Annotated in this window: 48 protein-coding genes, 2 tRNA genes and 2 pseudogenes (1 of these 52 only partly in view); 30 read left to right on the forward strand and 22 right to left on the reverse strand. The window is 65.0% G+C overall.

The genetic code is table 11. The features are described 5' to 3' along the window. The 20 genes from BN4346_RS40305 to BN4346_RS48490 all read left to right on the forward strand — a co-directional run. Window positions 1-2486: the 3' portion of a DNA methyltransferase gene (locus tag BN4346_RS40305; RefSeq protein WP_067974879.1), read on the forward strand. Its footprint begins 346 nt before the window's first position; only the last 2486 of its 2832 coding nucleotides appear in the window; its start codon lies beyond the left edge, outside the window; its stop codon occupies window positions 2484-2486. A gap of 134 nt (window positions 2487-2620) precedes the next feature. Next, window positions 2621-3532, forward strand: a complete 912-nt coding sequence (locus tag BN4346_RS40310; RefSeq protein WP_067974881.1) for a hypothetical protein — start codon at window positions 2621-2623, stop codon at window positions 3530-3532. Between the two features lie 1595 nt (window positions 3533-5127). Continuing rightward, the gene (locus tag BN4346_RS47790; protein ID WP_154677632.1) at window positions 5128-5277 is read left to right on the forward strand and encodes a hypothetical protein; all 150 of its coding nucleotides are present in this window, start codon (window positions 5128-5130) and stop codon (window positions 5275-5277) included. 6 nt (window positions 5278-5283) lie between these two features. Further along, a complete protein-coding gene (locus tag BN4346_RS40315) occupies window positions 5284-7236 on the forward strand; it encodes a DNA polymerase (protein ID WP_167666231.1) in 1953 nt (650 codons plus the stop codon). Continuing rightward, on the forward strand, window positions 7218-7979 hold the full coding sequence (locus BN4346_RS40320; RefSeq protein ID WP_067974886.1) for a bifunctional DNA primase/polymerase: 762 nt from the start codon (window positions 7218-7220) through the stop codon (window positions 7977-7979). The genes BN4346_RS40315 and BN4346_RS40320 overlap by 19 nt, the downstream gene beginning before the upstream one ends. A 96-nt stretch (window positions 7980-8075) precedes the next feature. Next, window positions 8076-9475 (forward strand): IS3 family transposase gene (locus BN4346_RS40325; RefSeq protein WP_407695145.1). Its coding sequence is split into 2 segments (ribosomal slippage): window positions 8076-8417 and window positions 8420-9475, totalling 1398 coding nucleotides; the frame shifts between segments, so codons are not numbered across the junction. Between the two features lie 126 nt (window positions 9476-9601). Further along, window positions 9602-11542 carry a hypothetical protein gene (locus tag BN4346_RS47795; RefSeq protein ID WP_154677633.1) on the forward strand — a complete coding sequence of 647 codons (1941 nt, stop codon included), beginning with the start codon at window positions 9602-9604 and terminating at the stop codon, window positions 11540-11542. Between the two features lie 253 nt (window positions 11543-11795). Then, complete coding sequence (locus BN4346_RS40335) at window positions 11796-12029, forward strand: hypothetical protein (protein ID WP_067974898.1); 234 nt, start codon at window positions 11796-11798, stop codon at window positions 12027-12029. Window position 12030: 1 nt separating this feature from the next. Next, window positions 12031-12384, forward strand: a complete 354-nt coding sequence (locus tag BN4346_RS47800) for a hypothetical protein (protein ID WP_154677634.1) — start codon at window positions 12031-12033, stop codon at window positions 12382-12384. Continuing rightward, window positions 12381-13466 carry a hypothetical protein gene (locus BN4346_RS40340; protein ID WP_154677635.1) on the forward strand — a complete coding sequence of 362 codons (1086 nt, stop codon included), beginning with the start codon at window positions 12381-12383 and terminating at the stop codon, window positions 13464-13466. Before BN4346_RS47800 ends, BN4346_RS40340 begins: the two co-directional genes overlap by 4 nt. 506 nt (window positions 13467-13972) lie before the next feature. Next, window positions 13973-14209: a hypothetical protein gene (locus BN4346_RS47805; protein WP_154677636.1), complete on the forward strand. Its 237-nt coding sequence runs from the start codon at window positions 13973-13975 to the stop codon at window positions 14207-14209. Continuing rightward, window positions 14206-15000: a hypothetical protein gene (locus BN4346_RS40345; protein ID WP_096867564.1), complete on the forward strand. Its 795-nt coding sequence runs from the start codon at window positions 14206-14208 to the stop codon at window positions 14998-15000. The genes BN4346_RS47805 and BN4346_RS40345 overlap by 4 nt, the downstream gene beginning before the upstream one ends. Beyond that, window positions 15000-15335: a hypothetical protein gene (locus BN4346_RS40350; RefSeq protein WP_154677637.1), complete on the forward strand. Its 336-nt coding sequence runs from the start codon at window positions 15000-15002 to the stop codon at window positions 15333-15335. The genes BN4346_RS40345 and BN4346_RS40350 overlap by 1 nt, the downstream gene beginning before the upstream one ends. Then, the gene (locus BN4346_RS47810) at window positions 15323-15841 is read left to right on the forward strand and encodes an ATP synthase subunit B family protein (RefSeq protein WP_154677638.1); all 519 of its coding nucleotides are present in this window, start codon (window positions 15323-15325) and stop codon (window positions 15839-15841) included. Before BN4346_RS40350 ends, BN4346_RS47810 begins: the two co-directional genes overlap by 13 nt. A 27-nt stretch (window positions 15842-15868) precedes the next feature. Beyond that, window positions 15869-17647, forward strand: a complete 1779-nt coding sequence (locus BN4346_RS40360) for a P-loop NTPase family protein (RefSeq protein ID WP_067974914.1) — start codon at window positions 15869-15871, stop codon at window positions 17645-17647. A gap of 23 nt (window positions 17648-17670) precedes the next feature. After that, window positions 17671-18360, forward strand: coding sequence for a hypothetical protein (locus tag BN4346_RS40365; protein WP_154677639.1), 690 nt, complete (start codon window positions 17671-17673; stop codon window positions 18358-18360). Further along, window positions 18357-18737, forward strand: a complete 381-nt coding sequence (locus tag BN4346_RS40370; protein WP_067974919.1) for a hypothetical protein — start codon at window positions 18357-18359, stop codon at window positions 18735-18737. Before BN4346_RS40365 ends, BN4346_RS40370 begins: the two co-directional genes overlap by 4 nt. A 1-nt stretch (window position 18738) precedes the next feature. Beyond that, on the forward strand, window positions 18739-19155 hold the full coding sequence (locus tag BN4346_RS40375) for a hypothetical protein (protein WP_067974921.1): 417 nt from the start codon (window positions 18739-18741) through the stop codon (window positions 19153-19155). A gap of 284 nt (window positions 19156-19439) precedes the next feature. Then, window positions 19440-21830, forward strand: a complete 2391-nt coding sequence (locus BN4346_RS49555; protein WP_067974928.1) for a hypothetical protein — start codon at window positions 19440-19442, stop codon at window positions 21828-21830. Between the two features lie 242 nt (window positions 21831-22072). After that, a complete protein-coding gene (locus BN4346_RS48490) occupies window positions 22073-22351 on the forward strand; it encodes a hypothetical protein (protein WP_067974934.1) in 279 nt (92 codons plus the stop codon). A 17-nt stretch (window positions 22352-22368) separates the two neighbouring features. Here the strand turns inward: BN4346_RS48490 and BN4346_RS49560 are convergent, their stop codons facing one another. The 7 genes from BN4346_RS49560 to BN4346_RS40430 form a co-directional block, all read right to left on the reverse strand. Beyond that, complete coding sequence (locus BN4346_RS49560; protein ID WP_067974937.1) at window positions 22369-23292, reverse strand: hypothetical protein; 924 nt, start codon at window positions 23290-23292, stop codon at window positions 22369-22371. Window positions 23293-24104: 812 nt separating this feature from the next. After that, window positions 24105-25073 (reverse strand): DNA adenine methylase, encoded by a 969-nt coding sequence (locus tag BN4346_RS40405; RefSeq protein WP_235653680.1) that lies wholly within the window; start codon window positions 25071-25073, stop codon window positions 24105-24107. 176 nt (window positions 25074-25249) lie between these two features. Further along, a complete protein-coding gene (locus BN4346_RS49565) occupies window positions 25250-25540 on the reverse strand; it encodes a glutaredoxin domain-containing protein (RefSeq protein ID WP_078058745.1) in 291 nt (96 codons plus the stop codon). Window positions 25541-25631: 91 nt separating this feature from the next. Beyond that, the gene (locus BN4346_RS40415; RefSeq protein ID WP_067974950.1) at window positions 25632-26393 is read right to left on the reverse strand and encodes a class I SAM-dependent methyltransferase; all 762 of its coding nucleotides are present in this window, start codon (window positions 26391-26393) and stop codon (window positions 25632-25634) included. A 149-nt stretch (window positions 26394-26542) separates the two neighbouring features. Then, on the reverse strand, window positions 26543-27193 hold the full coding sequence (locus BN4346_RS40420; RefSeq protein WP_067974952.1) for a hypothetical protein: 651 nt from the start codon (window positions 27191-27193) through the stop codon (window positions 26543-26545). Window positions 27194-27368: 175 nt separating this feature from the next. Beyond that, complete coding sequence (locus BN4346_RS40425) at window positions 27369-27704, reverse strand: hypothetical protein (RefSeq protein ID WP_067974954.1); 336 nt, start codon at window positions 27702-27704, stop codon at window positions 27369-27371. After that, window positions 27701-27952, reverse strand: a complete 252-nt coding sequence (locus tag BN4346_RS40430; protein WP_067974957.1) for a helix-turn-helix domain-containing protein — start codon at window positions 27950-27952, stop codon at window positions 27701-27703. Before BN4346_RS40430 ends, BN4346_RS40425 begins: the two co-directional genes overlap by 4 nt. Before the next feature lie 89 nt (window positions 27953-28041). Here BN4346_RS40430 and BN4346_RS40435 point away from each other — a divergent pair, with 89 nt between their 5' ends. Continuing rightward, entirely contained in the window at window positions 28042-28485 is a 444-nt protein-coding gene (locus BN4346_RS40435; RefSeq protein WP_078058746.1) for a helix-turn-helix domain-containing protein, read from the forward strand. Next, window positions 28478-29716, forward strand: a complete 1239-nt coding sequence (locus BN4346_RS40440) for a tyrosine-type recombinase/integrase (RefSeq protein ID WP_067974960.1) — start codon at window positions 28478-28480, stop codon at window positions 29714-29716. Before BN4346_RS40435 ends, BN4346_RS40440 begins: the two co-directional genes overlap by 8 nt. 367 nt (window positions 29717-30083) lie before the next feature. Here BN4346_RS40440 and BN4346_RS40445 read toward each other — a convergent pair whose 3' ends face one another. Beyond that, window positions 30084-30674 carry a class I SAM-dependent methyltransferase gene (locus BN4346_RS40445; protein WP_067974963.1) on the reverse strand — a complete coding sequence of 197 codons (591 nt, stop codon included), beginning with the start codon at window positions 30672-30674 and terminating at the stop codon, window positions 30084-30086. An 86-nt stretch (window positions 30675-30760) separates the two neighbouring features. After that, window positions 30761-32188, reverse strand: coding sequence for an alkaline phosphatase family protein (locus BN4346_RS40450; RefSeq protein ID WP_327344739.1), 1428 nt, complete (start codon window positions 32186-32188; stop codon window positions 30761-30763). A 477-nt stretch (window positions 32189-32665) separates the two neighbouring features. Here BN4346_RS40450 and BN4346_RS40455 point away from each other — a divergent pair. After that, window positions 32666-33058 (forward strand): annotated as a pseudogene (locus tag BN4346_RS40455) (hypothetical protein); the annotation flags it as partial. A gap of 29 nt (window positions 33059-33087) precedes the next feature. Here BN4346_RS40455 and BN4346_RS40460 read toward each other — a convergent pair. Continuing rightward, window positions 33088-34236 (reverse strand): L,D-transpeptidase, encoded by a 1149-nt coding sequence (locus BN4346_RS40460; RefSeq protein WP_407695146.1) that lies wholly within the window; start codon window positions 34234-34236, stop codon window positions 33088-33090. Between the two features lie 235 nt (window positions 34237-34471). Here BN4346_RS40460 and BN4346_RS40465 point away from each other — a divergent pair. Then, a tRNA-Lys gene (locus BN4346_RS40465) sits at window positions 34472-34544 on the forward strand. A gap of 20 nt (window positions 34545-34564) precedes the next feature. Here BN4346_RS40465 and BN4346_RS40470 read toward each other — a convergent pair. Together BN4346_RS40470 and BN4346_RS40475 are read right to left on the reverse strand one after the other, a co-directional pair. After that, window positions 34565-36901: an APC family permease gene (locus BN4346_RS40470; protein ID WP_067974973.1), complete on the reverse strand. Its 2337-nt coding sequence runs from the start codon at window positions 36899-36901 to the stop codon at window positions 34565-34567. A gap of 68 nt (window positions 36902-36969) precedes the next feature. Next, a complete protein-coding gene (locus BN4346_RS40475) occupies window positions 36970-37197 on the reverse strand; it encodes a DUF3618 domain-containing protein (RefSeq protein ID WP_067974976.1) in 228 nt (75 codons plus the stop codon). 93 nt (window positions 37198-37290) lie between these two features. On the opposite strand from BN4346_RS40475, the gene bcp reads away from it, so the two are divergent. Continuing rightward, window positions 37291-37764, forward strand: a complete 474-nt coding sequence (gene bcp / locus BN4346_RS40480) for a thioredoxin-dependent thiol peroxidase (RefSeq protein ID WP_067974978.1) — start codon at window positions 37291-37293, stop codon at window positions 37762-37764. Window positions 37765-38037: 273 nt separating this feature from the next. Continuing rightward, window positions 38038-39075, forward strand: a complete 1038-nt coding sequence (locus BN4346_RS40485) for an FAD/NAD(P)-binding protein (protein WP_078058755.1) — start codon at window positions 38038-38040, stop codon at window positions 39073-39075. A 10-nt stretch (window positions 39076-39085) separates the two neighbouring features. On the opposite strand, the gene BN4346_RS40490 is transcribed toward BN4346_RS40485, so the two are convergent. The 5 genes and pseudogenes from BN4346_RS40490 to BN4346_RS40510 form a co-directional block, all read right to left on the reverse strand. Beyond that, entirely contained in the window at window positions 39086-39880 is a 795-nt protein-coding gene (locus tag BN4346_RS40490; protein WP_067974981.1) for an aminoglycoside 3'-phosphotransferase, read from the reverse strand. Further along, window positions 39880-41229 (reverse strand): dipeptidase, encoded by a 1350-nt coding sequence (locus BN4346_RS40495; RefSeq protein ID WP_067974984.1) that lies wholly within the window; start codon window positions 41227-41229, stop codon window positions 39880-39882. Before BN4346_RS40495 ends, BN4346_RS40490 begins: the two co-directional genes overlap by 1 nt. 50 nt (window positions 41230-41279) lie before the next feature. After that, window positions 41280-41672, reverse strand: a complete 393-nt coding sequence (gene acpS, locus BN4346_RS40500) for a holo-ACP synthase AcpS (RefSeq protein ID WP_067974987.1) — start codon at window positions 41670-41672, stop codon at window positions 41280-41282. A gap of 11 nt (window positions 41673-41683) precedes the next feature. Continuing rightward, window positions 41684-50808 (reverse strand): annotated as a pseudogene (locus BN4346_RS40505) (fatty acid synthase subunit beta domain-containing protein). A gap of 435 nt (window positions 50809-51243) precedes the next feature. Then, on the reverse strand, window positions 51244-51966 hold the full coding sequence (locus BN4346_RS40510; protein ID WP_096867567.1) for a DUF1906 domain-containing protein: 723 nt from the start codon (window positions 51964-51966) through the stop codon (window positions 51244-51246). Window positions 51967-52084: 118 nt separating this feature from the next. Here BN4346_RS40510 and BN4346_RS40515 point away from each other — a divergent pair, with 118 nt between their 5' ends. Continuing rightward, complete coding sequence (locus tag BN4346_RS40515) at window positions 52085-53341, forward strand: MFS transporter (RefSeq protein ID WP_078058749.1); 1257 nt, start codon at window positions 52085-52087, stop codon at window positions 53339-53341. A gap of 5 nt (window positions 53342-53346) precedes the next feature. Here BN4346_RS40515 and BN4346_RS40520 read toward each other — a convergent pair whose 3' ends face one another. Continuing rightward, on the reverse strand, window positions 53347-53715 hold the full coding sequence (locus tag BN4346_RS40520; RefSeq protein WP_067974992.1) for a DUF732 domain-containing protein: 369 nt from the start codon (window positions 53713-53715) through the stop codon (window positions 53347-53349). An 86-nt stretch (window positions 53716-53801) separates the two neighbouring features. Further along, window positions 53802-53885 (reverse strand) — tRNA-Leu (locus tag BN4346_RS40525). A gap of 406 nt (window positions 53886-54291) precedes the next feature. Between BN4346_RS40525 and BN4346_RS49155 the strand changes: the two genes are divergently transcribed. Genes BN4346_RS49155 through BN4346_RS40540 form a run of 3 tightly spaced genes read left to right on the forward strand, consistent with a single transcriptional unit; the run spans window position 54292 to window position 55440 of the window. Further along, complete coding sequence (locus tag BN4346_RS49155) at window positions 54292-54696, forward strand: LAGLIDADG family homing endonuclease (RefSeq protein WP_235653681.1); 405 nt, start codon at window positions 54292-54294, stop codon at window positions 54694-54696. A 34-nt stretch (window positions 54697-54730) separates the two neighbouring features. Next, window positions 54731-55102, forward strand: a complete 372-nt coding sequence (locus BN4346_RS40535) for a hypothetical protein (RefSeq protein ID WP_208863256.1) — start codon at window positions 54731-54733, stop codon at window positions 55100-55102. Further along, the gene (locus BN4346_RS40540) at window positions 55099-55440 is read left to right on the forward strand and encodes a DUF3817 domain-containing protein (RefSeq protein ID WP_067974999.1); all 342 of its coding nucleotides are present in this window, start codon (window positions 55099-55101) and stop codon (window positions 55438-55440) included. Before BN4346_RS40535 ends, BN4346_RS40540 begins: the two co-directional genes overlap by 4 nt. 16 nt (window positions 55441-55456) lie before the next feature. Here BN4346_RS40540 and rdgB read toward each other — a convergent pair whose 3' ends face one another. Genes rdgB through BN4346_RS40555 form a run of 3 tightly spaced genes read right to left on the reverse strand, consistent with a single transcriptional unit; the run spans window position 55457 to window position 57653 of the window. Further along, the gene (gene rdgB, locus BN4346_RS40545) at window positions 55457-56077 is read right to left on the reverse strand and encodes an RdgB/HAM1 family non-canonical purine NTP pyrophosphatase (RefSeq protein WP_208863298.1); all 621 of its coding nucleotides are present in this window, start codon (window positions 56075-56077) and stop codon (window positions 55457-55459) included. Continuing rightward, window positions 56074-56853, reverse strand: a complete 780-nt coding sequence (gene rph / locus BN4346_RS40550) for a ribonuclease PH (protein WP_067975012.1) — start codon at window positions 56851-56853, stop codon at window positions 56074-56076. The genes rdgB and rph overlap by 4 nt, the downstream gene beginning before the upstream one ends. A gap of 23 nt (window positions 56854-56876) precedes the next feature. Beyond that, window positions 56877-57653, reverse strand: a complete 777-nt coding sequence (locus tag BN4346_RS40555; protein ID WP_067975014.1) for a cyclic nucleotide-degrading phosphodiesterase — start codon at window positions 57651-57653, stop codon at window positions 56877-56879. Window positions 57654-57671: the final 18 nt, after the last annotated feature.

Genomic DNA, 57671 nt, shown 5'->3' on the forward strand with positions numbered 1-57671 from the left:
AGCACGAATACCCCAAGTTCGTCATCGTCACCGACTTCGAGCGTGTGCGAGTCGTCCAGCAGGGTGGTGCGCAGTTCGACAGAACGATTCCCTTGGGCGAACTCGCCGACCACGTTGACCAACTGATTTTCCTTGCGGGGCGAGAGGTGGTCACCCCGCAGGAGGAGAAGGACGCATCGGTCGACGCCGCCCGTGTTATGGCGCGCCTGTACGAAGCCATGACCGACACCAGCGCCGACGACCCGGTGGGAGATGACGCCGCTGAGGAGCACGGACAAGAAGACGCGCGAGTCGAACAGGTGTCGGTCTTCCTGACTCGAATCTTGTTCCTGCTGTACGGGGATGATGCTGGTTTATGGCGTGAAGACTTGTTCTATGAGTTCGTCCTGAACTACACGTCCAGTGATGGCAGCGACCTCGGACCCAAGCTGCGTGCGCTCTTCGACACACTCAACACACCAGTCGCCCAGCGCAGCAAGCACCTTCCGGACATGATTGCCCAGTTCCCGCATGTGAACGGCAGCCTGTTCAACGAGTACAACCTCCCCGAATACTTCGACGCAGCGATGCGCGAGGCGCTGCTCAATGCTTGCCGATTCCGCTGGACCCGCATCAGCCCCGCCGTGTTCGGGTCCATGTTTCAGTTGGTGAAGTCCAAAGAAGCCCGACACCACACCGGCGAGCACTACACCTCCGAGACGAACATCCTCAAGACCATCGGTCCGCTGTTTCTCGATGGACTGCGTAGAGAGGCGGAGCGGCTGATCCGTAACCAATCCACCACCCTCACCGAGCTGCGACAGTTCCGCGACAGCCTCGCCACTCACACGTTCCTTGACCCTGCGTGCGGGTGCGGCAACTTCCTAGTCGTCGCCTACCGCGAGCTGCGTCGCATCGAGACGAGCATCATCGTTGAGTTGCGGAAACGTCAAGGGCAGCACGGGCTGTCCCTGGACGCGACGTTGGAAACCAAGCTCACCATCGGGCAGTTCCACGGCATCGAGATTCACTGGTGGCCGGCGAAGATTGCAGAGACCGCGATGTTCCTCGTGGATCATCACGCCAACCGTGAACTCGCCGCCGCCATCGGGCAAGCGCCTAATCGGCTCCCCATCGCAATCACCGCGCACATCCACCACACCAATGCTTTGCGTACCGATTGGACGACCGCTATTCCTGCGGCGGCCGGGAACACCTTCGTGTTCGGGAACCCACCGTTCCTCGGTGCGCGGGTTATGAGCGAGTCCCAGAAAGACGATCTACGGCAGGTGTGGTCCGCAAACGCCGTCGGGAATCTCGATTACGTCACCGGGTGGCATGCCAAGACACTTGTCTTCATGGAAGACCGCACAGGAGACTTCGCTTTCGTCGCGACCAACTCCATCAGCCAGGGGCAGGGCGTCCCCGTCCTGTTCCGCAGGATTTTCGAGGCCGGGTGGCGCATCAAGTTCGCGCACCGCACCTTCGCCTGGGACTCCGAAGCTCCAGGCAAGGCAGCGGTGCACTGTGTGATCGTTGGGTTCACCCGTGATCGCGGGGACAAAGCGCGCCTGTTCGATTACGCGGATGTGCACGCCGAGCCAGCGGAGGTGATCGTCAAGCAGCAAATCAACGCCTACCTCGTCGACGGACCGTCCGTGCTCGTCGAAGCTCGCCGTTCACCCCTCGCCGATATACCCGCAGTCGATTTCGGAAGTATGCCCAACGATGACAGAAACCTGCTGGTGAAAGCGGAGCAGTACGCCGACGTGGCATCCGATGCCGTCGCCGCGAAGTACCTGCGGACATTCAAGGGCGCAAAGGAACTGGTGCAGGGGCGAGAGCGGTGGTGCCTGTGGATGGAGGACTTGGCACCGGGCGACGTAGCCAAGTCCGAGGAGTTGCGCGGACGCATCGAGGCAACCCGACAGCATCGGTTGACGAGCACCCGCGCGGCGACACGCGAACTGGCGGCGACCCCGCAACTGTTCGCTGAGCGGAGGCAGCCGACCACCGCGTACCTGTGCATCCCACGCCACGGAAGCGAAGACCGACGGTATTTCCCGGCTGCGAGATTCGGACCCGAGGTCATCGCTGGAGACTCGACTTTCACCGCGCCCGACCCGGACGGGTTGCTGTTCGGGCTCCTCTCGTCCGCCATGTTTCTCGCGTGGCAGTTGGCTGTCGGGGGACGTATCAAAAACGACCCACGGTTCTCGGGCACCCTCAGTTGGAACACCTTTCCGGTGCCCGCGCTGAACGGGACAACCAGAGAGCGAATCATCGGTGCGGGCAAGGCAGTCCAGATTGCGCGAGACCTACACCCCAAGCGCAGTCTGAGCGACCACTACGCGCCGAACTCGATGACTCCAGAGCTGGTGAAGGCACACACCGACTTGGACCGCGAGGTCGACAAGGCTTTCGGCGCGTCGAAGCGACTTCGCACCGAGGCTCAGCGGTTGGAGCTGTTGTTCCGGAGCTACCTCGACCTGACGCGTGCGGGGTGACGAAGCCGCGCCGTTCGCTGAGCCCTACGCGAAACTATGGGGTACGCCGTGGGATGACTCGCATTTCGACTGAGTGCGCCGGTGGTCGGCGTTGCAGTGCCATCAAGCGTTGACGCGCCCATAGGATCGTCCGCGTGGAATACGCAGACGAGTTGTACGCGGAGCGGCTGCGACGTAAAGCTCAGGCGGCGGCGTTGGCGGCTGATGAGGTGCGGTGGACGGATCAACTTACCGATGACGTGCGAGTCAAGCTCGGTGCCGTCTGGGATGACGTGCTCAACGACACCTCGTTACGTAACCGCACAGATGCGCTTTCACGTGAAATCGGTCGCCGGACACTGCGATCCATCGCGGTCTCCTTACGTCCCCGCACCATGCGACCAGGTGATCACGAGGTGACGAGCGAACAGCTCCTTTCACTCATCGAAGCCGAGCACGAAGTTTTGAAGCGACTCGCTACCGATGCGTTTAATGGAGTGTCGGTCAACACGAGCCCATCGTGGTTCGAGGAAATAACCCGTGCACCCGAGACCTTCCGCAGGGAAGTCAACCGAATCCTGGAAGCACATCTCGTGGGCTTGTGCCTCCACGACAACAGCCGCCTCGTGGAGATTGCGTCCCACGAGATGCACAACGCGGTGGTCGCGCCGACGCTGTACCTGCTGCACAGCCAGCCGCGCTTTGCCGCCGCCGAGAAGGCGTACCAGAAGGCATTGCACGAGTTGCGAAAGGGTGATCCTGGGGATGCGATCACCGACGCGAGCACCGCGTTGCAGGACATGTTGAAGGCGCAGGGTTGCACGGGCAACGCCCTCGGAGACCTGCTGAAGTCGGCTCGGAAGACTGGGCTGATCAAGGGGATGGACACCCCTCTCACGGAGAGTATCGAACGAGCCGTTGCCTGGGTTGCTACGCAGCGCAACAACGGGGAGGCGCACCAGGGCGACCCCGACATCGCGCCGAGCGACGCCTGGGCGGTGGTACACATCGTTGGCGCGCTGATGATTCGCTTGTCCGACTCCCCCGGCGGTGATGGGGCGGACTGAGCCGTCTCCGTCCTGAATTGAACGTTCCACAATAGAAAGCTCTCGCTACCTGCAACGATGACGAACAGCCCGAGGCGTGGGGTGTGCAGGCGGGGATGGGCTGGCGGAGGCGAGACCGAGGATAACGACACAAACGCGCAGGTCAGGGCGCATTTTCACGGCTGGTGGACCCGTCCAGTCCCATCAGGATATGCGAGTGGTGCTAATGTCCAGCAAACGATTCTTGCTGTAGGCGGTGGCGCGTTTCGCTGTAGGCGACCACCTACGGGGTCTGACCTGCGGAAACAGTCGATTATTGAGGGTGTAGGTGGTTTTGACCGCCTACACCCCGCCCTCCCGAAGGCTTCCGGCAAGACCCCGAAAACAGCCCCAAAACACGACTCCCCGAAATCCATATTCCCTGATAGGGATATGTAATAAGCACAACTAACTATTGCTACGTAATCATAAGAGGGAAATCGGGTCGGGCGGTGGGTCGCCTACACCGCCTACACCACCTACACCGCCTACACCCAGCAATCCAGCTAACTCGACCGACCACTGTTGCGGCTCCCCTGACCCCCGCCCTGCCCCGCCGCGTACGCGAACCTCAAGGGGTCGACGCTGCGCTGACCGTCGTCGTCGTCACGACCCACGCCGTGTTCTGTCGCCTCGCCCGCTCCGGTGGCTCCCAGAAGCCCGTGAACCCAGAATCGGACACTTCCTCCGTCCGGCGACTTCTGAGGGCTCAGCGAGGCAGTCAGGGCGCGTTTAGGCGACACCCTTGCCCTCAGAGCCACTCATGACCCCTCCATGTCGCCATGAGCGCCCGAATCCGCCCCACCCCTTCGCACAGCCGCCATTCCTACCCATACCAACCTCAACCGCTGCCAACGGACCTGTTGCCGACCCACCCACCGCACGGGAATCGCACACTCGAACATCTGACGAATCTACAGGTCACAAGCCGCTTTTATTACGGAAGGTTCAGTACACACGTCGCCCGCTGCTTGTTACCACCCATCACTTATCCATGTGGACCATTCCCGACATGTCATCCGCGACACGCCCGGGCGCATCAAAACCCGTCCAAAGAAATTTTGACCAATTTCGAGCCGTCGCCATTGTTTGCCGTATACCCTCCCTGTTCAATATCACTGACCTGGGAATCCATTGTTTGAGCCCGTAGCGGGATTGTTTGCGAGTCTCTGACCTGCGCTAACGCGGCATTAACAGGTCGATTCTAGGCACCCACAAAACTTTCCAAATCTGGTATACCGTGTTCTTCATGCGAACCAACGACCGCAGGAGACTGCACCCCTTAGAGCTAGAGACAACGGGCTCCACAGCGGCGCGGAAGGGCATTTCCGACCGTGCCGTCCAAGCAGCAATTAAAGCGGGACGACTTCCCGTGTACACCGCCGCAGCGCCGAATGGTGGAGTCACGTATCTCGTACGTCCCGAAGACGCCGACAAATTATGGGCTCCCCGTGCAGAACTGCCCGGGCTACCCGAGTTGATTCCCGCGTAGAAAAAAGCAAAAACCCCACGGCGGGCACCGTGAGGTTTTCGAAGTCCACATTCGAGCCGTCCAAAGCAACGAAGGAGACAGCCATATGTTAACACCGACCAAGCGTGGCAAGCTCACATCCCGCGTCGAATACTGCGCCGAGTGCGACAAGCCGTTCACCTCGCTGAAGAGCACGTCCGAGCGCACCGCCTGGTGCTCCGACGAGTGCTACGAGCGCACCCTGGGACGGTGGTGACTGGTGTTGAGCGTCATCACCGAAGCCGAGCAGCCAACGAAGCGGCTCAACGCCACCGAGCGTGATGAAATCGACTTCGCTGCGCGGGTCTACGACAAAGACACCCCGGTTCCGCCCGCATGGGACGGTACGCAGGTGTTCCACGGAATCGCCGTTACCGCAGGACGGGATCACGTCCGCGCCGCTGCCGACGACCTCCTACGGTGTGGTGGAGGAATTGCGTGCGACATCGAAACATCAGGTGTCAGCGCCGCGCTCCGACACCAGATCAAGGTGGTGGTATTCGGTATCGCTGACCGCGTCATCGCCCTCGACCCGCGCGACCCGATGCAGCGGCAGGAAATCGTTCGGCTCATCGCCGAAGCTCCGTCGCTGTTCTTCCATAATGCTGGGTTCGACGTCCCACTGCTCACCGCGGCCGGTTTGATGCAACCCAATCACGTCGAAAAAGTCTTCGACACGATCCTGATGGACCGCCTCGCCGAGCCTGCCAAACTCGCCAAGCACGACCTCGCGTCCGTGGTGAAGCGGGTGCTCGGTTTCGAGACCGGCGACATCACTTCGGCGTTCAAAGCCGCCGGATACAGGACCAAGGGAGCGGGATTCCTCTACTCCGACATCGACTCACCGCTGTATTTGTCGAGCGCGGCGTTAGACGCCGCGATGACTGCCCGTATCGCGCCGATCCTCTGGGAAGCCGCTATCACGCGGATGACCACAGGGCACCCGTTTTCATCGGTCAGCCTCGACCGCGCCGGAGCCGAATATGTCCTGCACCGCGAGCACGTCGTACAACGCGTGATGCTGTACACCTCAGTGCGGGGGTATGCCCTCGACGAGGACGCCTACACCGCCTACGTGGATAGCACTGAGGCTCAACTTCACGCCGCACGTCAAACCCTCGAACACGCGGGACTGCGCCCGGGCGTAGGTGGCGACCTGGTTACCCGTCTCGACGCCGACGGAGTTCTCCCAGCCGACTGGACCCGAACCAAGACCGGGAAGTTGTCGGCGACCAAGGCGGACTGGCTGAAGCCCTCCATCGCAGTGCATCCACTGGTCGTCGCCCACACCGCTGTCGCCGAAATCGAGAAGATGCGACGGGACTACCTGGACAAGATGCTCGACTTCGCGGCGTTCACCGGGCGCGTCCATCCGCAGGTGACCGTACTTGCCGCCGTCACCGGACGTATGAGTGCGGGAAGCCCACCGGTTCAGCAGTTCCCCGCCGATGCGCGGACGATGATCCTAGCCGACGACCCGAACGGATGGGTGTCCATTGACTACTCCGCTGTGGAGCCGATGGTGTCGGCATATTCGAGCGGGCAGTTCGATCTCGCCGCGCAGATCATGCACGGCGGTGACGCCTACCTGCCCGTCGCCGCGATGGCTGGTCTGCCGCAGAACAAGGACGGGCGTACGCAAGCCAAGGGCGTGTTCCTCGGTCTGCTGTATGGGTACGGCAAGGACTCCCTCGCCGCCAAGCTCGGCATGTCGGTGGAGGATTCCCAAGCCCTCAAGGCTCGCGTGTCAGGCAACATCCCCGCTATCAGTGCGTGGATGGACACCCTGCGGAACGCCGCGAACCGTACCGGGATGACTATCACCGCAGCGGGTCGCATCGCACAAGTGGACCGCGACCCCGAGGGCTGGAAGTGGAAGGGCTACCAGGCTCAAAATTACTTTCACCAGGGCAGCGCGTATGACCTACTCAGCGACGCTATCTACGAGATCCACCGTCAGGGTATGGCAAGCGAGATTCGCTTCGCGATCCACGACGAGCTGGTGGTGACCGCCGCCGCCGCCGAACAGGTGCAGCAGATCATGCGTACCACCGCACCGAGCCTTGAGCGGTTCCTCGCATCGACCGCCGAAGCACGCCACAACTACTTCGGGACAACCGCTTTCGAGTTCCCGATTGACGCCAACGAACTCCCCACATGCTGGAAGAAGGTCTGATCGAAATGCTTGGTGGACGCACACCCTACGACCTCATCGCAGCCCGTCCGGCTGGCGACTTCACCAACCTCAAGCAGTACGTTGAGGCATTGGGCAAGGCCGGAATCCCACTGGTCTTTCTGGCACCGGGTACCAAGGACCAGCCCATCGACCTCCGCACCCCCTCGGACATGAAAGCGGACAACCTCGTAGCGCAGGAAGCCGCGAAAGCAGCGGGCAACCCCCGCTGGGCGGAAGTGAAGACCAACGCAGGGATCAAGATTGCCACTGCCGACCCGAAGCGACTGGGCAAGTACGTAACCGCCGCCGCCAAGCGTTATCCCGACCAACAACCCAATATCGCCATGCTGGTGCAGAACCTACTCGTCGCGGACTGCGATTGGGCAGAAGGTGTCGAGACGTTCCGGTCCGCCTTCATGTCTGCGACGGGCGAAGACATCTCGCCGACCGTACTAACGCCTGGGGTGTATAAGGCCGGCGAGTGGAAGCACTACGGCGGCGGGCATTTCTACTTCACACTCCCTGACGGCTGGACGATGCCTGAACACATCGACCGCAGCGTGGAGATGTGGGAGGGCAACGCCAAGACCTCGCTGTTCATCGCGAGCCAGTACGTACTTATCCCTCCAAGTGTGCGTCCCGAGGGTCCGTATCAGTGGGTCGGTGAAGTTCGCACCGCGCCTCCTGCACTGCTGCAACTCATTGAACAACGTGCCGCCGCCCTGCGTGTCAGGGTGAGTTGAGTCCAACGGTTCATAGCAATCCGCTTGCAGGGCGAGATACGGATCAACTCGAAGATGACGATTTCCAGCCTGGCGACCGCCGGGGAGAATGCGGCCATGGAATCCAGTGGCCCTCGTGCCGACGGCCCGCAACGGCGGCGCTCGTTCAGTCCCGCCGACAAGCTCGCGCACCTGGCTGCCTACGAGCAGGCCTGCACCACCAACGATGGCGGTGCTTACCTGCGTCGTGAGGGCCTGTACTCCTCGCTGATCAGCGAGTGGCGCAAGCAACGCGACGCTGGCGTCCTTGAGGGCAAGCCGGCCGGGGCGAAGGTCGGCAAGCTGACGGCCGAGCAGGCCGAGATCGCCCGGCTCAAGCGGGAACTCGCTCAAACCAGCAAACGGTTGGCCACCAACGAGGTTGCCTTGGAGATCATGGGAAAAGCACACGCGCTCTTGGAAAGCATCTCCGAGAGCGCGGAGCAGCTCGACAAGCCGACCAAGCCCTGATGGACGCCTGGACCGACCTGCGCGGCCATGGGATCACCACCCGCAAGGCGGCGGCGTTGACCGGCATGCACCGCTCGACCGCGATCCGCCGCGCCAAACCCGTGCCGCCGCGTGATCCGGTGATGCGGGCGCCGGTCAACAAGCTCACGCCGGCTGAATGCGCACGAGTCCTCGCCGAGCTCAACAGTGCCCGGTTCGTTGATGCCGCCCCGATGCAGGTGTGGGCCACCCTGCTCGATGAGGGCACCTACCTGTGCTCAATGTCGACCATGTACCGACTGTTGGACGCCAATAACCAGATCAAGGAACGGCGCCGCCTGGCTCGGCACCGCAAGGCGGTCTGCCCGGAACTGGTGGCGACCGCACCGCGGCAGGTCTACTCGTGGGACATCACCAAACTGCGGGGCCCGGTCAAAGCGGTCTACTACGACGCCTACGTGATGATCGACATCTACTCGCGCTACATCGTCGGGGTGCACGTGCACGCCCGCGAATGCGGGGTGCTGGCCAAGGAGATGCTGCAGCAGATCTTCGCCCCCTACGGCATCCCACAAGTCGTGCACGCTGATCGGGGCACCTCAATGACCAGCAAATCCGTGACGAGCCTGCTCGATGATCTGGGCGTGACCCGCTCGCATTCACGACCGAAGGTCTCCAACGACAACCCCTACAGCGAATCCTGGTTCAAGACACTCAAATACGCGCCGACGTTCCCGGAGCGCTTCGAATCCATCCATCACGCAAGAGATTTCATGGGCACGTTCGTCAACTGGTACAACCACGAACACCACCACAGTGGCATCGGCCTGCACACCCCCGCTGACGTGTTCTACGGCCTGGCGGCCGCCAAGGACACCCAGCGCCGCGTCGTGCTCGCCGGCGCCCGAGCACGCCACCCGCACCGGTTCGGCCGCGACACCGCACCCAAGATCATCGACCTACCCCAGGCCGCCGCGATCAACCCACCAAAACCTGCCGAACAGGAGGACCAGACGGCAGCCGCCTAACACCCACTGGACTCAAACACCTTGACAAATTCCGCCGAAGTCGCACAAGCACAGGCGGATAGAGCAGCGAAAGCAGCTCTACGGTCTGCCACCGGCCCGAGTGCTATCGACGGATGGGCTGCCGACGTGGGTTGGGACGAGTTGTTGGAGCCCGACGGCTGGTACTTCACGGGGTCGCGCACCGCGTGTGGTTGCCCGGAGGTGACAGCACCGGGAGTCCACGCGTCTCCGAAGTCGGCAACCGCTCATGAGCCCGGTTGTCGTGAGACTGACACCAGTTCAGGTCATGGACCGCTGCATATCTGGACCGACAACCCTCCCACCGAAATCGCCGCCTACACCAAGGCAACCGGCGCAACAACCATGACCAAGTTGCAGTACGTCGCATGGACGCGTCACGGCGGAGACGATGCCTCCGCAGTTCGGGAACTGAACATCGGCGGTGGTGGTACGGGATTCTCGTCCGCCGACGAACTGCTCGAAGCGGCCGGTATCTCCGATGCTCCGATTGTCGTCCCCGCACCCACTCCAACGGCTCCGTCGGCTCCGTCGGCTCCGACGACAACTCCGCCCCATAACCCCACAATGGAACTCCCCGAAGTGTTCAAGCGGGAAGGGTTTGACCCCTACGACACGAACATCTACCCAAAGGGTTTTCCGAACGACCCCGACCTGCTTCGGAGAGTCTTTGACCATTGCGACACCTGCCGCGCGATATTCCACTCCGCTCGCGGTCTTCGCCCACGGTCTGCACCGCCGATGGCAGTTCTACACCGCGAGCTGCTCCGTCGAGGAATGCGGGCACCGGTCAGCCTCCGCCTGTGGGAGTCCACGCCGATCTCCACATACGTCGACATCGTCGGACGGTCAGGGACAGGCAAGACGTTGGCAGCCATGCCGGACGCATCCCCATGGAAAGTGGTGGAGGCTCCACAGTGGCTTGCAGACCGTGCCGCCAAGAATCTCGAAACCGACGAAGATGCGGCGCAGGAAGCCGCCGAAGCTGCCGACGAGAAGTCTACGGACACTGCTATGTTCGGCACTTCAGGCACACCCACCTCGCCGGTGCTAATCCCTTTCAATTTCGACCAGACCATCAGCCTTGGTTCCGGACAAGTGTTGTCCGACAGCCTCATCGTGAAGTCTGGAAAGGGCAAGAACCAGTACACGGAAATGGTGGCGCACCCAGCGTTGATGTTGGACGAGGACGAGCTGGGGACGATGCTCAACGCCGCCAAGGGTGATTCAGCAACCATCATCCCGACCCTCAACGCGGCGTGGGCCGGACGGACAATCGGCAATAAAACGCGCACCTACGGGGACAACCGCACCGTTGGCCCGTACAACGTATTCTCATGGGGCGGACTACAGCCACGGTTGGCACATAATTTGTTGTGCCACGACGATAGTGGCTATCTCCAGCGCGGCGTCTTCAGCTCGACAGCCGATACGTACTATCTCGTCGGCGAGCCGAAGCTGCCTATCCCCCAGGTGATTCCCAGTGGAGCAATGCCACACATCACCGAACAGTCTCGGTTCACCTGCGACCAGGTTGTGTTGGACTACATCGACGCCGCGAACGTGCAGACGTATTTCGACCACCTCGCCGACCCGGACGACGAAAAGAAGTCCCACACGACCCAGGTTCGCGTCCGCATCGCCTGCCTCGGCGCGCTGCTGCACGGCACGCTGCACATCTCATCTGACATATGGGATTGGACTGCCGGAATCATGGAGCACTCGGATCGTTCGTTCGCGTGGCTGATGGCGGAGGTCAACGGAAACGTGACGGTAGGAAACATCAAGACCGGCGTCGAGCGCGCCACCGTTGCTGCCGCCCAGGATGCCCACACCGCCGAGCAGGTCAACGACGTCGCCACCGTGGCTCTGTCGCTGATTGCCAGTGCAGGAGGGGAAGGCATCACCGCCGGGAAGATTCGGAGCAACCTCGCAGCGGGTAAACGTCCATGGATGGACAAAGCCATTGCACACCTGGTCAAGGAGAAGCTGATCTACCTGGACGGGACTCGCTACAAGCGCCCGATCATCACGCACGGGGTGGCGTAACCTCCCCACCCGTCAAAACGGGGAGCTTCCTATCGGGAAGTTCCCCGTTTTCATGCGACACGCCCGGACTCCTCCAAAACACGACAGGTTTAATTCCCGCACCATGCACCCGCATTAACCTCGAACAATAGAACAGCTGCTAATGCCATATATACATATGCGCAGGTCAGGCATCATTCCTCATCGCCCAAAGTCACCATTCCTCGGTAATATCGTCATCAACGGTTAAACGTCCAAAAGAAATGGAGCAACCGTGTACGACGAAATCATCGAGAAGTTTGAATCGGCTGCGCCACCTGTCGCGACTGTGCGCTGGATCGGCGACTTTTTCAGGATCACACCCAACGCAGTGATTCACGCCATTCACGCGGGCAGGCTCCCTGCCGAGCCGATCACCGACGCCGACGGCAAGGTGCTCGGCTACAACGTCAAACCCAAGGACGCATTGCTGCTCTGGGGTCACCGCCTACACAAACGAGGTGCCTGAGATGACCGCCCCCACCGTCACCCGACTCACCCGACTCACCCCCACCGAGCACACCGCCGTGCAGATCATCCGCTCACTCGAACTCAACGGGCCGGCGAACTGGCGCACCATTCGGGATTGTTACGTGGGGAGCACTCACCGCGCCGCCATGCCCGACGCCATGCGCCGCCTGATCGACGGTGGACACGTCATCTCTCGCGTCGTGCCCGACCGCAAATATCACCTCGTCGTCTTCGAACGCGGGACTGGACTCCCCGACGGGATCGACCCGGAGGTGCCTGAGGCGCGACGTCAGGGTGGGTGGAGACGGAGACGGAAATTGGCGCCGACGCCAGCCGCCAGGAGCAGACGATGACACTCCTCGACGACCGCCCGATCAACGGGCGAGTACCCGTCACGTCCCATCCGACGGCTTTGCCGCGTCAGACCTGGACGGCACAATCGACGGCAGCGGAGTTTGCTGGAACATACGAGAGGAGTTCGCCAGTGACGAAGAAATCGAAGCCGCCAGTAATGGCAGTGTCGCGCGGCAACCGCCTGCTCGGCACCTCTTTCTGGCTGCTGCTGATGACCGTGTTCGTCGCGGTGAGCGTCGTCGGCAACGTCGTGCACGCGGATGCGGTGGCGAGCGATGAGTACCGGTCCATCGCGCGCTGGATTGCGGGCGGACTCCCCGTCGCGCTGCTGGCGATGGTGGAAGGCGTCGGGATTGGAACCCGTGGCGGAGCCTCCGGTCGGGCACGAACAGTCAGCCTCGGAATTACCGTCGTCCTCGCCGGGATCGTTTTCGCCGCTAGCTACTGGGGGTTGCTTTTCGTCTGTCAACGGACGGGGTTGTTTCACGGGCTGTCGTACGCCGTGGCTGGCGTTCCCGACCTGATGATGCTCGCCGCGACCATTCACCTGGTCTCGATGCGCAGCTCCGACACCACCACGGAGACGTCTACGGAGTCCTCGTGGAGCCGCCTGCGAGAAGCCGCAGTCGGAAACTTGGAGACCCGTTTGACGACTTCGAAGCCCTCCACAAGTAACTCCACGTCATCCTCCGCAGAGCCCTCGTGGACGCCCAACGGAGGCTCGATTTCGACCTCGGTGGAGCCTCCACGGGTAACTCCGCCGCCCTCCACAGCGCCCGCACCGTCCTCCGTGACGCCGACCCCCACGGAGTCGAAGCCCTCCGTGACCGAGCCGATGAGTCAAGCCGTGGAGGCTTTCCTCCCCATTGGCGAGTGGATGGTCGTGGAGGAAGTTGTGGCTCGGAAGACCGCAGCAGAACTCGCAGCGATCGTTGAAGGAATCGCGCGCGGGCTGAGCGACAACGCGATCAAGACATCGGGTTTGGGCTCGGCATCGACAGCAGAGAAGGTCAGGGCTGCTTGGAACCGCTACCAGCGGCTGCACGGGGAACGCCCTCACCTGGTCACTGCCAGCGGCTGACCACTCTCCCGATAAAGGGCTCCCACACTCCTCGTGGGAGCCCTTTTTCGCGCCTACCCAACATCCGAATTCCCCGATCCCGAAACGGGTACGGGAGGCGACGAAATCCCGCCCTCGATTCGAGCCGCTGACTTTCTCTGGAAACTAGCTCTGACCACTGCGTTTAAGTGCTCCCGGAAGACCTCGCGGACGGGTACGGACTCGGGTACGGGAGTGGGTACGGAGGTTGATACGTGGGTTGATACGTGGGTTGGTACGGCACCTGGTACGGACTCGGGTACGAGATTGGCGTCTCTGCTGGTCACCGGTCATTTTCGATTCGGGTCATGGCGGGTCTGAATTGTTCGCAAACGGCGAGTAATTGGGAATACACCCTGGTCTAGAAGGAATGGCTAGATGCGAATGGATGATTTCCCACAAAGTTGCATTTCTATGCTACCCTCTCCTTAAGCGAAACCCCCTTCGGTGGTTTCTTTAGCCCTTACCGCCGCCCGATTGGAGGCGAAATGCCTGCTCTAGCCACTCTCCCCGCCGCTGCTTCTACGGATATCGACGGTGAATTCAACGTGGAGGAATTCGCACGCGGGGAGTTCTACAGCGACGATTTCGGGCTGGTCACCGCTCCGCCTCCGCTCACCATCGCCGCTGCCCTCGCCGCGACCACCGTCGCTGTCACCGCCCTGATGGGGTTCGCAGTTGGCGAGATCGCCGGCCGGTACGCAGCGCGAGGTGGTGCCCGATGACCTACCCGACGAACGGCGCATCCTCCGCGCCTCCGCAGATGCCTGAGCCACAGCCTGGACGCGCCTCTATGAACCGCACTCCGCGACTCTCCACGTCCATCGGGCTCGCCGCAGTCGCCGCCATGTGCGCCCTCGGCATCCCCGCCGTGGACGCCGCCGCGCCGCATCCGCAGAGCCACATCGAGACGGGACTGACCACAACGACTGTCCCGACCACAACGCTCTCACCGACGACGGTCGTCGAGACACGGCGGTTCGAGCCAGACCCCACGATGGTGGACCTCTGCGCCGCCGACGTGATGCAGAAACACCGCGTGAGCCTCGACTCCGCGCAGCAGTGGTGCTTGAGCCGCGCAGGCGAGCGAACCCGCACCGTCACGGTGGAGACCCGCGTGCCTGTCCCAACCACGACCGAGATCGTGAATCCGCACGACATCGTGATTCCCGCTCCACCGCGTCCCGCGTGGGTTCGCACGGCGACGTTCGGACTTGGTGGGCTTGCCCTGGCGGCACTCCTCGGAGCCCTCGCCGCGTTCGGGCGATACCGCCGAGAGCGCCCCGTGCACAGCATCAACTCCACTACGCCCAGCACCGCCGACCGTCTCCGTGACCTGTTCTCGCAGCCTCGCGCCGACAGGGACGTGCCGCCCTCTGGTGGCAATTTCGACGCAGTGCAGGACTACCCCGAAACAGCTCCGTCCGCTAACGCCCAGCCAATTGCTGACACGGCTCAGAACGGCGCTTCGGAGTTTGCTGGCGGTTCCGCCGACGACGACGGATGGGGACTCTGATGGATAAGGAGCACGCCGCCGTTCGTCTCGCTTATGCCGCCACTGGCGGAGTTGTCGCGAGCTTCGCTCTGTCGTTCGTCAGCGAGGAACTCGCACTCGGGTTCTTCGTCCTGGCGGTCCTCGTCGGTGGTGCAGGCATTGTGGTGGCTTTGTCCATCGCCCGCGACAGCCGTGTCGATGTCGATGAGGCGCACACCGTCCCTATGCCGCCGATCCCCTACGACCATCAGCCCCTCGCCTACGTCCCGCCTCCGCCTCCCGCAGCGACGGTTGCAGTGGAGCCGCACACCGACCCTGTGTCCGTTGAGCCGACCGACGACGGATGGGGGTTGTGATGCTGCCTCGACGCTGGCAAAACGCCGACTGGACGAAAATTGCTATCTGGGCTGGGATCGGGATTCCTATAGCTCTAGTCATCATCGGCTCACTACCTGAATTGTTCGAAGAGACAGGTGCAGCCGACACCGTTCGTGGAGCTGGACGGGGCGCTGGCGGCGCTGCACGTGGTGCAGGTAGCTACGCGCATGACGCGGGAAGTTCCGCCGGAGCAATGTTCGAGAATGTCGTGGCGTTCGGGATCATCGCTGCCATCGCGGCTTTCGGGATATGGATTCTGGTCAAGGTCATGCGTCTGTTCGGCGGCGGCAAACGTGGTAGCACACGGGGCGGAAGCAACGCACTCCGCAATGCCCAGCGCGAGGAATACCAAGCCATCGCCAACGCACGCAACGAGGTGCAGCACCAGGTTGCGCAAGCCCGCGCCGAAGCCACGAGGCGACGCGATCAGGCAGTGCGTTCGGCACAAGTCCAGGTAGCCGCAGAACAAGATAAGTGGGTCTGACATGACGCCACGGGAGAGGGGACTGTGATGGCAAGGCGGGGACAAAACTTCACGCCGGACTACCACACCCGTCGGCAGCACCAGCGCGAAGACCACCTCTGGAAAGCCGACATGCAGGCGATGCAGCAAGCGGACAAAATCCGTTACGGCATCGCTGACAAGGTCCACGCCGAGCGCGAGCGCGGGCGGAAAGCCGTCGAAGACACCGCCAAGACAATTGACCGCGAAGCCGCCGAATCGGTCAAGCGCATTCTCTCCACACCAATCACGCAGTGGACTGGTGGTGCTCGTGGCACGGTAACCGTCAACTATCGGGGAACGCCGATGATTCGTCTCGATGACGGTCGGGTCTCTCGAATCGACGGTTGTGACCCCGAGGTTTTCGAACAGATGAAACGCGATTACCGCAAACTCCCGAGTCTGACCCACAACCCGAAGTCGGCGAAGTTTTTCAGCAAGTGCGGACTGACCATCGACGAGACCTACCCCGACACGGTGAGCGGAGAATACGGACCGGTAGATCGAAAGATCACTGTGAAAGATGTCCCGAGTTTGGTTTCCGCTGACATCACTGGCGCGGGACTGGAATTGACGTTCAAGCACCGCCCCGGCGACTCGGCGAAGGCATGGCTCTCCAAGCTGGATGTCCTCCGGGCGGGGTTCAAAGCATCGGGAATCGACGCGCACAACCTCGAAATCCGTGAAACCTCCGACGGTGCCGTGAAATTGGTCTTCAACGACAAAGACCCCTTCGACGGGTTGAGTCAAATCACCCACGTCTTCGATGCAGACAAGGGGCGGTCTCTGCTGGGTATCACCTCCGACGGCGAGCCCGCATGGATCACGTGGAATGGCAGCTCCGGAATGGTTATTGGCGGAGTGCCTGGTAGCGGTAAGACTGCCAGCATGCTGCCGGTGTTCGCAGCCATGGCTGGGCAAGCAGACCTTTTCGTCTTCGACGGCAAGAGCGGGTTCGACCTCGACCCGCTGCGTCACATCGCCGTGGTGTACGACCGCAGCGGCGACATCGAAGCGCCACTGGGCACCCTGCGCGACTTGGAGTCTCTGCGGGTGTCGCGCACGGAGCAGATGTACCAGTCCACGGGAATATCGAACTTCTGGAACATCCCACTGGCACAGCGGAAATCGGCGGGACTCAAGCCCGTGTTCATCGTGCTGGACGAGGTGCAGACCTGGCTCGACACCTCGGGAATGTCCAAGGAGGAGAAAGCCACCAGCTCGGAGATTCAGCGCCTCGTGCGGACGCTCATCCAAAAGGGACGCAGCGCGGGCATAGTCACGATTCTGACTACGCAGAAACCAGATGCGACAAGCATTCCCACGGTCATCCGCGACAACGCAGCGCTGAAGTTGTGCTTCCGTGTCAGCACGCCAGAGCAGGCGACCACCGTCATCGGCACGCAGGCACCTGGTGCTCCGAGCCCGACGTCAATCCCGATGTCATCTAAAGGACGCGCGGTGATGGAGACCGAGGGCAAGGGCATCACGATGTTGCAGGCTGGCTACGTCTCCCCTGCCACGCTGGAGGGACAACTCTCCGAGTTCGCAAAGGCGCACCCGATTCATCACACGGAGCCGACTCCTGTCACGAAACCCACACCGGCGAAACCCACACCTCCGAAGCGCACCACGACGGACACCACGACGGACGACGCAGCGCGTAAAGAAGCTGTACGCAAGAAGGCAATCGAGATGGGATTGCTCCCCGCCGACGACCCCGCCACCGCTGAGAACAAGCCGCCGACCACCGACGGTTACAACCCTGACGCAGCGAGCGACCTATGACGCGGGCAGTGTGGGCGGTTGACGTGACCACGTCGATGGTGAGCCTCGCAAGGGTTGTCGAAGGTGATCTGAAACCCGTCACGGGAATGATCGCGACCGAGACAGCGACGAAGGCACACTCGCCGTTCACCACCTGGCATCGCGCAACGACGACCGCCGAAAAGGTGATTGAGAAGCTCACTGCCAACGGGACTCCCACGCTGGTGGTGCTGGCAAAGCAGCGGTGGGCGGACATGGCGAAAGACCCGTCCGCTCAACGCCGCTTGCAGATTTACACCTTGATTGAGGAACGCTTGCATCGTCGTGGCATTCCGGTTGCGGAGTTCCCCTACCCCACCGCCTTGGCGTGGATGGTCGGTTACACGCCGCGCAACGTCAATGGCGCAGCAGTGACGACCCAGCTTTCAAACGCGGTGACAGCGGAGTGGGGCATCACGTGCCCGACGTACTCGAAAAACGGACAGACCTTCCCCTACCCCATGCGTATCTGGGTAGCCTCTCTCGCTGCCATCGGTGCCATGGCGTTGGGCATCGAGACCACCATGGAGGTCACTGAGCCACGGCTGGAAATTATTGGTGGAGTGAAGAACCAGGCTGTGCAGTGGCCGGGAAACTTGATCATGCCTCGCACTCTGGCGGGGTGGAAAAAACGGAACGCCGATCAATCAGTGTGCTGGAATGGTGACACCGACACCGACGACGGAGCAGCATGAACACCGCCTACATCGTCGAAAATCCCCACAACATCAACACCGCCATCACCCTCTGCCAACGGCACGAAGCGGAAGGCATCGTGACTGATGTTTTCCCCGCGTGGTCAGGAGTTGCCGCAGCAGGTGCAATAGCCCTCGTCGAGGGTTCGGTACAACTCACCGCTGCCAAAACGGGTATGCAATTGATCGTCACCGGTTACGCCCCCGAAGACCCGATCCCCTCCGCCCGCAGCGCCATCGAGACCGTGCTATCCAAAGGGGCACAACGTAATATCCACGTCACCCTGCTCATCGACTCCGCCTCCGCCATCCCCGAGGAATGGCGTGACCGGCTCCAAGTCATCGACCCCGCCGCCCTCTCAGCGTTAGGACTGTGACATGACGACCACCAAGCTCCCCGACACCGTGCTCGACGCTCAGTTGCTCATCCTCGACGGGCTACACGAAGCGCACCATTTCCTCCCACTCAAGCACTTCAGCGGGACGATGCACCCGCGCCTCCTCCACGAGGCTGTGTTTAACCTCGCCTCCGACCGTCGAGTTCACATCACCAACGGGCATCTTCATCTCGCCGCGCCCACCACCGACGGGCAGGATGTCACCGCTACCGCCGCCGAGCAGATCGTGAGAATCCTTGCCGCCGAACATCATCCGCGCACAGCTGTGTGGATCGAGCTTGCCCTCCCCGTCGAACTGGCACCCGCCGTCGAGGACGCACTCACCGTCCTCGTACTCGACGGCAGGATCGCGGTACGGTCCACGGCGGGGCGTCCTTACCGCTTCTACCTCACCTAGCCTCCCCCATCGCCAAGAGCGCTGCCTCGCCTCGTCGTATAACCCCCGCCCCGTCTCCGCCCATCGCGGCACATGCGCTCGAACCGCGTATACCTCGCCGCGTATTCGGGTTGTTTCCTGAGAATATCTCGGGCGTTATTTCTGAACGCGCCTGGTAGACAACGTTTCTGAGAGTTTTTCGAACAGTCCCCCTATACGATTTCATTAAGCGAATACCCCCTTACGCAAATAACCTCACCGGTTGAATTGCCACCTGGCACAACCCAACCCGTGAGGTCATCATCGTGAGCAACAACCGCCGCAATCGCGCCATCGGTACATCAACAGCAGCCGCGACAGCGCTAGCCGCGTTCCTGGCATCGGCACCGACCGCCAACGCGGACTTCGACTTTGACCTGCCCGATATCCCTGTCATCGACCTTGCGGCGGTTCCTGGCGACGCGGCGGCGTTCGACCTCAGCGGCGGAATCGACACGATCTTCTCTGGTACCTACTACGACATCGGGCGCGTGATCGAGACCCTCATGCAGCCCATCGGATATCTCGGACAACTGATTCTGCCTCCAAACCCTGACCTGACGCCCGGGCTGGATTGGGGTGCCGACCCGTTCGCTGGCGTCGGGCAGTACCTCTCGGTCGTCCTCGATGACGCGTGGATGGACCTGCACGGCGGCATGCAGCAGGTGATCACGGAACTCGACCCGATCATGGCTCCCATCAACAGTTTGTTCGCAATTGGCGGCGCGTGCGGTCTGATCTGCAACGGTGCCGACGGAACGGTGGACGGCGCAGCGCAGAGTGGTGGCTGGCTGTTCGGTGACGGTGGTGCGGGCTTCGACGGTGCCGATGGCGGGAACGCAGGTCTGTTGTGGGGTAACGGCGGCGCGGGCGGTGACGGAACCTTCGATGATGGCGGGACCGGAAACGGCGGCGACGGCGGCGCTGCGGGCTGGTTGTGGGGTTACGGAGGGGCTGGCGGAAACGGAGCTACTGCACTGGAAGCTGGCGTCTCTGGCGGCGCGGGTGGTAATGGCGGCAGTGTGTTCCTCTTCGGACACGGCGGCGACGGCGGCTACGGCGGTGATGGTGCCGACGGCACAGACGGCATGAACACGGTCGACGCACTCGCGGGATCGACGGGAGCTGCGGGCATGGCAGCAGGTAATGGCGGCAACGGCGGCACGGGCGGACGCGCTGGATTGTTCGGAACGTTGGCCGGGAATGGTGGAGCTGGCGGCAGTGGTGGTGTCGGTGGAGACGGCGGTGGTGGTGTCGGTGGTGACGGCGATGACGGAATCGCAGGCTCGGCTGGTGTGACCGACCTTGACGCAGCCCCTGGCACTGTCGGCGCAGCGGGTCAGAACGGCGGAGCTGGTGGTGACGGCGGACGCGGCGGCAACGCGGGCGTCGGTGGAAACGGCGGCGGAGGCGCATTTTTCGGCATCCACCCGTTCGGTATCCAAGGTGAGACCGGAAACGCAGGTATCGGCGGAAACGCAGGTAACGGAGCTGACGGTGGTATCGGCGGTGACGGAACGATGGGCACAGCGGGGACCGCTGGCAACGACGGCACGGTAACCAACCCCGACGGCACGGCAGGCGGCGACGGCTTGGCCGGTGGCGCAGGTGGCGCAGGCGGCAACGGAGGCGTCGGCGGTAAAGGCGGCGCTGGAGGTTCCGACGGTAAAGGCGGCAATGCCTCGAACGGCAACGATGGTATCGACGGCGACGGCGCAATCGGTGGAAACGGTGGAGCTGGCGGAACTGGTGGCGACGGTGGAAACGGCGTCGTAGGCGACGACGGACGCGGCGGCAACGGTGGCGCAGGCGGCAACGCAGGCACTGGCGGGGCTGGTGGAGCTGGCGGGACCGGAAACGGCGGGACTGCTGACTCGGGTGCCGCTGGCGGAGGCGTCGGCGGCAAGGGTGGCAACGGTGCCGATGGCGCAGACGGCAAGGGCGGCGTGGCTCCTGGCGAAGCGGGCACCGACGGCGGCAACGGCGGAAACGCAGGCGACGGAGGTCTGAACTCCGACGGCACCCACGCCGAATCGGGCAACGCAGGCAACGGTGGAAATGGCGGCGACGGTGCCGACGGTCGCGGCGGCGCAGCGGACAACCCGAACGGTGAAGTCGGTGGCGCAGCAGGCAACGGCGGCGCAGGCGGGAATTCCAGCCAATACGGCGGCAACTCGGGCAACGGCGGTAAGGGCGGTAAGGGCGGTAACGGCGGGTCTTCTAGCGGCAACGGCGACAACGGACAGGCTGGTGACTGGAACATCGACTGGGGTAACGGCTTCGGCAACGGCGGGGACGGGACCGGTGGCGGTAACGGCGCAGACGGTGGCGCTGGCGGAAACGGTGGAGCAGCGGGCGAACTGCTGAACGACACCGGCCATGCGGGCACGCAGGGTGACGGCGGCGACGGCGGTGTTGGCGGAAACGCCGCTGGTGGAGGTAACGGTGGTCGCGGTGCCGATGGCGACGCCGAGCACGTCAACGGCGGGAATGGCGGAAACGCGGGCACGGGTGGTGACGGTGTAGCTGGCAACGGCGGTGCTGGCGGCACGGGCGCAACCGGCGGGCGCGACGGGGAGAACGGAACCTCGACAGGTGGATCGGGAGACGGTGGAGACGGGGGCGACGGGCAGTGGTGGCGTGGCCGGTGTCGGTAGCGATGGTGGCGCGGGTGGCAATGGTGGCGCCGGCGCGGGTCTGATCAGCGGCAGTGACACGGGCCAGGGCGGTGGCGCCGGCGGGCACGGCGGTAACGCGGCTTCGGCGGGCGCCGGTGGTGCCGGCGGCAACGGTGGTGCAGGTGCGGCGGGTGAAAACGGCGTCGCCCTGAGCGACGGCAACGGCACCAACGGCGGCCATGGCGGCGTCGGCGGTGCTGGCGGTATCGGTGGCGTAGGCGGTGCAGGCGGCAACGCAGGCGCAGCAGGTAACGCAGGTGTTGGAACCGTTTCCAACGGAGGTGCAGGCAGCGACGGTACAGCGGGTCACGGAGGCAATGGTGGCGCAGGCGGTAACGCAGGCGCTGGCGGAGACGGTGGAGACGGCATCACCGTGCACGGCGTCAACGGAAATTCCGACCACGTGGACGGGACCGACGGGCTCGACGGTGGAAACGGCGGACGCGGCGGCAACGGCGGAGCGGTCGGCGTCGGCGGCGCGGGAGGCGTTGGTGGATTGACAGCCACTGGAACCGCTTCAGGACTGAACGGCAGCCAAGGTTCCGACGGTCTTGGCGGCGCGGGAGGCAACGGCGGCGCGGGGGCCAACGGCGGTAACGGGGTTGTTGGAAACGTCGACGGTGGTGCTGGCGGCAACGGCGGCGCGGGCGGAAACGGCGGTGCGGGTGGATTGAACGCAGACGGTTCCCACGCCACCGACGGCACAGCGGCAGTGGGTGGCAACGGCGGCAAGGGTGGCGACGGGTGGAGCTTCGGTCGCACCACCATCAGCGGCGATGCTCGCGACGGAGGTAACGGCGGTGCTGGCGGAAACGGCGGCGCAGGTGGACTGAATGCCAGCGGTCCTGCGGCGAACGCGGGCAACGGCGGGGCCGGTGGAAATGGAGGCGATGGAGAGGGAGCCGCCACGGTCCGACTCACTGACCCCCAGGATGTCAACCACGGCGGTGACGGCGGAAACGGCGGCAAGGGCGGTACTGGATACGACGGCGGCAAGGGCGGTAACGGTGGTGCTGGCGGATACGGAACCGTGAAGCAATACGCGGAGGCACCTGGGCAGGTCAGCGGCGTCGGCGGTAACGGCGGCGACGGTGGTGCGGGTACCCATGACGGTGGACGCGGCGGGAACGGCGGCACCGGTGGTCAACAAAGCGGTGGTACCGCAACAATTCTCGGCGCTCCTGCATCGGACGGCGGCAACGGTGGAAACGGCGGAGCAGGCGGACACCGTGGCGGCGATGGAGGTACCGGCGGACGCGGCGGAACTGGCGGCGGGATCAACGGTGGCGCGAACCGTTCCCGCCGAGCCTGCGTTGCCGTTGGCACTGGTGCCACCCGTTCCGACGTCACCGCGCGCATCGGCGGAAACGGTGGTGTTGGCGGAAACGGCGGCGTTGGCGAGATCGGCGGAAACGGTGGCGACGGCGGTGTTGGCGGTCAAGGAGGTAGGAATTACGCAGGCAATGACGACGGCACCACGGGAACTATCGACCTGAGGACGGGTGACGGCGGAGAAGGCGGAACTGGCGGCAGTGGTGGTATCGGCGGCGCAGGTACCGTGCAGAACGGAAACGGCGGCAACGGAGGTGCTGGCGGTGTCGGCGGGGACTCCACCGTCGAAAACGCGCCTACCGGTGGACAAAACGGCAATGTCGTAGGAACTTTCACCGCACACACCGGCAACGGCGGTGACGGAGGCACTGGCGGAAACGGCGGCGCTGCTGGAGACGGGACAGGCGCAAATGGCACCGACGGTAGCGGCGGCGCAGGCGGTACGGGCGGTACCTCCGGCATCACCTATGCCCCCGGTTCGGTGATCAACGGCGGACCTTTCGGAACGGGCGCAGGCGGTGACGGCGGAACGGGTGGCACCAGTGCCAACGGCAACGCAGGCTCGGCGGGAACGGCGGGCACTCCTGGTACTCCAACCACCATCAACACCAACACGGGTGGCACAGGCGGGGCAGGTGGCACGCCGTAGCCCAGTCCTCGGTGGATGCGGAGGTCAGGAATGGCACGCCCACGGTGGTCGCCAACCGATGAGATCGCGTGTGAGCTAAAGGAACTGGCGAAGGCGGCGGCAACGGCTCGGGAAGCACAATCCCGCGCCCAAGCCGCCGCCCAGGCTCGTGCAGCGACGGTGGTGAGACTCCACGAACGAGGTGTCCCCTACACGGCTCTCGGGCGTGCGATGGGAGTGACGCGGACGCGGGCTGAACAAGTGGCACGCGGGCACCGTGGACGGGCTGCGGGCTAGTTCTCTGCTGAGTCTCTCCGTGCGCGGTACCCGACTGCCCTGCACGCAGGTGAGCAATAGACCTTTTTCCTACCTGTTTTCGGCTGGCGGAGCACTCCCCCGCAGGCTGCACATCGCGTCGGAGTTTCATCACACTGTGCGGAATCGAGGTCGGTGTTTTCATCGGTCAACCGGTCCAGCGGAACGTTGCTCCAGACGATCTCTAGCTTGGGAGTCCTGACGCCGCGTTGTGTTGTGTGGGTGGGGATTTCGTAGCGGAACCAGCCGTCAAGCACCTCGGTGTAGAGGGCATTTTCGTAGGCGCTGATGACGACGTGAGCGGTTGCGGCGGTGCAAAGTTCGAGAAGTTTGCGATGGTCGGCGGGGTTCCGCATTTCGACGCGGTATTCCCCGCCGCGACGGACACCGGGATCGGTCAGGTAGGGCGGATCGAGATACAGGAGGGTTCTCCTGTCGTTGCCGTAGGCTTCGACCATTTCGCTGGCGGGGCGGCACTCCAACGAAACGCCTTGTAATCGCCTAGCTGCGGGGGCAATCCGTCCCGCATACCTTTGCAGGACAACGGGCATCGGCGTTGGCGTCGGCGAGGTGTTATGCCGCCACCCTGTGCGCGTGAGGCTTCCGGTCCTCCCCTGCGTTAAGCCGATCCAGACCCGCCGCGCGATCTCTAGCTCAGGCAGGTCGTCGACGATGGCGTAGGCAAGCTCGCGTTCCGCTCGGCTGTGTGGGGTGAGACTGCAAACACGCTCAAGTTCGGCGGGTTGATCGCGGAGGACTCGCCAGAACGTCTGGAGGTGCCCATCCAAATCGTTGACGGTCTCTTGTGGTGAGCGCTGTTTCGCGAGTAGCACCGCGAGGCTCCCACCGAAAACCTCGACATAGTGCCTGTGCGCGGGGAAACTGCCGACCAGGCGCAGCGCGAGACTCTGTTTGCCGCCGAAGTACGACACTGGGGATTTAGGCACGTGGCGACGTTACCGGGGATTGGTCACGACGTTGCGGAGCGACACCACAATTGCCGATTTCTCCTGTATCATGGGCGGTAGCTCCACGGGTTGGTTGGGCTAACGTCAGGAAACGGCGACCGGGTTTACTCGGTCGCCGTTTCTGTTTGTCTACCTGCGGGTGTCCATTTCGGCGATCATGCCGCCGCCAAACTCTCAATCATCCCCGGGCGGAAACCTGTCCATGGCTTGATTGCTGAGTCGGCGGGGAACACCACGGGGAGGGACGCGAAGCCCTCACCCCGCAGAAACTCCGCCACGTCTGGTGCTTCCGAGACGTCGATGATCCGCACGGGGACACCTAATTTGTCCAACATCCTTTTGGTGCAATCACACTGCGGACACTGCGGTTTCGAGAACACCGTCGCGACGATGCGCCGTCCGTCTTCGGTGTATGCCGTACGTGGGGTTGGTGTTAATGTAGTCATGTCAGTCCCTTCGACTGGAGTTTGGTAGGACAGCCCGCGCGGCGGTTTCCGGGCGTCCCGCGTTTATCGGCTGTCCTGCAATGGTTTCTAGTCAGACCCAGCACCACCCGCCTATCTCTTTATGCGGTCGGCGCGCTTGACGCTGCGTCACGTACCCGTCCTCGTCGATGACGTGGAATGAGCGGCGGGTGCCCTTGATGGGCTTCTCGAACACCCACAGGAAGCTGTGCACCTTGCGGGCGTGCTTTTGGGTGTCCCATCGCCGCATCGACGTTCGCGATGTGGGGATCAACACGAACACGTCCTTGCCGTACAGCCCCATCGACTGCGCATCGAGCAACAACTCGGTCTGAGACCAGCACTGCCGGCCGCTCTCGATTTCGTCCTTGCCCTTGACGAACACGAGCCCGCCCGGACGCAGCACGCGCATCGCCTCAGCCATACCCTCTCGGTACATCGTGCGGATGTCGGCGTGGTACATCCCGCTTGTCGTGTTGGCGTTGTTGTACCTGCTGTCGGTCTGGTGCTTACCGGGGTTGTGAATGTAGGGCGGGTCGAGCACCACGATGTCAGCGCTACCGTCGAGGTCAGGCAGGTCACGGAAGTCCGCCAGCATGACATCGCCGTGACCACCGATGTGCGGGGCAACGTCGCTGCCGGACAGCTTGATTCGAGCGGTGTCCAGCCCCTTCCAGAACGCGCCCTTCCCCCACGTCACATCGCGAACCAGCGAGCCATCGGGGATGTAGAGGCGCGCGACCTCAACGATCAGATCGGCGTTGGTGCCGTTGACGACGCTGACGACCGGTGACTCCGCTTGATCGGGTATAGCAGTGCTGTACGATGTATCCATTGAGCCTCCAGCTCTTTTGGAAAACCCCTGTCGGGTGCCAGCCCATGTGACGGGGGTTTTCTGCTGTCCAGCAGCGGGATTGCTGCGGGATCGTGGGTGTCGGAGAATCGAACTCCGAAGTGCCGCCCGTCGCGGACACACCCTCCGAGCTATGCGTTTTCGAGAGCGCGCACGGCGATGTTGTCGACGCCCTCCTGCCACTTCATGTATCCACCGCCGACGGTGTACTGGTCAGCGGGGTTATCCGTCCCAGGAATCCACTCCACGGTGAGCACGATTCCTGCCTTGGCTGCGGCGTTACGCAGCTCGGCTGCCTTGCCTCCACCGGACTCGCCATTGGCGTAGGTCAGCCATTGCGCGTCCACTTTGAGGGTCAGCGCCAGCACCGAAAGACCTTGCTGCTGGCGGATTTTCCCCGCTAGCCAGACTGCCTTCTTCGCCGCTGCCATCTCAGCTGCGGACTGCTCCCCGATCTCGTCGAAGTCCCTTCCGTACCAGACCGGGTCGCCGTCCTGGTCGCAGACACCGAACCGCCTCGCCGACGCTTTGGCATCGGAGATGAGGGTTATGCCATGCGTCGCAGAGTCACGCTTCTCCTGCGCCGCGCGCGAACGCAGTGCGGCGTAGTCGATGCCGTGCTCCAACAACGCTTTCTTGAACCTCGGAAACCGCTGCTGGGTCATCAGATCATGGCTCTCTGCCCACGCTTTCAGCCCGTGATGATCGGTCAGCGCTCGCAATTCGTCGATGTGTGCAGTCACCAGGTCGGCGACGGTCTTCGGCGGCTTGGTGAGCTTCACCTGCGGTTCCGGTGCTACCGCGACAGGCGACGGAGACATGGAAACCTCCTGGTTAGAGTTGTTTTTACGGGCACGGACCCGGGCTTTCCGCTCACGGTCGTAGACGCGGATTCTCTGCTGTCGAGCGAGAAACTGCTCTGCGGTGACGCATCCACCGGTGCAACGGCGTCCCCCTTCAGCGATTGATCTGCACATCGGTCACCTCCTCGATGAAGGTCTCCACAACGGACGCCCAAACGTCAGCGAGTTCGTTGAACGCGGTTTCGCGCACGGCAGGCGCGATCACGGTCAGTGCACCGCCAGCCCTGTTCCAGTCCGAGTAGTACCGGCGGTTGATCGTGGTAGCTGCCTCCTGGCAGCGAACCCACCCGCAGCACAACCTCGTGAACGCCTCGGAGTGTTGTCCGGTCCCATCGCAGATGTTGCGGGAGGGCACTGCCTCGCGGTTGCCCTCGGCGAAGGCGGTGCTCAATCCGAGCAGGTGGTCGCGGATGGTGGTTACGGCGGTCATGCCGAGACCTTTTTCTTTCCGCGACCGGTGCCAGGACGACGGGCGGCATCGCCAGTCTCGCTGGGCGCGTCGTTCTCCAGCCAACGGTCCAGTTCGTCACGGTGAATCAGCGGTGTGCGCCCGATCCGCTTGATGGTTAGCCGTCCGGCGTGCACCTCATTGCGGATGAACCGTGCGGTTTTCCGCAGGTAAGCGCCAGATTCCGCAAAGTTGTAGAGCGGTGAGATGACCGCTTGCTTCTCAATCATGCGGGCAATGTTACCATAACTTCCGTATCTTACGGTAGAGTGAGGGCAGCGAACGAGAAGATAGGGAAACTGTGGCACAATCAGCCGTCATGGGACGGAAAGCTATCGAGGTCGGTTTAACCGGGCGCACCGTGGCGGCGAACATCGCCCGCTTTCGTGGGCTCCGTGGGCTGACCTTGGCTGAGCTGTCTGCGCGCATGACCGAGGTCGGGCGACCCATGACAGGAAACACGCTGTCCGCCATCGAGAATCGCTCACGTCGCGCCGACGTGGACGACTTAGTTGCCATCGCCGCTGCGCTTTCGGTGTCCCCCGCCGCGCTCCTAATGCCCCTCACCGATGAGGTGGACGACACGGTGAGGGTGTCCGGTGGCGCTGCTGCTGGCGGTTCGGTATGGGACTGGCTGACCGCCGACTCCCCGCTGGACACCTCTATCGTCGCCGCCGAGCGCGATGAGTTCGCCATTGAAGCCTGGCGGCGGGAACAGGTGCCGCCCTGGGCATATCGGCTCCGCGCGGTGGATCGTGGCTAAGCGCTCGAACGCCTCCTACCACGACGAGGGGCACGTACGGGAGTACGAGACCAAGGCCGGTACGCGGTGGAGCTACATCATCCGCGTCCCGAAAGACCCTGACCGTCCCGAGCTGGGCACCAAGTACGCCGAGAGCGGCGGGCACCTGTCGGAGGGCGCAGCCTACGACGCGAAGGCAAAAGCACTCCGTGAGCGCGACCGAGGTCTTCGCGTGGGGTCGAAAACCCCTACGTTGCAGGAGTTCGGTGAGCAGTGGCTGAACTCGTTAGCCTTGAGTGAGTCCACCGTGGGTGGGTACCGCCGTCAATTGACGCGGCATGTGTTCCCTCGCATCGGCGATAAGCCGATAGACCAGATCAAGACCACGACGCTGAATGAGCTGTACAAGATCATGGAGACCGAACCTCCGCTGAACGTCGCAGAGACTGGGCGGTGGTCGAAGGCAGACCCGTTGGGTGCCAACAGTATTTCGAAGATCGCCACCACCCTCGGCGCGTTGTTCGACGCAGCGGTGGACGACCACCACATCCTTGATAACCCCGGCAAGGGACGGCGGGTGAAGAAGCCGCCGAAGTCCAAGATCGTAGAGCAGGCACCGACCATGGTGGTGTGGAACCAGCAGCAGATGACGGCGTTCCTCGTGTGGTTGCGTGATACCCGCCAGGACTCCGACTACACGCTGTGGAAGATGTACGCCGCAACCGGAGCGCGACGGTCAGAGATTCTGGCGCTGCGGTGGTCGGACATCGACTTCAAGAACCGCCGCGTGCACATCCGCCGCACTCTGAACGTCGACAAGCCCGGACACACCAAGAAACCGAAAAACGGCAAGTCGCGGGACTTCGCCGTTTCGGAGTCGACCATCGCAGCGTTGCGGGAGTGGCGGAAGACCCTGATGGCGCTGCGTGGGCTGAACCTGGCGCACGGCTCGGCATGGGTGTTCCCGATGGTCGGCGACTGGGAGCGGCACCGTAACCCTCAGAGCACCAGTCAGATGTTCCAACGCCGCGTCGAGTGGGCACAGAAAGACCTCGGCGTCGAGGCGCTGCCGACCATCCACCTGCACGAGGTGCGGCACTCGGTCGCGACCATCCTCATCAGCGAGGGCACCGACCCGAAGACGGTCAGCGAACGGCTCGGGCACGAGTCCGTCCGAATCACCCTGGACATCTACACCCACGTCACCAAGAAGTCCGACGACGCTGCTGCTGCCCTGCTGGACTTCGGCTGATCATCCCGCCCACACGGCGCTGGTAATCCATTTTCGAACGCCTGTTCGCCGCTGCGCGGCTCCATCCAATACGCCATCCAATAACCGCCCCCAATCCATGCCTTGCGGATACCTCGACACTCGCCTGAAAAGGTGCCCAATCGCCTGGTCAGCGGCATGATTCCGTATCTTACGGAAATGGCTGCTCGCGTAGCCCACGGGAGTTCGAGTCCCGTCAGCCACCCCAACAGGTGGGAGGGCATTTTTGCCCTCCCACCTTCTGCGTTCTTGCAGATGGCCACGCCCGCCACTGTCGCGCCAGCGCGAAGGCCGCAGACGTATGCGCCTTTGCCAGCTGGAGACAACAGGCGATAAGCCGTCGTGCAGCCTATGCGGCCTTACCCCGGGTGAACTCCACGATGTCTCGCCACCGGGTTCCCGTCGTCGACTTGAGCTCAAAGCCCCTGGGTTCGAACAGAGCACATAGTTCGGCGACGCTCAGTCGATCGGGGTCGAGGAAGATCTCCTGGAAGACCAGCCGCCCACCCGGCTTGATCACCTTCTGCAATGACACCGCACACGCCGCTTTGTCCGGAACCTCGCCGAGCACGCTAGCCAGAAACGCAACATCAAAAGTGTTGTCGGGGAAGGGAAGCCCATCACTGGCGTCACCCGAGTGAAACTGCACATTCCGGTAGCCGGCAGCGTCAACTTTTTGCTTCACCTTGTCGAGCATCTGCGGTTGGACGTCGAAAAGGTCGAGGTGGCCGGTCGGCAGCCGGCGGGCGATCTCGATACTGAAGATCCCCGGACCAGGTCCGATCTCTAGCACTCGTTCATCTCCGCGAAGCGTTAGCTGCTCGACCACGCCACCAGGATTGACCAGGCGTCGGTGAATCGGATTGTCCAGTACGAAGGCGGCCTGGTGCGGAAAAGGGAAGTCGCCGACCCGCCGCACCTGGTGTATCAGGGTGTCCATCCATGTTGTAGGCATGAAATTAGGGTACCCTAACTTGCCGGATTGGTGTCACCCGTGGCCGTGGATCAGCCTCGCGCCGCCGCGACCTATTCGGCGTCCAGCAGCCAGGGCAATTCGAATCCCACTAGCGAATGGTCGGACGCAAAAAGGTTGCTGTCCCCCGTGAGCAGCCCCCAGGGGTCGGAGAATTCGGAGGCACCCGGCAACGGCGGGTCGGTCGGCGCGATGACTCCCGATCCGGTCAGGTACGCGACGCCCCGAGCCAGCGCAACGCTGGTGTCGACCACCAGACCGCCCACGAAATCGTTGATCTGCTGGGCAAATTGAGCCAGTCCACTGACCAGGAAGATGTCCTGATCGACGATCGACTGCAAGAGCTTGTCGATCTCGGTGACGACCAGATTGAGCCCATAGGGAATGGAGGTGACCACCGTGCGGATGGCCAGCGCGATCTCGTTGCCGATATTCGGATAGCCATACATCGCGAGCGCATCGAGGAGCGCCTGCTTGAGGTCGGCCGGTGAGACGATGCTGTTCAAGATGGTGGGGTCATTGACCATCGAGACGCCGTCGAAGTCCGACCGCAGCGGGACCCCGAACAGCGACAAGATCGTCGGCGTGATGTCCACCGTGGAGTAGTTCAGGTTCTGACTGCCGTCGGTCGCGTGATCACCGGCCTGATCGAAGATGACGAAAGACGATGTCTCGTTGGGCGACTGGAAACCGTGCCCCAGGATGTCGTGCGACTGCTGGTGTCCGTGATCGGTGGTGATGATGATCGACCAGTCGTCACCGGTGATCGCCTTGACCTGCGCTACCGCGGCCAAGATCTGCTGGATGTTGGCGCCGACATTCACGACCGCTTGGGCGTATTCGGCCGACCCGCCACCGAATCCGTGCCCGGCCTCGTCGACCTGCACTTGGTAGGAGAACAGGAAGCTCGAGATGTCGTCCGGATTGTCCGCGGTCGCCAAAATCTGGGCGATGGTCTGGGCGGTGACCAGCGCGTCGGCGTCGGCCCAGTTGGTCTCAAAGGGGACGAAGATGTTGTTGTCGACCGGATAGCCGCCCGCCGCAGCGATGTCGTTGATGTAGTCCCAGTCGGCGATCACGGTGGTGTTGATCTCTGGCTTGTAGTACTCGAGCAGGTTGAACACCGTCGGCCACAGGTTGTACGGCTCGGGGCTGAACAGGTTGTTGGTCACGCCGTGCTTGTCGTCCCAGACTCCGGTGAGGATCGTCGTCCACGACGGGCCGGAGAAGGTGGTGTGGTTGGTCAGGCTCGCGGTTCCGGTAATGCCTTGGTCCATCGCGGTTTTGAAGCCGCTGTCTTGGTTGTAGGCGTACTCCAGGATCTTGTCCAAGTTGGTGCCGTCGGTACCGATCAGCAGCACGTGCTCGGCGGCAAGCATCCAATCGGCGGTCAGCGCGGACAGCCCCGGCTGCGTCCCGACCACCGCCCCCGTTCCGGCAACCAGGCCGGCGACGGACGCACCACAGAGAAACCGCTTCATCTTTGTCACGTCTGATTCCCTCGTCGGAGTTTGCGCGAGACTGCCGACGACCCTAGCAATCACACAGGGAATGCTCAGGGATTGCCAGGAATTCGTCCGGCGCCCAGCAAGGTTTCCAGAACGCGATGTGGTCTCGGCAATCGCCGCCGCGTTCGGGGCTTAGTGAGCGAGCGAACACCCGCACATCCACGTTCGAGACGACCGGCGCCCATCATCGAGCTGACCTGCTGTGACGGCTGCTCAACCCACGATTGCCGAACCGCTAGGCATCCATTTGAGGCGCGCCTTTCCGCGCGGCGGGTTGATGTCGAGGTAACGTTTTGGTTACGGTTCCCTGCGTGCTCACGCAAGGACTAATAAATCTGCGCATCACCCGAAGACGGACCGCCTCCGCCGCCGGAGGACATTCCGCCCCCTCCCCAGGACTGGGGGCCGCCGGCACCCGATCTGGTGACCAATTGGTCCATGCCGGCGCCGCGCGCGCTGCCGCCGGGGATCGCCAACGAGCACGGCATGCAGGTCAAGACAATCCTCGTCGCGCGCGACATCAGCGAAGCGTTCCCGCAGATTCACGACATGATCGGAGTGCGTCCCGACGGCCAGCGCTGGCATCCCTCCGGCTTGGCCATCGACGTGATGATCCCCAACCCCGGCAGCCCGGAGGGCATCGCGTTGGGAGACCAGATCGTCGCCTACGTCAGCCAGAACGCCGGTCGATTCGCCATGCAGGACGCAATCTGGCGCGGCACCTACTACACGCCGGCCGGGCCCAGCGGTCGCGGCAACGGCCACTACGACCACGTGCACATCACCACATTCGGCGGGGGTTATCCCAACGGCAACGAGGAGTACCTGCGCGAGGAAGCCTAACCGCCGCCGGCCAGACGCCGCCTACCGCGTCAACGCACCGGATCGTTGGCGTTGCCGGCCTGCCACTGCGACCACGGCACGTTCCAGTCGCCGAGGCCCTCGGTGCCGGGCAGCAGTGAGCCGCTGGTGTTGTTGATCTGCACCACGTCGCCGCGCTTGACATGGTCGTAGAACCACAGCGCGTTGCTGGGGCTGACGTTGATGCAGCCGTGGCTGGTGTTGGAATAGCCCTGAGCACCGACCGACCACGGGGCCGAGTGCACGAAAATACCGCTGTAGGAGATCTGGGTGGCCCAGTCGACATCGGTGCGATACCCGTTGGGCGAGTTGACCGGCACCCCGTAGGTCGACGAGTCCATGACGATGTGCGCGAAACGCTCCCCGACGATATAAGTGCCGTTGTTGGTCGGGGTACTTTCCTTGCCCATCGACACTGGCATGGTCTTGACCACTTCGCCGTTGATGCGCACCACCATCGACTTGGTGTCGTCGTCGACGGTCGCGATCACCTCGTCCCCGATGACGAAGTGGCTGGCCGCGTTGTCCTGCCCGTAGACCCCGTTGCCCAGGTCCACCCCGTAGGTGTTGACCTGTACGTCGACGTTGGTGCCGGGCTTCCAGAAGGCCTGGGGGCGCCAGCGCACCTCGCGATTGTTCAGCCAGTAGAACGCGCCCGCCACCGGAGGTTCGGCGGTGATGGTGATCGCTTTCTCGGCGGCCTCGCGGTCAACGATGTTCTCGTCGAAACGAATCGCTACCGGCTGACCGACGCCGACAACCTCGCCGTCGCGCGGCATGACGTAGGGCATGGTCAGGTTCTGCGGCGAGTGCGTCTGAAACGTCATCTGCCGACTGGTCACGCCACCGAGGCCCAGCGCCTTCGCGTCCACTGTGTAGCGCTTGTTGTAGCCGAGCTGCTCGGATGTCGCCCAAGTCAACCCGTCGGCACTGAGCTTGCCGTCGACGACGGCGCCGTACTCGTTGACCATGGTGACCGAATCGAGCACGCCGTCCTCGGCGACCACCGTCACCGGCGCGTCCACCGCGACACCGACAGCCTTGTCGGTGACCGACGCAGTGACCTTGGGAATCAACAGGTCAGCGAAGGGGGTGCCCTTGTCGGTGATGATGTTGGCCGCTTCGGCGTCGGCATTATTACCGCACGCACTCAAGCTCATTACCGCGGCCGGAACCATCAGCAATGCCACTGCCCGGGACCCGAACCCCCGGCAGCGTGCCGCCAAACCAACCTGCCCCATGCTTTTCCCACCTGACCGTGCTGATGCTGCTCGCAGGGAGTCTAGTGGGTAATCGAGACTGCCGCTGTGCCGTCCCGAAGACCGCTCTGACGTCGCGATTTCCTCTCCCGGCGCGGCGCCTGTTATTGTCTCTTTCGCGGTTCTTGACCGCACGGCGCCGTTAGCTCAGTTGGTAGAGCAGCTGACTCTTAATCAGCGGGTCCGGGGTTCGAAACCCTGACGGCGCACTCAGATCGGCCATTTCGTCCTATTGCGACGCTGTCGACTCTTCCGTCGCCCCAATAATCCGATAACTCGGATCGGACATGTACACCGGTCCGTTGCCATTCCGGCGCGCCTTGCCCGTGAGAGCAACCACGTCACCGGGGCTGATGTCGTCGCCCCGCCCCGCATGAAAGGTCGCGCGCAGCTCACCGGTGCCATCCCCGACCACCGCCACACGGACCGGCTTGCCGCGGCTGAGGGTGTCGTCGACCTCGTTGACCCGCCCCTCGACCGTAGACAGCTGACCAACGATGAGGGCGTCCACCGCGATGGCGTTCGGTGGCGGCGCCGGATGCTCGTAGCGGTCCACGTCCTGCTGGTCGTGGCGCGCCACCCACCGCTGCAGTTTCCCGACCTCGCGCACAACGCGCTGTTCGAACAGATCCGGGAAGGCCTGCCGCACGCGCGACTGCACGTCGTAGGGCACGATCGTCGCCGCCGCGTCGGGAACCAGGCTCACGGCCTTGGCGATCTTGTCGGCGGTGCGATCGTGCAGCAGACGCCCCAACAACGGCGCATAGGTGCGCCGGGGCAGCAACACCGTCACGTGGCAGTCCCGATATTGGGCACGCGCAGTGTCGACCAGCTGCTGGGCGGTACGGGTCAGCCGGCGGTCCGGGCAGTCGACCACCCGCAGCGGGGTGTCCAGCCCGTAGTACTCCCAGCGCTGCTGCAACAACGCAGCGTGGGCGGCGTCGACCACCAGGTGCACCGCGACCAGGTCGTCGGCGTAGAGCCCTTTGCCGTAGCGCAGGGCTTCGATTACCGCCAGGTCCAGCGAATGCACGAAGACCATTACCCGGTGCCGGGCGTATTTGACGACGTCGGCCCGGTTGGTGCGGAATCGCTCCAGGATCGCGGCCTCGGCCCGGTACTCCCGGTTGAGCCGGATCAGCACCACCACCAGTAGCGGGAACACCACGACGACCAACCAGGCTCCCTCGGTGAACTTCGCCACCGCGAAGATCCCCACCACCACGGTGGACAGCAGGCCCGCCGAGAAGTTGATGGCGAGCTTGTACCGCCACCCTGATTCCCGATGCGTCACATGATGTTTGGCCATGCCGTAGCCGGCCATCGCGAATCCGGTGAACACCCCGATCGCGTAGAACGGCACCAGCGCGTTGACCGAGCCACCGGTGACCACCAGCAGAGTCACCGCCAGGACGGTGAGCACGATGATCCCGTTGGAAAAAACCAGCCGATGCCCGCGCTTGGTCAACTGGCGGGGCAGGAAGCGATCTTCGGCGACGAAGCTGGCCAGCATCGGAAACCCGTTGAAGCTGGTGTTCGCGCCGGTGAACAGGATCAACGCCGTCGCCGTCTGCACCAGGAAGTACAGGACCTGCCCCACCCAGCCGGCGCCGAACACCGCCCGGGCCACCTGGGACAGCACCGAGGGATATCCGATCGCATACGGCGGGGTGTGGGTGCGGTAGGCGAGGTAGGTGACCCCGGCCAGCAGGAAGCCCAGGATGCACGCCATTGTGGTGAGCACTCGTCGGGCATTTTCACCCTGTGGTTTTTGGAAGACGCTGACGGTGTTGGAGATGGCTTCCACACCGGTTAGCGACGACCCGCCGTTGGCGAATGCGCGCAGCACGACCAGGACCGTCGCCCCCATGATCAGCCCGTTGCCTTGATGGACCGGCACCGCTCCGGGGAGGTGCTCCGCGTCGTAAACCGGTAGACCCCAGAAGATCTCGCGCACTACACCGGCGATGATCATCAGCCCGAGCATGCCCACGAAAAAGTAGGTCGGTATCGCGAACGTCCGACCGGCTTCTCGCACACCGCGCAAGTTCGCGTAACACATCACGATCACCACCGCGACGGTGATCTCCAGGCTGTAGGGCCCCAGTGGGCGGATCGCCGAGACGACGGCGACGGTGCCGGCCGCGGATTGCACGGCGACGGTCACCACGTAGTCGATGAGCAGCGCCGCGGCGGCGACCTGCGCCACCCGGGGGCCGAAGTTCTCCCGCGAGACGATGTAGGAGCCGCCGGCCCGGGTGTAGGTCATCACCACCTGGCGATACGACGCAGTGACCAGCACCAGGATCAGCAGCACCACGCCGGTGATGGGCAGCAGCAGTGCGAAGGCGGCCAGGCCGGCGAACGGCAGCAGCTCGATCAGGATCTCTTCGACACCATAGGCGTTCGAGGAAATCGCGTCGGGTGAAAGTACTCCTAGTGCAACCGGATTCGATAACCGCTCGGAGCGAAGCGCACCGGTGACCAGCGGCCGCCCCAGCACCAGCCGTTTGAGCGTGTAGCCGATCGGGTCAGGACGCGGAGCCGGGGGCTGTTGGGCGCGCACCGAAATATCTTCACCCCGGCGGCGTCACGCCACCAGACCCAATTTTCGCGCGGGTGCGCGCGGGGACCTCAGCGGTTGCGGATTCGGCGAATCGCCAGGACGAGAATCAGTCCACCGACGCCCGCCAGCGAAGCCATCACCGCAGGCTTTGTGACGATTTCGACCGCCCGGGCCTTGGCGCGATCGGCCAGGTGACGGGGGTTAGCCCGGTCCGCGAGAATATCGACCGTCGAAGCCAGCTGCTCGCGGGCTTGATCGATGTCCTTCTTGATCGTGTCGGGATCGCGTTCCGCCACTGTCGTCCTCCCTGTCCGATGCTGCCCCTGTCGAACTACCCTAGAGCAGCCGGGGTGGACCTCACGCTCCGGCGAGCAGAAAGGGGCTTTTCAGTGACCGACACCGCACGCCTGGCGCCCGGCGATGAAGCGCCCGCGTTCAGCCTTCCCGACGCCGACGGCAACACCGTGTCACTGGCCGACTTCCGGGGACGACGGGTTGTCGTCTACTTCTACCCGGCAGCGTCGACCCCCGGCTGCACCAAGCAGGCCTGCGACTTCCGGGACAACCTGCGCGAGTTCAACGACGCCGGGCTCGACGTCGTCGGCATCTCCCCCGACAAACCCGCCAAACTGGCCAAATTCCGCGACACCGAGGGATTGACCTTCCCGCTGCTGTCCGATCCGGACCGGTCAGTGTTGGCGGCTTGGGGCGCCTACGGCGAGAAGAAGATGTACGGCAAGACCGTGCAGGGCGTCATTCGTTCGACGTTCGTCGTCGACGAGCAGGGCAAGATCGCCGAGGCCCAATACAACGTGCGGGCCACCGGGCATGTCGCGAAGCTGCGGCGCGATCTGTCGGTCTGACCCCCGCCGCCCGAGAAGGAGCAGCTCATGCCTGTCATTCGGACGAGTTTGTGGTTCGACACCCAGGCGCAAGCTCGACATCGCTGCGCTGGAGGCGGCAGCAGATGGGCGCTGACCACAGCTCACAATCAGGTCTTGTGACCTGATAAGGACAACCCCGATACCACGCCCGCGCCGTCGGGTGGACCATTGTTCCCAACGGTCGGGCTTGGGTGGCGCCTCCGACCGAGCGACCAAGGCGGCGCGCCTCCTATCCCGTTGGAAGGCAGGAAGATGACTGGGCACAGCTGGGCAGTGATCGGAGCGGGTCCCGCTGGAATTGCCGCGGTGGGCCGGCTACTCGACCATGGCGTCCCCGGGGACCAGATCGCCTGGATCGACCCTGACTTTGCCGCCGGTGATGTCGGCACCAAATGGCGCGCCGTCCCGGGCAACACCCATGTGTCGCTGTTCCTCGACTATTTGAACGGCTCACCGTCGTTCCGCTTCGCCGAAGCGCCGCACTTTGAGCTGACCGACGTCGATCCCGGCCAAACCTGCCCGCTCGGCCTCGTTGCCGATCCGCTGGTATGGATCTCGGAACACCTGACAGAGCGGGTCACGTCCATTCGGGCGGTGGCAACACAGCTCACACTCCGCAACCGCCAGTGGCTGGTGAGCACCGGCGACGCCGAGATCGAAGCGAAGAACGTGATTCTGGCTGTCGGTTCGGTGCCCAAGAAGCTTTATCATCCTAACCTGGAGGAGATTCCGATCGAGGTGGCGCTGAACCCCGACAAGCTCGGACAGCTGGTGTCGGATGACGCCACGGTGGCCGTCTTCGGTTCGTCACACTCATCGATGGTGGCACTGCCCAACCTGTTGAACACAGGAGCCCAGAAGGTCATCAACTTTTACCGGAGCCCAACCAAATACGCTGTCTACCTGGGTGATCAGATTCTGTTCGACGACACCGGCCTGAAGGGAAATGCCGCAACGTGGGCCCGGGAGAACATCGACGGGACCTACCCCGAGCGCCTGGAACGGTATCGGGTAGACGACAAAGAGTTCTCCGAGCAGCTCCAAGCCTGTAGTCACGTTGTCTACACCGTCGGGTTCAGCCGACGGCAGCTGCCCGCAACCCCACAGTGGGGCGAGCTGGAATACGATCCGGTGAACGGGATCCTTGCTCCGGGACTGTTCGGAGTCGGGATTGCGTTCCCCGAGTACGGAATCGACTCATTCGGCTCTGGGCAGTATCGGATCGGTCTGATCAAGTTCATGCAGCGCCTCAATACCGCACTACCGCTGTGGTTGCAGTACGGCACATAGCTTTCCACGGTCAGGGACCGAGGGTCCACAGCAGCCGGTAGTAGTCGATGCGCTCTTGGTCTCGTCGGACTCCATAGGCGTCGAGGAGCACATCGGTCCAGTCGGCACCGTAGTTCCATTCGGTACTCCAGGTGGCGACCGCCAGATCGGCCCAGCGGTCGGCAATCCCGAGTTCGCCGAGGTCGACATGCCCGGTGGGGTGCCCGTCGTCGTTCAGCAAGGTGTTCGGCGCGCAGGCATCACCGTGGCACACCACCAGCCGGTCAACCGGGGGCGGATCGGCCACTCGCTGCAACGCCTGCGCGACGGTGAGGCCGGTGAACTCCGCAGGCCACTCACCCGGATTATGTTGACCGGAACGACGGTTGGCGTCCTCAACCCGCCCCTCGGCGCTCCAGTCAAACGGGCATGTCGCCACCGGCAGGGCGTCGTGCAGCGCCCGCAGTCCCTGTCCAATGCCCGTCACTGCCGGGAGCGGGTCGGCGATCCACCGCGCCGCGACCGCATTCGTGCCGGGCAGTGCCGCGGTGACCAGCCACTGTCCTTCGTCGTTGCCACCGTGATCGAGTACGCGCGGCACCGGCGTGTAGCCGAGCGCCCACCGCAGTCGCGCCACCTCGGCAGACAGGTCGATACCGCTGTCGATCGGCGACCACTTGATGAAGCGATGGCCAGTGGCGCCGTCGACCTCGAACGTGGTGCCGCCGACCTCGTTGAGCCACACCGGGCGTGGATCGTCGTCCCCGGCCAGCTGCCGTACCGCATCGGGCACGGTCTGCGGCAATTGCGGCGGGCCAGCGATCATCAGGCAGGCTGACCGCCCAGCTTCGCCAGCAGCAGTGCTTCGGCGGTAGCGGCGCGTTCCAGCACTCCCAGGTGCAGGCTCTCGTTGATGCTGTGCGCCTGTGTGCCGGGATCTTCCACTCCGGTGACCAGGATGGTCGCCTGGGGGTAGGCGGCGGCGAACTCGGCGATGAACGGGATGGAGCCGCCCATGCCCATGTCGATGGGTTCGGTGCCCCACGCCTGGGCGAACGCGGCCCTGGCGGCGTCGTACACCGGGCCGGTGGCGTCGATGGCGTAGGGCTGACCGACGTCGCCCGGGGTGACGGTCACCTGCGCTCCCCACGGGGCGTGCTGCTGCAGGTGCGCGGTGAGCGCGTCCAGGTGGGCGGCGGCGTCCCCGCCGGGGGCCACCCGCATGCTGACCTTGGCGCGGGCCCGGGGAATCAGCGTGTTCGACGATGCGGCAATGCTCGTGGTGTCGATCCCGATGACGGTGATCGCCGGCTTGGCCCACATCCGTTGCGGCACCGAGCCGGAGCCGATCTCGGCCACCCCGTCCAGCAACCCGGTGTCGGCGCGCACCCGATCCGGCGGGTAATCGACTGGCGCGGCGGTGCTTTCGTGAAGCCCGGCGACCGCGACGTTGCCGTCGTCGTCGTGCAGGCTGGCCAGCAGTCGGACCAGGACGGTCAGCGCGTCGGGCACCACGCCGCCCCACAGCCCCGAGTGCAGACCGTGGTCCAGCGTCGCGACTTCCACTACGCAGTCGGCCAGCCCGCGCAACGACACCGTCAGTGACGGAATCTCGGCGCTCCAGTTGTCGGAGTCGGCGATCACGATCACATCGGCCTGCAGCGCTTGGCGGTGCGCGGCGAGCAGCGCCCCCAGCGACGGTGATCCGGACTCCTCTTCGCCTTCGACGAAGACCGTCACGCCGACCGGCGGATGGCCACCGTGCGCCCGGAATGCCGCCAGATGTGTTGCGATACCGGCCTTGTCGTCGGCGGTGCCGCGGCCGTAGAGGCGCCCGTCGCGTTCGGTGGGCTCGAACGGCGGTGAATCCCACTGGCGTGCGTCGCCTTCGGGCTGCACGTCATGGTGGGCGTAGAGCAACACGGTCGGTGCACCCGGGGGCGGCGGATAGTGCGCGATGACCGCCGGCGCACCGCCTTCGGCGACGATCTGCACCTGCGGAAAACCGGCCTGACCCAGTAGGTCCGCGACGCGCTGGGCGCTGCGGTGCACCTCGGGGCGCCGCGCCGGGTCGGCCCACACCGACTCGATGCGCACCAGGTCCTCCAGGTCAGCCCGCACCGACGGCAAGACGTCGCGGACCCGTTGGATCAGTTCCATATGACGAGCAGACATGAAAGCACCCTACGACGCCCCATTTTGGGAGCTTTCACGACTGCTCGGCGTCAATTGATCTCGAGGATGGCAACGGCGGCGGCAGTGTCGGCCTCGTGGGTCAGCGACACGTGGATCGTCACATCGGCCAGATGCTGCGCGATCTCACCGGAGAGCCGCACCTTCGGCCGGCCCCACATGTCGGTCACCACCTCGATGTCGCGGTGAATCGCCTCCGGCAACACCGGTTTCTGCGCGAACCGCGACCCCGACCACGCCTTGATCACCGCCTCCTTGGCCGCCCACCGGGCCGCCAGGTGCCGCGCCGCCGACGAACTCTTGTCGGAGGCGTCACGCCGCTCCCCGGGGGTGAACGTCTCGGCGAACACCGTCCCGGGTTGGTCGACCTGCTCGGCGAAGTCGGGAATCGACACCAGATCGATCCCGACACCAACGATGCTCATACCCGGCGACGCTATCCGATGTAAACGTCGCCGTCGCCGAGCCGTGCCGCCGGGTTGAGCAGCATTGCCGACTCTTGACGCTTCTCCGGAGTGTCATGGTCGAAGCGCCGGTCGGCGGGCCGCTCATACATCGGCTTGCCGCCGGCGATCGCCGAGGCGAGCCGCCGCTGACCGGCCAGCACGCGCCCAGAGGCCTGCTCCTGGTACGCCTCGCGCTGACTTGGGTCCAGCGCCGCCAGGAACGCCGCCGGGTGCACCAGGGCGACCAGACCGGACACGTGGCCGAAGCCGAGGCTGGTGACCAATCCGGCCTTGAGCGGGAACTTCTCCCCTAGCTCCAGCGTCTCGCGGACCCACACCAGGTGCCCGGCGGTGGCCAGCTCGTCGTCGACGCAGTCCAGGCTGCGGTTGGGCGGGATGACCCCGTCGCGCAGCACCTGGCACAGGCCCATCATCTGGAAGACCGCCGCGCCGCCCTTGGCGTGCCCGGTGAGGCTCTTCTGGCTGATCACGAACAGCGGCGCACCGTCGGAGCGGCCCAGCGAGTCGGCCAGCCGCTCGTGCAGCTCGGTCTCGTTGGGGTCGTTGGCCAACGTCGAGGTGTCGTGCTTGGAAACCACCGCGATGTCGTCGGCGCCCACGCCCAGCTTGGCCAGCGAACGGGCCAGCATCGAGTCCTTGCCGCCCCGACCCGCGCCCAGGGCGCCCAGGCCCGGAGCCGGGATCGAGGTGTGCACGCCGTCGGCGAAGCTCTGCGCGTAGGCCACCACCGCCAGAACCGGCAGGCCCATCTTGGCGGCCAGGTCGCCGCGGGCCAGCAGAATGGTGCCGCCGCCTTGGGCCTCGACGAAGCCCAACCGGCGCCGATCGTTGGCGCGGGAGAACTTCGAATCGCTGATGCCCTTGGCGCGCATCATCTCGGTGTCGGCGGTGGCAGCCATGTCACCGAAGCCGATGATGGCCTCCAGGGTCAGGTCGTCGTAGCCGCCGGTGACCACCAGCTCGGCCTTGCCGAGGCGGATCTTGTCGACGCCCTCCTCGACCGAGACCGCCGCGGTGGCACAGGCGGCCACCGGGTGGATCATCGCGCCGTAGGACCCGACGTAGCTCTGAACCACATGCGCGGCAACGACGTTGGGCAGAACTTCCTGCAGGATGTCGTTGGGCTTGGCCCGCCCGAGCAGGTTGCCGTGGTACATGGTCTGCATCGAGGTCATGCCACCCATGCCGGTGCCCTGAGTGCTGGCCACCAGTGAGGGGTGCACCCAGCGCATCAGCTCGGTCGGGGTGAAGCCCGCCGACAGGAACGCGTCCACGGTCGCAACGATGTTCCACAGTGCCACCCGGTCGATGGAGGTGGCCATGTCCTGGCTGATCCCCCACACCGTGGGGTCGAACCCGGTCGGGATCTGAGCACCCACCGTGCGCGACAGCTTGCTCTTGCGCGGCACCCGAATCTCGGTGCCCGCCTTGCGGATCACCTGCCAGTCCGAGGAGTCCGGCACCGGGCGCACCACGGTGTGCTCGGGGTCGAACTCGACGAACGCGCGTGCGTCGGCCTCGCTGGAGACCACGAACGAGAAGTCCTTGTCCAGGAACACACTGACCAGCAGCGGTGAGGCGTGGTCGGGGTCGATCGCGCCGTCATCGACGAACTCACGAACACCGACCCGTTCCACCACGGTGTCGTGGTAGCGCTCCACCAGCTCGGCCTCGTCCACCAGCTCACCGGTCGCGGTGTCATACCAACCCGGGGTCGGGTCGTCTTCCCACTTGACCAGGCCGGTGGTCCAGGCCAGCTCGAGCACCCCGGCGGCCGACAGCTCGCCGGAGACCTCCATCTCGAAGCGAGTGCGCGACGAGCCCAGCGGGCCCAGTTCGGCGCCACCGACGATGACCACCAGGTCGGCCGGGTCGACGTCGAGGTCATCCCAGGCCGGCGGGGGCGCCGGGGTGTGGCCGCGCGGCGGTGACGGCAGCGCGGCGATGGTTCCCTCCGCCGGCTCGTCGTCGTCTTGAGCGGCCTCCGATGTCATCTCCTCACGAGCCCGGGCGGCCAGCTCGGCCATGTCCAGGTTCGCCTCGGCCAGGCCACCGGTCAGGTCGGCTTCGATCGGGGCGTTGGCCGCGGCCACCTTGGACTCGACGTTGCACAGCGCCAGCAGCATGGCCGCCATCTGCTCGGTCGAGTAGGTGGTGACACCGGCTTCCTCGACCGCGTCGACGATGACGTCGTTGTGGCCCATCAACCCGGTGCCGCGAGTCCAGCCGATCAGGGCGTGGGCCAGGCTGACCCGCGACGCCCACGAGGTCTCGGCCTTCCACCGTGACACCAGCGCGTCCAGCGACGCCTTGGCCTCGCCGTAGGCGCCGTCGCCGCCGAACATGCCGCGGTTGGGCGAACCGGGCAGCACCACATGCAACCGAGAGGCGATGTCGCGCTCGGCGCCGATCTTGGACAGGCCGCCGATAAGGCGCTGCACCGCCCACAGCAGGACCTTCATCTCCATCTCGGCGCGCGCACCGGCCTCCGACAGATCGCCGGTGACCCGCGGAGCGGCGAACGGGAACAGCAGTGTCGGGGTCTGCGCATCCTTGAGGTGGATCGACTGCGGCCCAAGGCTTTCGGTCTGCTCGGTTCCGACCCACTCGACCAGTGCGTCGATGTCGGAGTAGGACGCCATGTTGGCGGGCACCACCCACAGCGCAGCACCGAACCGAGCGTGGTCGCGGTACAGGTTGCGGTAGAAGCTCAGCCGTTCGTCGTCGAGTCGAGACGTGGTGGCGATGACGGTCGCGCCGCCGTCGAGCAGCTGCCCGACCACCGATGCGGCGATCGAGCCCTTGGAGGCACCGGTCACCACCGCTACCTCGTCGCTGTAGCGGCCCCGGCCCGGGTTCTCCGCGCCGGCGGCGATCCGGGCGTACAACGAGCCGTGAATCTGCCGGCCGGAGGCCAGCGACCGGGCCTGCCACCAGGACGCCTGGGTGGCGACCACGTGGCCGGCACCCTCGAAACGCTCGGCGAGGCGAGTCCAGTCGGCGTCGATGTCGCCCTCGTCGACCAGCCACAGCTTGACCAGATCCTCGCGGGCACTGGCCCAACGGTCGTCGAACAGCACCGCTTTGCGGCCGTCGAACGACGGCGCCACCAGACGCGGCCAGTCCGAACCCAATTCGGCGGTCACCAGGTCGATCAGCTCGCTGTCGGTGGCGCCCGCCGGGGCACTCACGGCGTCGTCGAACCCGAGCTGACCCAGCACCAGCCGAGCCGCCGAGGCGAGCACACCGTCGCGGCCGGTGATCTGCGCGGTGAACTCGCCCAGCGCGGCGGCGTCCACGGTCGCACCGCCGCCACCGCCCACCGACGGCAGGCTGACCGCGACGCCGCGGCGCGCCGCGACGGCCTGAACAGCCGCATCGATCGCCTTGTCGACGGCCGCGGCGTCGGCCAGGGCACCTTCGTGCAACCCACCCAGGGCGCCGCCCCGGACGCTGGTGCCTTCGCGGGTGCCCAACGCCACCTCGACGGTGACGTGCTTGGCCCAGCCGTCACCGAGCTCCCAGGTCTTCTTGACCCGTTCGGCAATGGCGCCGGGCCGCTTGCCGGACGGTCCGAGAATGGTGCGGAGCTGGTCGTTGATCGCGTCGGTCAACACCGGGCCGTAGGGCTTGTAGGTGCGCGCCAGCTTGGTCACCTGCGACTTCAGCCCGGACAGGTCGGCTTCGGCGGCGCCGTCGATGGCGCCCAGGTTCAGCTCCGAACCCAGGTCCACCAGCAGCTGGTTACGCCGCGAGGACGCGCCGTCGGTGATGGACTCGATGGAGTCCAGCGCCTCGATCTGGTCGATGCGCATCTTGGTGCCGGGGCCGCCGCCTCGGCCGGGGCGGCCTCCGCCGAGGCCTCGACGGGCGCCGTTTCCTCTTCCGGCTCGGGGTCGGTGTCGGTGGCAAACAGCACCGCGGCATCCCGCTCAGCGTTGAGCACTTCCACCGTGCTGTGGGCGAACTCGGGCAACTTGAGTGTGTTGGTGGCCAACCCGGCGACCGTCGGGGCGGTCTTCACCCCGATCTCGACAAACCGCTCCACGCCCAACCCGCCGGCAGCCTGCTCGATGAACAGCAGGTCCTGGGTCTCGATCCAGCGCACCGGGCTGGCGAACTGCCAAGCCAGCAACTCGATGACGATCTTCCGGCACAGCTCGGCGGGCTTCTCGTTACGCCAGGTGTCGTAGTCGGCCAGCACCTCATCGAGGGGCTCGGCCGGCACCAGGTCGCGAATCTCCTGGATGAACTCCCGGTCCAGGGTGAACGGCTTGGGCACCAGGTTGGGGATGTAGCGGCCGACGATCAGCGCCGGGTCCTGGCCGCGCGGCATGACCCGCTCCAGCGAACGCCGGAAGTCGTCCACACCGATACGCAATACGCTCGAGTGGAACGGCACGTCAATGCCGGGCACCAGGATGAACGAGCGCTTACCACCGCTGATCTCGCGGCGCCGCTCGACCTCGGCCTCCAGGGCCTCCAGACCGGCCACCGTGCCGGCGATCGCGTACTGCGAGCCGCGCAGGTTGAAGTTGACGATCTGCAGGAATTCCCCGGTGCGCTCGGAGATTTCGGCGACGAACGCGGTGACATCGGCATCGTCGAGGTCGATCTGCGACGGCCGGATGGCGGCCAGCCGGTAGTTGGACCGTCCCATGGCGTCACGCGGCACGATGTCGTGCATCTTCGAGCCGCGGTGGAACACCACCTCCAGCAGCGCTTCCAGCTCGTAGACGCCGCTGACGCAGGCCAGCGCGGTGTACTCGCCGACGGAGTGACCGCAGGCGATCGCTCCTTCGACGAAGGCGCCCTGCTCGCGCATCTCGGCGACCTGCGCGGCCGCCACGGTAGCCATCGCCACCTGAGTGAACTGCGTCAGGTACAGCACGCCGTCGGGGTGCTGGTAGTGCACGCCGGAGGCGATCAGGCTGGTCGGGTTGTCGCGCACCACGTGCAGCACCGAGAAGCCCAGGGTGTCGCGGGTGAACTTGTCCGCGGAGTCCCAGACCTTGCGAGCGGCCTTGGAGCGGGCCCGAACCTCCATGCCCATGCCCTTGTGCTGGATGCCCTGACCCGGGAACGCGTAGACGGTCTTGGGGGCGGTCAGCCGGGCGGTCGCCGACATCACCAGGTCGGAGCCGATCCGCGCGCTGATCTCCAGAACCTCTGCACCCAGGTCGATTCCGACCCGGTCCACCCGGAAGTCGACATCATCGCCGGGCTTGACCATGCCCAGGAACCGCGCCGTCCAGCCGACCAGCCGCGCCGGCGGGCGGGCCTGTCCATCGGTAGCGGTCACCACATGCTGGGCCGCGGCCGAGAGCCACATGCCGTGCACGATCGGCGATTCCAGGCCGGCCAGCAGTGCCGCGGCCCGGTCGGTGTGAATCGGGTTGTAGTCACCCGAGACCGCCGCGAACGGCCGCATGTCCACTGGCGCGGTCACGGTGACGTCGCGCCGACGGCGGCGCGGCGTGTCGGTGGCGTTGTCGGAGACCGCGCCGCCGGCCCGGACCGGGTCGGTCAGTTCCGCGGCGCCGGTGCGCCCGCGGATCGCGAAGCGCTCCTCCAGGGTGGCCAGCACGGTGCCGTCGGCCGCGGCGACCGTGACGGACACCGGGACGACGCGGCCGACCTCGGTGTCGGTGGCCGCGGACGCCGTTGCGGTGACGGTCAATTCGGCCGGCTCAGCCGGCAAAGCGGCCAGCAGCTGCGCCGCGTGGTCCAGGTGCACCAGGGACAGCAGACCCTCAACAACCGGGAACCCGGCGTCGGTGGTGGCCGAGCCGATGGCGGCGAACACCGCCGGCCAGCATCGGCCGACCAGTGCGTCGGGCACGGTGGACAGTCCCGGCGCCAGCGGTGCGCCGAACGTTGCGGTCACTCCGGTGTGGTCGGCGACCTGCTCGGGGTTCCATTCCACGGTGACGGTGGCCGTGCCGTCGTGCACCGGCGGCAGGGCCTGCGGGCCGTCGACACCGGCGGCGATGGCCAGCACCGCGCGCATCGCGGCGGCGGCGTCCTCGGTGGACACCAGCGGGGTGGCTCCGTCGACGACGGCTGCCGGCAGGGTGAAACGAATGTTGATCCACACACCGGACAGCGGCACGCTGAGCACGACGTTCGAATCCGAGGCGACTTCTAGACGAGCCCCGGTCGACGGGTGGGTAGCAGTGCGGTTCTCGTGCACCTGCCACTCGGCGGGGTCGGCGATCCGGTGCACCGGGTTGGTGGCAGTGCGACCGGCCCACAGCACGTCGGGGGCATCGAGCAGCACGGCCAGCGGGCCGGTGACGTCGGTGCGGCCCTGACGGCGCGCAGTGACCGGAGTGGGTTCCACCCCGGTGGCGAGCACCTGGTCGACTGCCGCCTGTTCGAAGCGGTCCAGCAGCTCGCCGACCGGCTCGTCGACCCGGGTGATGCCCGCGACGGCGGTGATGCCCGGAATGATGCAGACCTGCTCGGCGGAGTAGCGAGCGTCGTGCGCCTGCCACAGCGAGTCACTGCGCCACCAGCGGCGCACGTCCTTGTCGATCACCGGTACGAAGTTGACCGGCTTGCCCGGCGTCTTGCAGAGCTGGTTAAAGAACGGCGCGTCGGCCGGGTGCAGGCGAACCGTCTCGGCCTCCGGGTAGCGGGCCAACAGCGCGGCGATGGCCTCGTCGGGGCGCTCCAGGATCGATCCTTCGGCCTCGGTGAACAGCGTCTCGATCGGCCCGGACTCGAGCTCGTTGAGCCGCGCCTCGGCGCGCTGCAGCATCGAACCGAACCGCTCCCGCCAGGTGTCGGCCAGCCACGGACTGTCCGGTGAGGCGGTGTCCGCGGTCGAGTCGCCCGCGCCGATGGCCAGTTCCACGTAGCGGCGCAGCCACTGCGCGTACGTCATCTCGGTGACATCACCGAAGTAGGGCTTGGCGGTGTCGGCCAGCGCGGCGATGATCTCGTCGCGGCGTGCTGCGACGGCCTCGCCGTCACCGGCGACCTCGTCGAGCAGCCGGCCGCACCGTGAGGCGACGTTGTCGATCTCGTGGATGTCGGCGCCGAGCTGGCTGCGCGAGGAAGCCATGCCGCCCTGGGCTTTTCCGGCGCCGATCCAGTGGTCGGTGCCCTTGGTGTCGACCAGCATCTGCTTCACGGCCGGCGACGTGGTGGCCTCCAGGGTGGCCATCGCCGCGGTACCGACCAGGATGCCGTCAACGGGCATCAACGGGAAGCCGTGCTGCTGCGACCACCGGCCGGACAGGTACTCGGCGGCCTGCTCGGGAGTGCCGATTCCACCGCCGACGCACAGCGTGATGTTGGGCTGCGAGCGCAGCTCGGAGTAGGTCGCCAGCAGCAGGTCGTCGAGGTCTTCCCAGGAGTGGTGGCCACCGGCGCGGCCACCCTCGACGTGCGCGATCACCGGCGTGGTGGGGACCTCGGCGGCGATACGGATCACCGACCGGATCTGCTCGACGGTGCCGGGCTTGAACACCACGTGGCTGATGCCGGATTCGTTGAGCTCGGCGATCAGCTCGACGGCCTCTTCCAGCTCGGGGATGCCGGCACTGACCACCAGCCCGTCGAACGGGGCGCCGGACTGACGTGCCTTCTGCACCAACCGCTTTCCGCCGACCTGCAGCTTCCACAGATAGGGGTCCAGGAACAGCGAGTTGAACTGGACGGTGCGACCCGGCTCGAGCAGCGTGGTGAGTTCGGCAACCCGGTCGTTGAAGATCTCCTCGGTGACCTGCCCACCGCCGGCCAGCTCAGACCAGTGCCCGGCGTTGGCGGCCGCGGCGACGATCTTGGCGTCGACGGTGGTCGGCGTCATGCCGGCCAGCAGGATCGGTGAGCGGCCGGTCAGCCGGGTGAACTTGGTGTCGAGCTTGACCCGGCCGTCGGGCAGCGCGACCACCGACGGGGCGTAACTCGTCCACGGACGGGCGACCTCCGGGACGGCGCCGATGGTGAACAGGTTGCGCTGACCACCACGGGTGGCCACCGGCACGATCCCGACGCCCAGGCCGCGGATCACCGGCGCGGTCAGCCGGGTCAGGATGTCGCCGGGGCCCAGATCCAGAATCCAGCGGGCACCCGCCTCATGCAGCGCGGTGACCTCGTCGACCCAGTCGACCTGCCTCACCAAGATCCATTCGGCCAGCCGGCGAGTCAGCTCCACATCAAGGCCCACCTTGGCGGCCCACTGCGCAACGATCTCGACTCCATCGGACAGCCGCGGCGAGTGGAAACCGACCTCCACCTGCACCGGCTCGAAGACCGGAGCGAAGACCGCGCCGCCACGCAGCTTGTTCTTGCGCTCGGCGGACTCTTTCTCGGCGATCTGATCGCAGTACAGCTCGAAGCGCGACAGCTGCTCAGGGGTCCCGGTGATCACCACCGCGCGCCGACCGTTGCGGATGGACAGCACCGGCGGAAGCACCGTGCGCACGTCTTGGGCGAACTCGTCCAACAGTTGCCGGATGCGCTCCGGGTCGACATTGGTGACCGACACCATCGGCGGGCGGTCCCCCAGGATCGAAATGCCGCGACGACGGGCCACCAGGGTTCCGGCCGCACCCACCAGCTGGGCGATCGCGAGCAGCTGCACGTCGTTGGCGCCGCCGGCCTTCAGCGATTCGACGGCAAGGACGCCCTGCGAGTGCCCGGCAGCGGCTACCGGCGGAGTGGTCGACAGGTCCAGCCCCTGGCGCTGCAGCGCCCGCATCGCAGCGATCTGGGTCAACAGGACACCTGGCACCGACACCGCGGCCGAGGTCAGCTGCTTGGCCGACGGGATCGGGTCCTCGGCCGCCAGCGCCCGCACCCATTGCAGCGGCTCGAAGCCGATGGGCCGCACCACCACAAGTTCCTTGGCGATCGGCTCGAGGAGCAGATCAGCCTCACCGGCCAAGGTGGCCAGTTCCGTCTCGATGCCGGCCGAAGACACCAGCTCCTCGAGCGACTCCAACCAGGCACTGCCCTGTCCACCGAAGGCGACCGCGTACGGCTCGCCGTCCGTCAACCGATCCACCAGAGCGGAGGAGGCACTGACGAACCGCCCCGAGCCTGCACCCTCGGCGGAAACCCGGTCGTGTTCGTGGATCGTCACGTTATATATCTCCCCTGCCCTGGTTAACGTCGCGTCGTCATCGACGCCCGCCGGGATAGCCGGCCTAACTGCGGGTTCTCGCGTGTTCGCGGCCGCGCTTCAGCCGTAAGAGTGTCATAAGAACCTGTGCCGTTTCCGCAGCAAATTGGTTACTGATGAGTTCTACGCTCGGGTAACCCAGCCCCCGATATCACGGGGCTCGACGACGGTTGGAACGATCCGGGACAAACGTCCTGCATGCGTGGGGTTACGGTCGAGTAGCCATAACAACGCAGATCAAGGCTGCATTGTTACCTAATCGTTATGTTTGAATCAGCCAGGCCAACTGGCTTTGGCGACGCCCAAGGCTCCAAGGTCGAACGAGTGCGGCGAACCCCGCCCTGGGCGGCCTGATCCGGCGTCAGTTTGCTGGACGGGCCACGCCCCGCGCTCCCGTCAGACCCACTGACCGAACTGGGGCGCCAGGATCTCGTTAATGTCCACACCAACGCCGCCGACAGTGCGCCTATCGATCTCCACCTGATGCAGGTTGGCCGCCGGATGCGCGATTCCGCCGGGTGAACCGAAATTGTGTTGCCAGAAGCACGAGCCCAGACCGTCCTGCAGCGCCCACTCGATGGTCTTGGAGTTGGCGTACACGCCGGTGCGCTCCGGCCCGATCACCGACTGCCATCCCCGCAGGTAAGGAGCGACCTGCTCGGTGTACTGCTCGTAGGACGGGTTGTCGTCGATAGAGGCGTAGATCGGAGCACTGTCCGGGCCGCCGGCCGCCGTGTGCAACTGTGCGCCACGTTTGGCGTGGTCCACACCGGCGTCCTGGCCACCCAGCCAGTCTGCGGTCGCCTGCTTGCCGAACTGGTAGCAGGAGACGACCGTGAGTCCGTTGTCCTGCAGCTCACGCGCCTCGGCCAACTGAATCGGCTTGCCGAGCATCCAGTCAGCGCCCGGCCGACGGTCCGACACATAGCGGATAGCTCCCGCAGCACCGGACGCCTTGATCGCATCGGCAGGCAAGACCCCGGCCGAATAGTCCAGCAGAATACCCAGCGGCGCCGCCTCGGCGACCGCAGCGAGCAGCGCCGAAACGCCGGCACCCAGGCCCGCCGCCGCGGGCACCGCCGCGGCGAGTTTGAACACGTCGCGCCGTGAAATCATCACGCGACACAGACTAAGACAGACTTCGGTGCGGTTTTGGCCGGTCACCGGCGAAAACCACGCCGAATTCGTGTGCGACCATAGCCGGTGTCCTGCAGAAGACAGACAAGGTAGGCGGCAATTGCGTCCCTGGATCGTGTGGGGCACCGGCCTGCTGTCCTATTTGGTGGCCGTGCTGGACCGGACCACCTTCGGGGTATCGGGTCTGGACGCCGCCGAACGCTTCCACGCCGGCCCCAGCACGCTGTCGTCGTTCGTGATCGTGCAGCTGATCGTCTACGCCGCCATGCAGATTCCGGCCGGCGTGCTGTTGGACCGCTTCGGCCCCCGGGTGATGATCGCCACCGGCGTCACGGTGCTCTCCGCCGCCCAACTCACGCTCTCGCTGACCCATTCGCTTCCCACCGCGGTCGGCGCGTACGGCGTCATCGGCCTGGGCGACTCGTTCATCTTCATCTCGGTCATCCGACTGCTGCCCAATTGGTTTGAACCCAAGCGTGTTCCGCTACTCACCCAGCTGACCGGCATCTGCGGCCAATTCGGGCAGTTCCTCTCGGCGGTGCCGTTCCTGGCAATTCTGCTGCACGGGGGTTGGACGGCCGCCTACCTCTCGGCGGCAGGGCTGGGCCTGTTCGCGGGCATGCTGACACTGGCGGTCACCCGCGACGCCCCGCCGGGGACGCCGGCCGCCGCGCACGCGCGGAGCTTTGGTGACGCGTTCGGTGAGATCAAAACGGTGTGGTCGCGGCCCGGGACCAAGGCCGGTTTCTTCACCCACATGGGCAATGCGTTCTCGCCCGGCGTGTTCGCCTTGATGTGGGGGGTGCCGTACCTGACTACCGCGCAAGGCCTTTCGCGCGGTATGGCGGGTGCGGCGCTGACGCTGTCGGTGCTGCCCTTCATCGTGGTGGGACTGCTGGTCGGAACCATCTCAGGGCGCTGGCCGGGGCACCGGTCGCGCGTGGCGCTGACCATGATGGCGCTGATCGCGTTGACCTGGACGGTGCTGTTGGCGCTGCCGCGCCCCGCGCCGCACTGGTTGTTGGTGGTGCTGATCCTGGTGATCTCGGCGGGCCAGCCGGTGTCGATGCTGGCCTTCGACTTCGCCCGCACCTACAACCCGCCGGCCGGCTTGGGCACCGCGCAAGGCATGGTCAACACCGGCGGCTTCATCGCCACCCTGCTCGTCATGCAGGCGATGGGGGTGGTTATCGCGATGAGCGGCGGCTATTCATTCGAGGCGTTCCGGCTGGCCTGGACGCTGCAGTACATCGTCTGGGTGGTGGCCGCCGTCGGCGTGGTGATCTACGCACGGAAAGCCCGCGACTCCGAGACGTTCGGCGAAACACCCATGCCGGTGGCCGTGTCCGAGCACTGAGCGGTTCAGGGCGTCAACGCATACGGGTCCGGCAACTGCGGGCAGTAAGCGTGCCGAGCGGCGTTGATGATGGCGTGCGCCTCGTCGGGTGACACTTCCAGATTCGCGATGACCGAGACCGGCACCAGCCGGGGCGAATCGCTCAGCGCCACGCAGACCGCGTGGCCCTCTTGCACCATCAGACTGCGCAGCGACTCGCATTTGATGCTGCCGCAGATCTGCTTGTCGTAGTCGGGATGTAGCCCCTGTTGCTGCAGTTCGTCGAAGAACACCTGGTCCTCATTGCTGGGATCAGCCGATGCCGCGGGAACAGGCCCCACGACGACGCAGGCCAGCAGCGCACTGAACACCGCTGTGATGATCCGTCGGTTCATAGTGCTGCACCAATCCAGTGGGGGCCAAGACGTCCATTTTGGCACCGACGAGCCCTGGCGACATGGGGTTATCGATGCGAAATTTGTGCGGGCGGAGGGACTCGAACCCTCACGCTCTTTCGAGCACGGGCACCTAAAGCCCGCGCGGCTGCCGATTACGCCACGCCCGCGAGGTCACTCAGTCTAGCCAGCCTGTAGAACGACGAACGTGTCGGTGGTGCCTCCTACCCTGTCACCAAACCGGGAGGCCAACGTATGCGGTCAGCCGCCGAGTTCAGTACCGTGCAGCGGCTAATTGCGTCTGGGATGAATGACTGCGCGATTTCCCGACAAACGGGGATCCCCCGTACCACGATTTGCGGATGGCGGCGCCGCCCACCGACCATGCGAACACGCGACAGCCGCTGCAACCACGACTTCACTTCCTTACCGGCGGCAGCGTACAGCTACCTCCTGGGCCTTTACCTCGGCGACGGATGCATTTCGAAACACCCCCGAGCATGGCGTCTTCGGATCGTCCTCGACGCAAAGTACCCTGGGATCATTGACCGCTGTTGCGAGGCGATCAACACCGTAATGCCCGGACAGCACGCAGCTGTCCTGCATTGCGTCAGCAAGTGCGTCGAAGTATCGCTCTACTCAACCCACTGGCCCTGCCTTTTCCCCCAGCACGGCCCCGGCAAGAAGCATCACCGGCCGATCCGGCTGGAAGCGTGGCAACAAGCGCTCGTCGAGCAGGCGACCGAGGAGTTCATTCGCGGCCTTATCGATAGCGACGGCTGCCGGACGGTGGCCAATGACCGCGGTGTGCGAAGCGTCCGTTACCACTTCTCCAACCGCTCCGACGATATCCGCGGCCTGTTCTGCGCGGCGCTGGATCGTCTCGGGATTCCGTGGACGCAGAACAGCACCTACCAGATCGCCGTCTATCGCAAAGCCGCAACGGCGCGACTCGACGAGTTCGTCGGCCCGAAGGCCTGACGGCGTTCCTAACCTGGCGCGGTACCGTCATGGGGTGTCCACTACACGGCGTCGGAGACCTGCACTGGTTGTGCTGGTGATCGTCGCCGCCAGTGCGTGCCTGGGGCTGGGCTGGTGGCAGTGGACCCGGTTCCAAGAGGTCAACGGCACCTTCCAGAATCTCGGCTACGCGCTGCAGTGGCCGCTGTTCGCCTGGTTCTGCGTGTACGCCTACCGCAAATTCGTCCGCTACGAAGAAGAGCCGCCGGAGCTGCGCCCTGCGGACACGGTGACCGAGATACCGGCTGGACTGCTGCCCGAGCGGCCCGCGGCCGCCGCCCCCACCGATGACCCCGCGATGCGGGAGTACAACGCCTACCTGGCCGAGCTCTCCGAGAACGCCCGACAGAACAGGAACACCGCATGACCGACCCCCCCGCCCACGCCGCGCCCGCCGAGAAGATCCGCAGTGCGCTGCTGCCCTACCGGGTGATGGCGTGGACGACCGGTGTCTGGCTGATCGCCCTGTGCTACGAGATCGTGGTGCGCTACGTGGTCAAGGTGGACAACCCGCCGACCTGGATCGGCGTGGTGCACGGCTGGGTGTACTTCGCCTACCTGCTGGCCACTTTCAACCTGGCGGTCAAGGTCCGCTGGCCGCTCGGCAAGACCATCGGGGTGCTGCTCTCGGGCACCATTCCCCTGCTGGGCATCATCGTCGAACACTTCCAGTCCCGAAACATCAAGGCCCAGTTCAACCTCTGACGCCCCCGCGGCGTCGTTACGCCAGCGAGCGCAGCGCCGGCAGCAGCAACTCCAGCGCACGGCCGCGGTGCGATGCGGCGTCCTTCTCCGCCGGGCTCAACTGCGCTGCGGTGCGGTCGTCTTCCGCCGGGACAAACACCGGGTCGTAGCCGAATCCGCCCTCGCCGCGGGGTTCTCGAGCGATGCTGCCCGCCCACTCGCCGCGCACCACCACTTCGTGCTCGACTCCGGGGCCCCATACCAGCGCGCACGCCGACACGAACGCCGCACCGCGCCGCTCGTCGGGCACGTCGCGCAGCTGACCCAGCAACAGCGCGGTGTTGGCTGCGTCGTCGCCGTGACTGCCTGACCAGCGCGCCGACAGCACCCCGGGCATACCGTTGAGCGCCGCAACGGTCAGGCCCGAATCATCTGCGACGCAAGGCAATCCGGTCGCCGCGTAGCCGTCACGCGCTTTAGCCAAGGCGTTCTCCTCGAACGTCGCCGCGGTCTCCGGCGCTTCGGGATACGGCGGCACCTCATCGAGCGAGACCAGCTGCACACCCGAGACTCCGGCGTGCTCCAGCACCCGGCTCAGCTCGGCCAGCTTCTTGCGATTGCGGCTCGCGACCAGCAGTTGCGTCACCGGGGCGGTCAGCTGCCGAACGCCTTCTTCGGTGCCGGCCCCTCCGGCAGCACCCCCGGATACGGCAGCGCCAGTGCTTCGCGCTGCACCACGAACAGCTTCTCGCAGGCAGCCAGCGCCGCGTCGAGCATCTTGTCCAAGGTCGAACGCGGGAACGTCGCACCCTCGCCGGTGCCTTGGATCTCCACCAGTGTTCCGGTGTCGGTGGCAACCACGTTCATGTCGACCTCCGCGCGCGAGTCCTCCTCATAGGGGAGGTCGACGCGGACCCGGCCGTCGACCACACCGACGCTGACGGCGGAGATTGCGCACGAGATCGGGCGGGGGTCCGACAACTTGCCGGCGGCCGACAGGTAGGTGACCGCATCGGCCAGCGCCACATAGGCGCCGGTGATCGCCGCGGTGCGGGTACCGCCGTCAGCCTGCAGTACGTCGCAGTCGATCGCGATGGTGTTCTCCCCCAGCGCCGCCAGGTCGATACAGGCACGCAGCGAGCGACCCACCAGCCGGCTGATCTCCTGGGTCCGCCCACCGACGCGGCCCTTGACCGATTCGCGGTCCGAGCGGGTGTGGGTAGCGGCGGGCAGCATGGCGTATTCGGCGGTCAGCCAACCGCGACCGGAGCCCTTCCGCCAGCGCGGAACGCCCTCGGTGACGCTGGCCGTGCACATGACCCGGGTGTTGCCGAACTCGACCAGAACCGATCCGGCCGGGTTGACGGTGAAGCCGCGGGTGATGACGACCGGGCGCAGCTCGTCGTCGAGGCGACCGTCTTCTCGTTTGGACACGCGGATAACCCTAGCGGGTCAGATCAGGACCGCTTGATGTCGAACGACTCGTCGCACACCACGGCGTGCACCGGACCGTCGAACTCCGCCTTGGCCTCCCCGATTACGTCCTCGCGCGAGGTCCAGGGCGGGATGTGGGTCAACAGCAGTTGTCCGACACCCGCGGCCGCGGCGATGCGCCCAGCCTCGGTGCCGGACAGGTGCAGGTTGGGCGGGCGGTTGGCCTCATGGGTCCAGGACGCCTCGCACAAGAACACGTCGGCGCCGCGCGCCAACTCGATCACCGCATCGCAGAAGCCGGTGTCCGCGCTGTAAACCAGCGTCGCGCCGGACGGATCGGTGATCCGCATCCCGTACGACTCGGTCGGATGCGACACCAGCCCGGGCTGCACACTCAGCGTCCCGAACGTGACCGGCTCACCGTCCACCCAGGCTCGGACGTCGAAGATGTCGGTGATGTCGTCGATCTCGCCGCCGTAGGGCGACGACGCCGCGCCTATCCGCGACCAGGTGTCACTGGGCCCATAAAGCAGGCCCTTGTCGAACGGCTTGAGCGCCACCGACGGGTGGTAACGGCGCCAGACGAACAAGCCCGGCAGATCCAGGCAGTGGTCGGCATGCAAGTGCGACAACAGCACATGCACCGACCCCGGATCGACATGGCGCTGCAGGGCGCCGAGCACCCCACCACCGAAGTCGATTACCAGCGGCGGCGAGTCCGGCGCCTGCAGCAGGTATCCCGATGCCGGCGAGTCCGGACCCACCACACTGCCGGAGCAGCCCAGCACGGTCAGTCGCACGTTCCCTACTGTGCCATG

The sequence above is a fragment of the Mycolicibacter icosiumassiliensis genome, assembly GCF_900078685.2.
Classification (GTDB): domain Bacteria; phylum Actinomycetota; class Actinomycetes; order Mycobacteriales; family Mycobacteriaceae; genus Mycobacterium; species Mycobacterium icosiumassiliensis.

What these genes read in the sequence shown, in the direction of transcription:
- BN4346_RS47790 (WP_154677632.1), top strand. Translation starts at nt 5,128, where the DNA reads ATGTTAACACCGACCAAGCGTGGCAAGCTCACATCCCGCGTCGAATAC.
- BN4346_RS40320 (WP_067974886.1), top strand. Translation starts at nt 7,218, where the DNA reads ATGCTGGAAGAAGGTCTGATCGAAATGCTTGGTGGACGCACACCCTAC.
- BN4346_RS47800 (WP_154677634.1), top strand. Translation starts at nt 12,031, where the DNA reads ATGACCGCCCCCACCGTCACCCGACTCACCCGACTCACCCCCACCGAG.
- BN4346_RS40340 (WP_154677635.1), top strand. Translation starts at nt 12,381, where the DNA reads ATGACACTCCTCGACGACCGCCCGATCAACGGGCGAGTACCCGTCACG.
- BN4346_RS47805 (WP_154677636.1), top strand. Translation starts at nt 13,973, where the DNA reads ATGCCTGCTCTAGCCACTCTCCCCGCCGCTGCTTCTACGGATATCGAC.
- BN4346_RS40345 (WP_096867564.1), top strand. Translation starts at nt 14,206, where the DNA reads ATGACCTACCCGACGAACGGCGCATCCTCCGCGCCTCCGCAGATGCCT.
- BN4346_RS40350 (WP_154677637.1), top strand. Translation starts at nt 15,000, where the DNA reads ATGGATAAGGAGCACGCCGCCGTTCGTCTCGCTTATGCCGCCACTGGC.
- BN4346_RS47810 (WP_154677638.1), top strand. Translation starts at nt 15,323, where the DNA reads ATGGGGGTTGTGATGCTGCCTCGACGCTGGCAAAACGCCGACTGGACG.
- BN4346_RS40360 (WP_067974914.1), top strand. Translation starts at nt 15,869, where the DNA reads ATGGCAAGGCGGGGACAAAACTTCACGCCGGACTACCACACCCGTCGG.
- BN4346_RS40370 (WP_067974919.1), top strand. Translation starts at nt 18,357, where the DNA reads ATGAACACCGCCTACATCGTCGAAAATCCCCACAACATCAACACCGCC.
- BN4346_RS40375 (WP_067974921.1), top strand. Translation starts at nt 18,739, where the DNA reads ATGACGACCACCAAGCTCCCCGACACCGTGCTCGACGCTCAGTTGCTC.
- BN4346_RS49565 (WP_078058745.1), bottom strand. Translation starts at nt 25,540, where the DNA reads ATGACTACATTAACACCAACCCCACGTACGGCATACACCGAAGACGGA.
- BN4346_RS40415 (WP_067974950.1), bottom strand. Translation starts at nt 26,393, where the DNA reads ATGGATACATCGTACAGCACTGCTATACCCGATCAAGCGGAGTCACCG.
- BN4346_RS40425 (WP_067974954.1), bottom strand. Translation starts at nt 27,704, where the DNA reads ATGACCGCCGTAACCACCATCCGCGACCACCTGCTCGGATTGAGCACC.
- BN4346_RS40430 (WP_067974957.1), bottom strand. Translation starts at nt 27,952, where the DNA reads ATGATTGAGAAGCAAGCGGTCATCTCACCGCTCTACAACTTTGCGGAA.
- BN4346_RS40435 (WP_078058746.1), top strand. Translation starts at nt 28,042, where the DNA reads ATGGGACGGAAAGCTATCGAGGTCGGTTTAACCGGGCGCACCGTGGCG.
- BN4346_RS40445 (WP_067974963.1), bottom strand. Translation starts at nt 30,674, where the DNA reads ATGGACACCCTGATACACCAGGTGCGGCGGGTCGGCGACTTCCCTTTT.
- BN4346_RS40450 (WP_327344739.1), bottom strand. Translation starts at nt 32,188, where the DNA reads ATGAAGCGGTTTCTCTGTGGTGCGTCCGTCGCCGGCCTGGTTGCCGGA.
- BN4346_RS40460 (WP_407695146.1), bottom strand. Translation starts at nt 34,236, where the DNA reads ATGAGCTTGAGTGCGTGCGGTAATAATGCCGACGCCGAAGCGGCCAAC.
- BN4346_RS40485 (WP_078058755.1), top strand. Translation starts at nt 38,038, where the DNA reads ATGACTGGGCACAGCTGGGCAGTGATCGGAGCGGGTCCCGCTGGAATT.
- BN4346_RS40490 (WP_067974981.1), bottom strand. Translation starts at nt 39,880, where the DNA reads ATGATCGCTGGCCCGCCGCAATTGCCGCAGACCGTGCCCGATGCGGTA.
- BN4346_RS40495 (WP_067974984.1), bottom strand. Translation starts at nt 41,229, where the DNA reads ATGTCTGCTCGTCATATGGAACTGATCCAACGGGTCCGCGACGTCTTG.
- acpS (WP_067974987.1), bottom strand. Translation starts at nt 41,672, where the DNA reads ATGAGCATCGTTGGTGTCGGGATCGATCTGGTGTCGATTCCCGACTTC.
- BN4346_RS40520 (WP_067974992.1), bottom strand. Translation starts at nt 53,715, where the DNA reads ATGAACCGACGGATCATCACAGCGGTGTTCAGTGCGCTGCTGGCCTGC.
- BN4346_RS49155 (WP_235653681.1), top strand. Translation starts at nt 54,292, where the DNA reads ATGCCCGGACAGCACGCAGCTGTCCTGCATTGCGTCAGCAAGTGCGTC.
- BN4346_RS40540 (WP_067974999.1), top strand. Translation starts at nt 55,099, where the DNA reads ATGACCGACCCCCCCGCCCACGCCGCGCCCGCCGAGAAGATCCGCAGT.